This window comes from Microbulbifer mixtoriginis (SeqCode) (assembly GCF_052467235.1).
In genome coordinates this window covers 3,258,529-3,316,199 of the sequence record NZ_CP174305.1, presented here as the reverse complement: position 1 = coordinate 3,316,199, position 57,671 = coordinate 3,258,529, and the positions used below count along the sequence as shown (strand labels likewise).

General features: G+C 46.0%; 39 protein-coding genes (1 of these 39 running past the window's edge). 20 read left to right on the top strand and 19 right to left on the bottom strand.

What is annotated here, in order from left to right; translation table 11 throughout:
- Positions 1-523, top strand: the end of a protein-coding gene (locus ACJJIO_RS14435; RefSeq protein WP_444908874.1) for an acyl-CoA desaturase. It extends 638 nt beyond the left edge of the window; 523 of the gene's 1,161 nt are visible here — the last part of the coding sequence; the start codon falls outside the window, past its left edge; the stop codon is at positions 521-523.
- A gap of 52 nt (positions 524-575) precedes the next feature.
- Here the strand turns inward: ACJJIO_RS14435 and ACJJIO_RS14430 are convergent, their stop codons facing one another.
- The 6 genes from ACJJIO_RS14430 to ACJJIO_RS14405 all read right to left on the bottom strand — a co-directional run bounded on the left by ACJJIO_RS14430 (position 576) and on the right by ACJJIO_RS14405 (position 8,006).
- Positions 576-1,580, bottom strand: a complete 1,005-nt coding sequence (locus ACJJIO_RS14430) for an alpha-L-glutamate ligase-like protein (protein ID WP_252084800.1) — start codon at positions 1,578-1,580, stop codon at positions 576-578.
- Positions 1,581-1,589: 9 nt separating this feature from the next.
- Entirely contained in the window at positions 1,590-3,122 is a 1,533-nt protein-coding gene (locus tag ACJJIO_RS14425) for an inactive transglutaminase family protein (RefSeq protein WP_444908873.1), read from the bottom strand.
- A gap of 55 nt (positions 3,123-3,177) precedes the next feature.
- Positions 3,178-3,870, bottom strand: coding sequence for an ATP-dependent zinc protease family protein (locus tag ACJJIO_RS14420; RefSeq protein WP_252084798.1), 693 nt, complete (start codon positions 3,868-3,870; stop codon positions 3,178-3,180).
- 283 nt (positions 3,871-4,153) lie between these two features.
- Complete coding sequence (locus ACJJIO_RS14415) at positions 4,154-4,477, bottom strand: YqcC family protein (protein ID WP_444885880.1); 324 nt, start codon at positions 4,475-4,477, stop codon at positions 4,154-4,156.
- Between the two features lie 105 nt (positions 4,478-4,582).
- Positions 4,583-6,721, bottom strand: coding sequence for an ATP-dependent DNA helicase DinG (gene dinG, locus ACJJIO_RS14410; protein WP_444908872.1), 2,139 nt, complete (start codon positions 6,719-6,721; stop codon positions 4,583-4,585).
- Positions 6,722-6,836: 115 nt separating this feature from the next.
- Positions 6,837-8,006, bottom strand: a complete 1,170-nt coding sequence (locus ACJJIO_RS14405) for a 1-acyl-sn-glycerol-3-phosphate acyltransferase (protein ID WP_444888193.1) — start codon at positions 8,004-8,006, stop codon at positions 6,837-6,839.
- A 327-nt stretch (positions 8,007-8,333) separates the two neighbouring features.
- Between ACJJIO_RS14405 and nhaC the strand changes: the two genes are divergently transcribed.
- From nhaC to pgi, 4 genes are all read left to right on the top strand, one after another.
- Complete coding sequence (nhaC, locus tag ACJJIO_RS14400; RefSeq protein WP_444908871.1) at positions 8,334-9,839, top strand: Na+/H+ antiporter NhaC; 1,506 nt, start codon at positions 8,334-8,336, stop codon at positions 9,837-9,839.
- Positions 9,832-10,908, top strand: coding sequence for a DUF3549 family protein (locus tag ACJJIO_RS14395; protein WP_444908870.1), 1,077 nt, complete (start codon positions 9,832-9,834; stop codon positions 10,906-10,908). The genes nhaC and ACJJIO_RS14395 overlap by 8 nt, the downstream gene beginning before the upstream one ends.
- A 488-nt stretch (positions 10,909-11,396) precedes the next feature.
- On the top strand, positions 11,397-11,591 hold the full coding sequence (locus tag ACJJIO_RS14390) for a hypothetical protein (protein ID WP_252084792.1): 195 nt from the start codon (positions 11,397-11,399) through the stop codon (positions 11,589-11,591).
- A 311-nt stretch (positions 11,592-11,902) separates the two neighbouring features.
- Positions 11,903-13,525 (top strand): glucose-6-phosphate isomerase, encoded by a 1,623-nt coding sequence (gene pgi / locus ACJJIO_RS14385; protein ID WP_444908869.1) that lies wholly within the window; start codon positions 11,903-11,905, stop codon positions 13,523-13,525.
- An 82-nt stretch (positions 13,526-13,607) separates the two neighbouring features.
- On the opposite strand, the gene ACJJIO_RS14380 is transcribed toward pgi, so the two are convergent.
- The 4 genes from ACJJIO_RS14380 to sbcB all read right to left on the bottom strand — a co-directional run bounded on the left by ACJJIO_RS14380 (position 13,608) and on the right by sbcB (position 18,588).
- On the bottom strand, positions 13,608-14,372 hold the full coding sequence (locus tag ACJJIO_RS14380; RefSeq protein WP_252084790.1) for a slipin family protein: 765 nt from the start codon (positions 14,370-14,372) through the stop codon (positions 13,608-13,610).
- An 85-nt stretch (positions 14,373-14,457) separates the two neighbouring features.
- Positions 14,458-15,891, bottom strand: coding sequence for an NfeD family protein (locus ACJJIO_RS14375; protein WP_444888189.1), 1,434 nt, complete (start codon positions 15,889-15,891; stop codon positions 14,458-14,460).
- 118 nt (positions 15,892-16,009) lie between these two features.
- The gene (locus ACJJIO_RS14370; RefSeq protein ID WP_252084788.1) at positions 16,010-17,026 is read right to left on the bottom strand and encodes an aspartate carbamoyltransferase; all 1,017 of its coding nucleotides are present in this window, start codon (positions 17,024-17,026) and stop codon (positions 16,010-16,012) included.
- Between the two features lie 110 nt (positions 17,027-17,136).
- Positions 17,137-18,588, bottom strand: coding sequence for an exodeoxyribonuclease I (gene sbcB / locus ACJJIO_RS14365; RefSeq protein ID WP_444910999.1), 1,452 nt, complete (start codon positions 18,586-18,588; stop codon positions 17,137-17,139).
- A gap of 135 nt (positions 18,589-18,723) precedes the next feature.
- On the opposite strand from sbcB, the gene argS reads away from it, so the two are divergent.
- From argS to ACJJIO_RS14350, 3 genes are all read left to right on the top strand, one after another.
- Positions 18,724-20,460 (top strand): arginine--tRNA ligase, encoded by a 1,737-nt coding sequence (argS, locus tag ACJJIO_RS14360; RefSeq protein ID WP_444908868.1) that lies wholly within the window; start codon positions 18,724-18,726, stop codon positions 20,458-20,460.
- Positions 20,461-20,623: 163 nt separating this feature from the next.
- On the top strand, positions 20,624-21,511 hold the full coding sequence (locus ACJJIO_RS14355) for a dTDP-4-dehydrorhamnose reductase family protein (RefSeq protein ID WP_444888187.1): 888 nt from the start codon (positions 20,624-20,626) through the stop codon (positions 21,509-21,511).
- A gap of 205 nt (positions 21,512-21,716) precedes the next feature.
- Positions 21,717-23,186 (top strand): nucleoside hydrolase, encoded by a 1,470-nt coding sequence (locus tag ACJJIO_RS14350; RefSeq protein ID WP_444908867.1) that lies wholly within the window; start codon positions 21,717-21,719, stop codon positions 23,184-23,186.
- Positions 23,187-23,303: 117 nt separating this feature from the next.
- On the opposite strand, the gene ACJJIO_RS14345 is transcribed toward ACJJIO_RS14350, so the two are convergent.
- From ACJJIO_RS14345 to ACJJIO_RS14330, 4 genes are read right to left on the bottom strand one after another with little or no spacing between them, the layout of a single operon-like run.
- Positions 23,304-24,485: a hypothetical protein gene (locus tag ACJJIO_RS14345; RefSeq protein ID WP_444908866.1), complete on the bottom strand. Its 1,182-nt coding sequence runs from the start codon at positions 24,483-24,485 to the stop codon at positions 23,304-23,306.
- A 10-nt stretch (positions 24,486-24,495) separates the two neighbouring features.
- Entirely contained in the window at positions 24,496-25,272 is a 777-nt protein-coding gene (locus ACJJIO_RS14340) for an outer membrane lipoprotein-sorting protein (protein ID WP_444885890.1), read from the bottom strand.
- Positions 25,273-25,292: 20 nt separating this feature from the next.
- Positions 25,293-27,620, bottom strand: a complete 2,328-nt coding sequence (locus tag ACJJIO_RS14335) for an efflux RND transporter permease subunit (protein ID WP_444908865.1) — start codon at positions 27,618-27,620, stop codon at positions 25,293-25,295.
- Positions 27,621-27,671: 51 nt separating this feature from the next.
- Complete coding sequence (locus ACJJIO_RS14330) at positions 27,672-28,682, bottom strand: class I SAM-dependent methyltransferase (protein ID WP_444908864.1); 1,011 nt, start codon at positions 28,680-28,682, stop codon at positions 27,672-27,674.
- 541 nt (positions 28,683-29,223) lie between these two features.
- Here ACJJIO_RS14330 and moeB point away from each other — a divergent pair.
- The 10 genes from moeB to ACJJIO_RS14280 all read left to right on the top strand — a co-directional run bounded on the left by moeB (position 29,224) and on the right by ACJJIO_RS14280 (position 43,495).
- Entirely contained in the window at positions 29,224-30,393 is a 1,170-nt protein-coding gene (moeB, locus tag ACJJIO_RS14325; RefSeq protein ID WP_444904003.1) for a molybdopterin-synthase adenylyltransferase MoeB, read from the top strand.
- Positions 30,394-30,420: 27 nt separating this feature from the next.
- Complete coding sequence (locus ACJJIO_RS14320; protein ID WP_252084779.1) at positions 30,421-30,831, top strand: M67 family metallopeptidase; 411 nt, start codon at positions 30,421-30,423, stop codon at positions 30,829-30,831.
- Positions 30,832-30,852: 21 nt separating this feature from the next.
- The gene (locus ACJJIO_RS14315; RefSeq protein WP_252084778.1) at positions 30,853-31,125 is read left to right on the top strand and encodes a MoaD/ThiS family protein; all 273 of its coding nucleotides are present in this window, start codon (positions 30,853-30,855) and stop codon (positions 31,123-31,125) included.
- A gap of 207 nt (positions 31,126-31,332) precedes the next feature.
- The gene (locus ACJJIO_RS14310) at positions 31,333-33,246 is read left to right on the top strand and encodes a CoA transferase (RefSeq protein WP_444908863.1); all 1,914 of its coding nucleotides are present in this window, start codon (positions 31,333-31,335) and stop codon (positions 33,244-33,246) included.
- Positions 33,243-34,922, top strand: a complete 1,680-nt coding sequence (locus ACJJIO_RS14305) for a class I adenylate-forming enzyme family protein (RefSeq protein WP_444908862.1) — start codon at positions 33,243-33,245, stop codon at positions 34,920-34,922. The genes ACJJIO_RS14310 and ACJJIO_RS14305 overlap by 4 nt, the downstream gene beginning before the upstream one ends.
- 51 nt (positions 34,923-34,973) lie before the next feature.
- A complete protein-coding gene (locus ACJJIO_RS14300; protein ID WP_444908861.1) occupies positions 34,974-36,167 on the top strand; it encodes an MFS transporter in 1,194 nt (397 codons plus the stop codon).
- Position 36,168: 1 nt separating this feature from the next.
- Positions 36,169-37,302, top strand: a complete 1,134-nt coding sequence (locus ACJJIO_RS14295; protein ID WP_444908860.1) for a hypothetical protein — start codon at positions 36,169-36,171, stop codon at positions 37,300-37,302.
- Between the two features lie 29 nt (positions 37,303-37,331).
- Complete coding sequence (locus ACJJIO_RS14290) at positions 37,332-39,749, top strand: hypothetical protein (protein WP_444908859.1); 2,418 nt, start codon at positions 37,332-37,334, stop codon at positions 39,747-39,749.
- 16 nt (positions 39,750-39,765) lie between these two features.
- The gene (pigE, locus tag ACJJIO_RS14285; RefSeq protein ID WP_444908858.1) at positions 39,766-42,270 is read left to right on the top strand and encodes a prodigiosin MAP biosynthesis aminotransferase PigE; all 2,505 of its coding nucleotides are present in this window, start codon (positions 39,766-39,768) and stop codon (positions 42,268-42,270) included.
- Positions 42,271-42,328: 58 nt separating this feature from the next.
- Positions 42,329-43,495: an acyl-CoA dehydrogenase family protein gene (locus ACJJIO_RS14280; RefSeq protein ID WP_444908857.1), complete on the top strand. Its 1,167-nt coding sequence runs from the start codon at positions 42,329-42,331 to the stop codon at positions 43,493-43,495.
- A 56-nt stretch (positions 43,496-43,551) separates the two neighbouring features.
- Here ACJJIO_RS14280 and ACJJIO_RS14275 read toward each other — a convergent pair whose 3' ends face one another.
- The 3 genes from ACJJIO_RS14275 to ACJJIO_RS14265 all read right to left on the bottom strand — a co-directional run bounded on the left by ACJJIO_RS14275 (position 43,552) and on the right by ACJJIO_RS14265 (position 48,073).
- Entirely contained in the window at positions 43,552-44,781 is a 1,230-nt protein-coding gene (locus tag ACJJIO_RS14275; RefSeq protein ID WP_444910998.1) for an MFS transporter, read from the bottom strand.
- Positions 44,768-45,769: a helix-turn-helix domain-containing protein gene (locus ACJJIO_RS14270; protein ID WP_252084770.1), complete on the bottom strand. Its 1,002-nt coding sequence runs from the start codon at positions 45,767-45,769 to the stop codon at positions 44,768-44,770. Before ACJJIO_RS14270 ends, ACJJIO_RS14275 begins: the two co-directional genes overlap by 14 nt.
- Positions 45,770-46,858: 1,089 nt before the next feature.
- Positions 46,859-48,073 (bottom strand): hypothetical protein, encoded by a 1,215-nt coding sequence (locus ACJJIO_RS14265; RefSeq protein WP_444908856.1) that lies wholly within the window; start codon positions 48,071-48,073, stop codon positions 46,859-46,861.
- A 1,398-nt stretch (positions 48,074-49,471) separates the two neighbouring features.
- Between ACJJIO_RS14265 and gcvP the strand changes: the two genes are divergently transcribed.
- Positions 49,472-52,363: an aminomethyl-transferring glycine dehydrogenase gene (gene gcvP, locus ACJJIO_RS14260; RefSeq protein ID WP_444908855.1), complete on the top strand. Its 2,892-nt coding sequence runs from the start codon at positions 49,472-49,474 to the stop codon at positions 52,361-52,363.
- Between the two features lie 269 nt (positions 52,364-52,632).
- A complete protein-coding gene (locus tag ACJJIO_RS14255; RefSeq protein WP_444888171.1) occupies positions 52,633-52,914 on the top strand; it encodes a zinc-ribbon domain-containing protein in 282 nt (93 codons plus the stop codon).
- 136 nt (positions 52,915-53,050) lie between these two features.
- Here ACJJIO_RS14255 and ACJJIO_RS14250 read toward each other — a convergent pair whose 3' ends face one another.
- Both ACJJIO_RS14250 and ACJJIO_RS14245 read right to left on the bottom strand, forming a co-directional pair.
- A complete protein-coding gene (locus ACJJIO_RS14250; protein WP_444888170.1) occupies positions 53,051-54,370 on the bottom strand; it encodes a glycosyl hydrolase family 18 protein in 1,320 nt (439 codons plus the stop codon).
- A gap of 112 nt (positions 54,371-54,482) precedes the next feature.
- The gene (locus tag ACJJIO_RS14245) at positions 54,483-57,221 is read right to left on the bottom strand and encodes a TonB-dependent receptor (protein ID WP_444908854.1); all 2,739 of its coding nucleotides are present in this window, start codon (positions 57,219-57,221) and stop codon (positions 54,483-54,485) included.
- Positions 57,222-57,671: the final 450 nt, after the last annotated feature.

Sequence of the window (57,671 nt, the reverse complement as noted above, 5' to 3'; positions counted from 1 at the left end):
GGGCAAACGCCCCTACAAAAACGATATCAGTGCACGAGATAATATCTTTCTGAACTTGTTGGTTTTCGGTGAGGGATACCACAACTACCACCACGCCTTTCCTGCCGATTATCGCAATGGCGTAGGCTGGTTTGCGTACGACCCAACTAAATGGATGATCAAGCTGTTCAGTTGGATCGGTATCACCAACGACCTAAAAACCCCCTCAGCGGTACAAATACAGAAAGCCAAACTGTCAGTGCAGTTCAGCCAGGCGGAGGAGAAGCTCGGAGGCAGCGCACACCGGGAGGACTGGTTAAAACTATTGGAGAACGAGGCCATACAATTCGCCAGGGCTCTGGAAAACTGGAAAAACCTGCAGTTACAGCGCGCCCAGTGCCGCGGGGATAAGATCGCGGAGAAGTGGCGTTCGCTGGCAATTCAAAACAAGGTTAAGGAGTTAGAGTTCGGCTTGAAAATGCAGAGCCGGCGTCTGAGTAGACTGATAAAGCAGTGCCAGACGGATTCAGCCACATCCTCCTAACAGTGCTGCGAAAATGCTGGAAAGTGGCAATAGGCAACTGCCTTCGAGTGGGTTAAAGGGTTTTTTCCGCAGCGAATTCACGCATGGAATACGCCACCCGCTCGTCCACCCCTTTCTCGAGCATCTCTTCATCCAGCCCCTCGATAAAACGCAGGCGCTGGCGCAGACCCACACCGTTAGCTACCTGAATTGCGAGACCGGGACGAGCATTGGCTTCGAGTAATAGCGGACCGCGCTCGCGATCCAAAACGATATCGCAACCGAGATAGCCGAGACCGGTCATTTCATAACAGCTCGCCGCCAGACGCACCAGATCGTACCAACCCGGAACCTTCAGCTCACCGAAAGACATCTTGGTATCCGGGTGGTGCTGGATGCGTAAGCCGCGCTGTACAGCGTGGCAGCTCTTGCCAGTGGCCAGGTCGATACCCACTCCTACAGCGCCTTGGTGCAGATTAGCTTTACCATCGGAGCTATGGGTAGAACAGCGCAGCATTGCCATCACCGGAAAACCGCGAAACACAATCACGCGAATATCCGGTACTCCCTCGAAAGAGTAATCCTGAAACACCGGGTCGAAATCCACCAGAGCCTCCACCATTACCCGGTCAGGCTTGCCGCCGAGGCTGTAGAGGCCACTGTGAATATTGTTAACGTGACGCAGAATATCCAGGGCTTCAACTTCAGAGCCGGAAATCTTCTTGTACTTATCCCCATCGCGCCCGGCAATGACCAGGATACCTTTGCCCCCCGAACCGCGCGCGGGCTTGATTACAAACTTCCACAAGGGATCGATCACTTCCATCACGCGCTTGCGGCTGGCCGGAGTTTCAAAGGCTGCGATCAATTCCGGTACTGGTATGCCTGCGCGCTTGGCCGCTCGTTTAGTGTTCAGCTTGTCGTCGACAATTGGGAATTTTTCCCGATCGTTGTAGCGCGCAATGTAATTGATATTGCGTGCATTCATCCCGAGTATGCCCATCTCATTCAGGGCCATCGGCGAAACCATACCACCGCGAACCTTGTTGATGATGTGCTTGAATGAAAATTGAAGCATCGCAACCCCCTACTTGATCAGAGGCCGAAAACGCATCAGCTCGCTGAGGCGATAACCGGTGTAGTTACCCACAACCAGGATAAAGGCCAGCAGCACCAGCAGCAGCTCGGGGAAATTAAAGGTCCAGTGTTCCACATAGCGGTTAGTCATCACCCACCAGGCCAAAACAGCCACCAGCAGGCTGCCGCCGGCCTGTACAATTACCTCGTAGGGGCCATCCTCCTCCCAAACGATGGACATGCGCTCAATAGTCCAGGCCAAAATAATCATCGGGAAGAAGGTCACCGTCAGTGCCTGCTCAATTCCGAGCTTATAACTGACCACACTGATCACCCCCATAATGAGCACCACCGTGACTACCACGGCGGCGATCCTCGACACAAGGAGCAAATTGAGCCGACTCAAGTAGAAACGCACCCACAATCCGAGCACCAGGATCAATACAAAAATTGATAGCCCTGTGAGCAGCTGAGTTTCAATAAAGGCTATTGCCAGGAGTACCGGCATAAAGGTACCGGAAGTGCGCAAGCCGACAAAGATACGCAGCAGCACCACCACCAGGGCACCTACCGGCACCAGTAAAATCAATTTAAAGATGCTCTGTTGCTCGATGGGCAAGCTGTAGATGGAGAAATCCACCAGCGCCTCTTTTTCGCCCTTTGTGCTGCGCATGGAGACATCCCGTGCAGGCACGTCATTGGAAATGACCGAGAAAGTCACCTGCGAATTGCGGCCACCCTCCAGGTCCAGTAGACTCTTGCCACCGCGCTGCCAGATAAAGAAGTTTTCTGGAATTCCGGGCAAGCCGCTGCTTGGCTCGAAAACAATCCAGCGCTGACCATCGTAAACTTCGAGCAGATCCTCTGGAGCAAGGCGGCGACGGTCGTCCTCAAGGTAGAGGCCGCGGATGCGATGCGCGGGAATATCGGCGGTGGCCAGCATCAGCAGAGCGACATCCACCAGGGATTTATCGGTGTAGTGACGGAAGACCAAGTTGCGATCCTGATTACCATCGTCGTTCAGCTCAAACAGCAATTGAGTGGTGAAAGATTCCACGTCGGAGGAGCGCTCGCGGGCCTGCTTAACCAACGAATCAATCGCCAGGCGCACGGCTTCTTGCTCCCGTGCACCGAGGAAAGGTTTCTGTACCTGGGTGCTGAGATTCAAAGGCTGCTCGAGCGCCGCACCGGGAGTCTGGTACACATCCAAGCGATAGAACAGGGACTGGGGTCCCTCGGCGGTGCGGCGCGTCCAAACTGCCCGATACTCATCATTTTCCCGGGCGATAAAAAAGCCAAAACCGGAGGAACTGAAAGTCTCGCCGAGGATTTCCATATTGCGTTGCTCACGGGGCAAAGTCAGCGCAGCTTTTACCGGGCCGCCCTCCGCATCGAAACCCACTTTGGCCTCAATGGTCCAGACAGTACGGTATTCACCCGGCAGCAGTGGAAAACCTAATTCGAAATGTTTGTAAGCGGTGAGACCCGCCCCGATCAATGCGAGCAATGCCGCAATAACATAAACTTGAACGCGCGGCGACATTCGCCCTTCCCCGTAACTCTAGGGTTCCAAAAGGAACCTAATCTTAATAAGCGGCCTATTTATTCCCGAACACCCGAGGCTGCCCTTGGATATTGCGCCGGCTCACATCGACAACCGCGGCATCTTTGAGGAAATTGCGTCCCAGCACCATCACAATATCGTTGCGGCCCTCATCCGTCAGACTGACCTCAACCATATGAGTAACCTCACCCACAGTGAGATTCATCTCCACTACCGGGCGACGCTGGCTCGGGAAACCAATACGGTTCGCACGGATATGGCGTTTGATGGGCAGTTCGATAGTAGAAGTTTCCGCCTTACCATCCACTTCCGGCAGTGCCAGCTGAATTCTGATCCAGTCCTCACCATCGCGCTCAAAGCGTGTCAGTGTCTGGGCACGCAGGGTGGTTGTCGGCGCACCGGTATCCACCACAGACTCAACTACCAGACCGGAGGGCTCGATAGAGATTTTCTCCACGGCTCCTAGCACCAGTTTGTCCTTGGCGACGGGCACTTCGACTACTTTTTCTAGGGTTCGTTCGATGACTTTTTCAACGACCCTGACCTCTGGTTCTGCGCAGATCACCTCCACAGGCTCTGGGCACTGGAGTATTTCACCCTGAGATTGGCCCGATTGTGCAGTAGCGGGTTCTGCCCCTTGCTGGCTCTGTGCGGGGTACATCAGCGACTGACAGCCCAGCAATAACTGGACCGCGACCAATAACCACAGAAGGGAAAATTTCTGCATCCTAACGATTACCTCTAGCCCCATTAGCATTCCAATCCGACCGCACTGTCTTCGCAGCGTTCACGGTAGCAAGCGCAGAAATTCCTCCCAACGCAAGCAAAAGGCCGATATTAGCCTATGAAAGAGCTTGGTGAACAGGGATGTTCCTAGAGTCGAGCGATGCAAGCGCCACAATGTGACACGCGCCAGATCTTGAGAATTTGACGGCCAACCGTGAATCGTTATAGCTAACAAAGTAGATGAAAGCGAGGTGGGGCGCCCAGTGGACGCCAGAGAGGAGGACTCAGCCGCGCTGCAGGCGCTCGTCGATGCCCTTGAGAATCTTGATCAGAGGCTCAGCGCCTCCCCTCTCTTTGAAGAACTCTTCCGCGATTGGCGCTATGCCACACTGTTGCGGTAGCGGCATCTGCCCCTCAATTAGCTGGCGCATACGCGGCAAAAAGATGAATTGCAGCCACTGCGGCAGAGTCAGGGTATCTACACAGAAAGGTTCCCTGCTGGCTAAGGCTTCCGCTGTTGGGGCCTCCTCCTGCCACAGGGCCATGCGGCGCAACTCGGCTTCGAGCTGTAACAATTGATCGGCGACTTCAGAGTAAATAGCTTGCATAGATCCAATCCCTAAACCGCCCTGCCGGGCGGCTTGTAATCCCAGTGCCCCTGGCAGGAATTCCAAACCTGTAGACGAAAATGGGGCACACCAAAGAGTAAGAGGTTATTCGATATGGCGGTTAAAGGGCGGCAGTGAATTGAGAATCGCCTGGCCGTAGCGACGGCTCACCACACGTCGATCCAGCAAGGTGACTGTTCCACTATCCCCTTCCGCACGCAACAAACGACCGCAGGCCTGTACCAGTTTCAGGGCTGCATCCGGCACGGTGATCTGCATAAATGGATTGCCACCCTTGGCCTCAATCCATTCTGCCAAGGCCGCCTCTATTGGGTCATCGGGCACCGCGAAAGGCAACTTGGCAATCACCACATGCCTGCAGTAATCCCCAGGCAAATCCAGGCCCTCGGCAAAACTGGCGAGACCAAACAACACACTGCTGCCACCACCATCGACGATTTCACGGTGTGAGTCGAGTAAATGCTGACGGGACTGCTGCCCCTGCATCAGGATGCGGTTGCGCCAGGTACCGGGCAGTGCCTCGTAGACCGTCTCCATCTGACGGCGAGAGGAGAAGAGTACCAGGGAACCACCAGAGTCCTTGAGCAACTCCGGCAGAGCATCAATCACCGCATCGGTGTGCTGGTCCGCGTTACCTGCATCCACGGCACAAGCGGGAACCTGCAGAGTGGCTCTGGAAAAATCAAAGGGACTGGGAACCACTTGGTAGCTGGCATTTTCCGGGGTACCGGCACGCATGCGCAGGCGGTCAAACTTGCCCAGTGCGGTGAGCGTCGCGGAGGTAAGCACCGCACCATAGCAGCGCCGCCAAAGGCTGTAATCCAAAGTCTTGCCGGCCAGGATGGGCGAGCTGCACACCTCGAAATCGGTCGAACCACCCCAATCCACCAGAGTAACCCAGCGCGCCTGAGGCAGGGCGCCATCGGCATCTGCGCGGGCATAGTTGGCCCAGAGCAACAAATTGGCCTCGGCACGCCCATACCAGCTGCCTAGCTGAGGGTACCAACGCTCCAGATCTACAATAGGCACCGGAGAGTGAGCGTCCTCGAGCATACGCTGGGCCGTTTGCAACATTTTGCCGAACAGCCCCTCCAGCTCGTCAAAATCCTCGCGCAACTTTTCCGCCAGCTGCATCATGGAATCCGGCACCACTCCACCCTCGAAGCGGTGTCGAGTGGTATTACCCCGCTCATCCTCAAATTCGCACAATTCTTCAATCAGCGGCCACATTTGCTCCAAGCCCTGTTTGGCAGAGGTGAGCACCGCCGGTAGCTGCTCACCACAGCGATCCAGTTCGGCACCATCGCCGATCTCTCCCAACATCTGGCCAAGGGCCTTGTTGGCTTGGTCGAGCCAACCGGTGGAGGCGCCGACACGGCTGTGATGTGAGAAATGATTGAGGGCCTTGTCCGGCAGGTGATGGGCCTCGTCGAGCACGTAAATCGTCTCTTCTGGGGGAGGCAATATGGCACCGCCGCCCAGGGCCAGGTCCGCCAGTAACAAATCGTGATTGGCAACAATCACTTGGGTCTTGCCCAAGCTCTCGCGCGCGCGAAAGAAACTGCAATTGGTGACATGGGGGCAGCGACGGCCGCTACACTGACGGTGATCTGTAGTGATCCGACCCCAGTCATCGGCCTCGATAGTTTCCGGCCAGTTGTCGCGGTCACCATCCCAACGGCCAGAGGTCAGGCTGTCAGTCATCTTCTGGTAGAGGGCAACACTGTCCTCTCCCACCTGGGGCAGCTCGTCTTCGTAGAGTCCCAGAGAGAGGCCGGTACCGCTGGCGGAAAAACTGGAGAGTAGTTGATCTAATTTTGACAGGCACAGGTAGCGACCGCGCCCCTTAGCCAGGGTAAACTCAAAGTTGAGGCCACTGTGACGCATCACTTCGGGCAGGTCCTTGTGGATAATCTGTTCCTGCAAAGCAACTGTGGCGGTGGAAATCACCAGGGTTTTGTCCTGGGCCTGGGCCAGGGGAATGGCGGCAAGTAAATAGGAGACCGTTTTACCGGTACCGGTACCGGCTTCCACCACACAGATATGCTCGCCGTCTGTCTTGCTGCTGTCGCGCTCGCCAGTGGCACTTTGCACAATCGAGCCCAGCGTGCGGGCAATAGCCGCCACCATCAGTTTTTGCCCATAACGGGCCTTGAGGCCACGGCTGGACAGGAATTGGCTGTAGGCAGCCTGGATGGCAGTTTTGTGTTTATCGTTGAGCACGGGGGAGAGTCTATTCGCTAGTGGGTGGCGCAGGGGGCGTTATTATCCACTAAGCGCCCCCTCCTCACCAGCACCGCAGAGGCTGAGTGCCCCTCTTACACTGATTCCAAAACAGTTATTCAAATGCGAGGCGTGAAACTACCGGGTTGGCATAGGCCTGGATCGCCTTTTCCCGCCAACGCTCATCGACCTTGGCCATGCGCGCTTCAAACTTCTCACGGGTCTCCAGGTGTTCACTGGCATCCCAGGGCTTGTGCGGGTAACCCACCGGCAATCCGGACACTTCGCCATAGATCATTTCGTAGGCGATCAGATTCGTGGGATGCAGGGTGTAATTGCCGACAATCTGGCGATCAATCTCTTCAGCGACGCTGTTAACGTCATTGAAATCCGCCTCGATCGGTGTACCAAACGCGGTGTGCACCCGCCCTTTGAAGCCGATCACACCCTTGCCGATGGAGGCCAGATCCTCGTTCTTGGCCTTCTTGTACTCGTCCTTGTGTTCGGTGATGTAGAGTTCCTTGGCTTTCTGGGCATCGCAGGGGTCCCACTCGTAGGAGATGGACAGGGGCACTATGTGCAACTTGCGCCAGAAATCCGCAAAGGGCATATCCCGATCTTTCGTCATGGCGAACATGGCCGCCAAGGCCGGATTAGTACGATCCATACCATCCTTCGCACGCCCGGAGCGCTGCGCGATCCACACATGCTCATTGTCATTCACGATGGAATGGTAGATGTAGTTAGACAGCATTGTCGCCGACTGCAGCTTTTCCCTGCGGGTGCCAGAACTGCGCTTAACGGTAAAGCACTTGTTGAGCTTCATAATATCGCCGGCAAACTGCTTGCCCAGCAGGTTATCGCCGATGGCGATTCGGGAGGTCTCATGCCCCTCCTTGTACATGGACACGATGGCAAAAGCCGGGTCCATGGCGATATCCCGGTGATTGCTTACAAAGAGACAGGCGCGGTCCCGCGGCAGGGTATCCAGCCCAGAAATTGTCAGCCCGGAGGTGGTGCGGCTCACCACCTTGTCGATGTATTTTTCTACAATCGCCTGTACACCACGTACATCGTGCACTTTGCGGAATTCAAAACGCAGGAACTGGCGTACCAGCCAGGCCAGGGGGCCTTCCAGGCGCGCCAGTTTGGGGATCAGGAAATGCGCTACAGCATGGGACATTTCCGGGTCGGCGATCAGCCTGTCCAGAACAGCACGCACCTCATCGTCGCGATAAGGGCGCATATCCTCAAATTGAGCGGGGTCTAACTCACTTGCTCTCATGACATCACTACCTGCCGGACCGACTATCTACCCGTGGCCCGGGCTCATTTTATTGTACGGCCACAGGGTAGCCGGGATAAGAAATCGGCGCAGAACATACCGGAAGCCTCGCCGAACTGCTAGCACCTCACCCGACCAGATCGATGACCAAGGCGATGAAAGAACCGTTAGACGGGTCAGTCAGTAAAAAGGTCCTCCTGTCCCAATTGCTATTCAAAGTAGACTTCACCGTCCCAAGCCGGGAGAATAGGAGGGACAACCGCCGCCGACGGCAAAAACAACGATAACGAATACGGCACAAGCCACGCAGTCAAGCAGGAGTCCACCTTGTCTCAAGCCACCCCCACTAATGAACCGCGCACGCCCAGCCTGCTGGATGCGTTGATCCCCCTGGGGATCCTGATCGCACTCTTGTCACTGTCAGTGTATTTTTATGGCGCCGATTCCTCTTACGGCCCCAACCAAATTGCACTGTTGTTGTGTGCCTGCGTGGTTGCGCTCATGGGCATGAAAAACGGCCACAGCTGGAGTGATATGGAAGGCGGCATGCTGCACGGCATAGGCCTGGTATTTGGCGCGATTCTGATACTACTGGCGGTGGGCGCTTTGATCGGCAGCTGGATATTAGCTGGCACTGTGCCATCGATGATTTATTACGGGGTACAGATTCTCTCGCCCCAATGGTTCTACGCCGCTAGCTGTATTATCTGTGCCGTAGTGGGTCTTAGCATCGGCTCCAGCTGGACCACCGCCGGCACACTGGGTGTGGCTCTTATGGGGATTGCCGGTGCTCTTGGCTTGTCCCCGGAAATCACTGCGGGTGCGGTAATTTCCGGCGCCTACTTTGGCGATAAGATGTCGCCGCTATCTGACACGACCAACGTGGCTGCGGCGGTAACATCGAACGATCTGTTCCAACACATCCGCCATATGATGTCGACCGCAATTCCAGCCTTCGTTATCGCCTTGGTGGTGTTCGCGTATCTCGGCCTCACTTCTGAGGCCAGCACTGCTTCCGCCTCGGATATCGAGTCTTTACTTACTGCCCTGAAGAGCGAATTCAAAATCTCCCTGATCAGCCTGCTGCCTCTGATCTTGCTACTCGCTATGGCCTGGCGCAAAGTCCCCGCCTTCCCCACGTTGATCGTCGGCTCCCTGGTGGGCTGTGCCATCGCATTGATTTTCGAACCGGAGACTGCCCGCCGTCTGGGGGGAGATGAAGGTGCCCTGGCCGCACTCAAAGGCGCCTGGTACAGCCTGTTCGATGGCTATAAATCCACCTCTACGAATGAGAATGTCGCCGCACTCCTCTCTAAAGGCGGTATGAGCAGCATGCTCAATACTGTGTGGCTGATCACCTCCGCCATGGCCTTCGGTGGCGCCATGGAGCGCGCCGGCTTCCTACAAGTGATTGTCAATTGGACTCTGTCGCGTATTAAAACCGTGGGCGGCTTGGTGACCTCCACCGTATTCACCTGTTTCGGCATGAACGCCGCCGCTGGTGACCAGTACATGGCAATTATTATTCCGGGCCGTATGTTCAGAGAAGCCTTTGAAGAGAAGGGCCTGCATGGGCTAAACCTGTCCCGTACACTGGAGGACTCCGGCACCATCACCTCCGTACTGATCCCCTGGAATACCTGCGGGGCCTATATGACGGCTACCCTTGGCATTTATACCTTCTCTTACCTACCCTATGCCCTGTTTAACATCATCTGCCCGTTGCTGGCGATCGCCTACGGCTGGTTGCACTTTAAGCAGATGCCGATCTCAGTTGCGGCCACAGCACCCTCCGATAAAAAAGAAGGAAATCTACAAAGCTGTCATGAGTGAAAGCGGTACCCTGAGCGCCCTGATAGAAGAGGCGGACTTTAAATTACGCTGGTTCGATCTGGGCCGGCGTCTTCAATCTGTACCAAAGTCTACAGCCGAGGCTTTCGAGGCGGGCCAAAAGGCCTGGCCTCACCCCTATTTGCGCCAGGCCTGGAGTGGTCTCTTGCTGCAACCCGTTGAGGGTGGTGAACCGGCGGTTTGGTTCCTGCGCTTTCCCCTCGATGAGCAGGGCAAGCTACAGCTACAGGCCCGCGATGGCTTGCTGCGCGCCCTGGCCCAAGAGCTGAAGCAGGCGCCCGCTTCCGAATCCGCAGCGCAGCTGGACCAATTACTGCAACAAAGCGGTCTACTTTATACCCCTTCCAACGAGCGCCAAGCTGCATTTCACGCGCACACCCAACGGCTTCTGAAGCGCACACCTAGCGCGCACTATGCAGCAATACTCGACTATTTCCACAACCCCCAGAAGTCCCGCTGGGATAACCTGGCCCTACAGGGAATTGCCGATCTATCAGCCCGCTGGGACTCCCAGAAAGAGCTTCTGTTAAATCAGTTGTCCCATATTGCTGCGCCAGTTTTTGTCAATCTGTGCCACTGTCTGGAAAATGAAGTGGTCGATCACCAGCTGGTAGAAGCCATCGCCACTCGGGCACATGACTCTTTACACAATGACACTCCGGATTTCACCCTGATTGCCGCTGCAGTGCGTGGTATCTCTCATTCGCCGGCGCAGGGGTTACGCGGCACTTTACTGCAAGAAGTTTTAAAGCATCTGACACAAAAATCATCGAGTGGCACTCAGAGCATCAAGGCTAAGTCTATAGAGCTTCTTGCTGCCATCGGCAGCCGCTGCCCCCAAGACCTAGAAAATCCACAATTAGCCAAACTTTGGCTCAATGCACTGGCAGATAGTAATAACCAGGATACCTTTAACTTATTGCTCTCTGACTTGATGTTTCTGCCCAAGGTGCGCACCTCTCTACTAAGTACATTACGCGACCCAGAACGGGAAGAAACCCTGGCTCAGGCCTTCGGTCATTTCCTTCATGGACCCAAATCCATTCACTAGGGTCTTCAATCTGGCAATGATGTAGCAAAATTTTGGCCTACCTCATTGCCATATTTACGCCTTATCTTTACACATTCCACCTGTAAATGATTTTCGTCATCTTCATAAGAAGAGTACTCATCTGCGCAACGAATAAAAGACTGCCATTTTTACATTCGCTAACTTCTATTCCAGCAATAGTTCACCTAAAATCCCGCAAAAGAAAACTGCAACAAAAAACATTAAAAAATAAATTTCAACTCACTCCACCGCCACAAAAAACAACACACTTAGCAGCACCTCAGAAAGAAAACGCTATTTTTACAGCCTAAAACCCTACAAACTGGCGCAAGCTTCTCCCTGACTTTGCACCTGACAGCTTTTTTTTTCCTGCGCCTATTACACTCAATTAGGCGGCTTCTTTGTAAAACACATTTTACAAAGCTGACCAACAGGTGACGTTTTATTGGCTATGCTAATGGCTAACATCAACGGAAAGGAGTTAGGGGATGAATTTCACTCCAGCCAAGTACTTAATCGGTATTATCAGTGCACTGGTTCTAGCAGGTTGCTGTAGCCCTCCGGCACCGCCAGCTTACTGCCCACCAGGTGCTGAACAAATTCCAGTTTCCATGGCCTGCCCTGCAGATGCTGACTGCTGGATGGCTTCTGACAGAGTACGCTGCATGAAAGTGGTGAAGTAAAATCGTTTCAAGCAGAACAGCGTGGTGATTCATACTAAATGAGGTTTTGACTAAATTTACACTGACAGACACACAAGTAACAAAGCATTATTTAGTATGGATCACCACCAAATGCCGCTTTAACGAGCGGCATTTGTTTTTTCTCTCCCCCATTCTTAGCGAAGACTCTTTTCTTGTAATAGACTGTACCGTCTCAGATACTGGCCCCGCGAAAGTAATAAGTTAGGATTGCCAACCCTTTGACACCAAGCACCGTTCAGCTTGGAAAGACCGAAAAAAATTACTCAAAAGAGAGTTAATTAACGATCAACATGACAAGTGAAGCTCTGGCCCTGAGCCGTACCTCTGCAATTGGACAACTCCAATTTCATTTCAAACAACAAAAGTGGTCTTTACGCGAACTTTTCGCCACCGATCCCCAGCGCACAACCAGTTTTAGCTGCGAAGCCTCTGGTATCTATCTGGACTTCAGTAAAAATCACCTGCGGCAGGACACTCTGCAACTGTTACTCGACTATGCCGAAGATCAGGATTTGAGCAGCCAGATTGCTGCCCTGCTTGACGGTGCCAATGTCAATAATACCGAACATCGACCAGCCCTACACACCGCCCTTCGCTTTCAGGGAGTGGCAAAAACTGAACACGAACGCGCCGTGGCTGACTGCCGCGTTCAGATGCAGCGGTTTGCCGATAGCATCCATCAGCAAAAGTGGCTCGGATTCAGCGGCAAAGCTATTCGCCATATCGTCAATATCGGCATCGGTGGCTCCGACCTCGGTCCGCGTATGGTGGTTGAGGCTCTCGGCTCATGGCACAAGGAAAGTATTCGAGTACATTTCGTAGCAAATATTGATGGTGCCGACCTCAGTGATACCCTCAAAGGTCTCAACCCGGAAGAGACTCTCTTTATCATTGCCTCTAAATCTTTTTCCACTCTGGAAACCCGAGAGAATGCTCTGAGTGCACGTCAATGGGTACTAGCGGCGGGTGCCACTGAAAAACACTTATCCCAACACTTTGTTGCCGTAAGCAGCAATATTGTGGCCGCACAAGACTTTGGTATTGCCCCAGAAAATATTTTCCCTATGTGGGACTGGGTAGGTGGCCGCTACTCACTGTGGTCGGCCATTGGTCTGCCGATCATCCTGGCCTACGGCTACAACGTTTATGAGCAACTATTGGCCGGTGCCCATAGCATGGACACCCATTTTGCCAGTGCCCCTCTGAAGGAAAACCTGCCGGTATTGCTGGCTCTTATTCAGTTCTGGTATCGCCAGTGCTGGGGTGCCAGCAGCCAAGTGATTCTGCCCTATGCTCAGCGTCTATCCAAATTTCCCGCCTGGATGCAGCAATTGGATATGGAGAGCCTGGGTAAAAGCGTGGATAAAGAGGGCAAGCCTCTGGAGTATCCCAGCGGCAGTGTGATCTGGGGCTCCGAGGGGACCAATGGACAGCACTCCTTCCATCAACTATTGCACCAGGGCACTGACCTGATTCCAGCGGATTTTATCGCCATCAAGCAACCGACCTCTGAGCTAAGCGAGCAACACCGCTGGTTACTGGCTTGCTGTATCAGCCAGAGCCAGGCTCTACTACGGGGCAAATCCCTGCACGAAGCCCGCCAGGAACTGGAGGATGCCGGCTATACCCACCGCGAAGCCCATGCGCTGGCACCACATAAAGCCATTCCCGGTAATCGCCCAAGTAATACTTTGATACTGGAAAAGTTAGACCCGCATCACTTGGGAGCTCTGTTAGCGCTTTACGAGCACAAGGTATTCACCAGCGGTTGCCTTATGGGAATTAACCCATTTGACCAATGGGGGGTAGAGCTAGGCAAACAGTTAAGTGCGCAGATTTATAATGCCGCAGATGGAAATGTTCCCGAGGATTGGGATAGTTCAACTCGCTCTCTGATGGAAAAGCTCTTGTAAGACCATTTACAGAGAGCTCCACTAAAAAGGCCACATCAAAATGTGGCCTTTTTAGTTATGTTTCACAGAGAAAGAGAATTCTTTATTTCTGCGCCTCAGCACCACGCTTCAATAGAGGCTCAATCAAATCCAGTGGAAGTGGAAACACAATGGTTGAGCTATTATTTGCTCCGGCAATATCAATCATGGTCTGCATGTAGCGCAAAGTAATGGCGTTAGCATTTTGAGATAGCTGATTGGCAGCTTCTGTTAATTTTAAGGCTGCCTGGGCTTCGCCTTCTGCATGAATTACCTTGGCTCGTCGTGCCCGCTCTGCTTCAGCCTGCTGGGCAATAGCACGCACCATGCTCTCATCCAGGTCGATATGTTTAATTTCGACATTAGTGACTTTAACACCCCAGGCATCAGTTTGCTCATCAAGGATTTTTTGAATATCCACATTGAGTTTGTCCCGCTCGGAAAGCATCTCATCTAACTCATGCTTACCCAGTACAGATCGAAGCGTCGTCTGGGCCAGTTGGCTGACAGCTTCGTGATAAAATTCAACATTGATAATCGCTGACTGTGAATTAACAACCCGGTAATAAACGACCGCATTCACTTTTACTGAAACATTATCGCGACTGATCACATCCTGTGTAGGGACATCCATCACTACGGTGCGCAAGTCCACGCGCTCCATGGTCTGGATAATTGGGATGATGATAATCAGGCCAGGTCCTTTCACCGTCTGAAAGCGCCCCAGAAAAAAGACCACCGCACGCTCATATTCCCGCAAGATTCGGATGGCATACATCAATAGCAGTAATACCGCGAGCACCAACAGCCCAACAAAATAACTGACCATGCTTATCTCTCCCTATAACTGCTTGTAAATTTTGCTGGGGTAAATTCGCACCAGCAAAAGCCAATTTAAATGCCAACCGCAATGACTAGCCCGGCTCAACATAGAGCAGCAAACCACGCTGGGCGATAACACGCACTCGCTGCCCAGGCTCCAGTGGCGTCTCACAGTGCGCCCGCCATATTTCACCACCGAGGTGCACCAGCACCTCTTCTTCGCTCACATTGCTCACCACCGCCACACGTCCCACCAGGGCCTGATCGGAAGCAAGTCGCGGTTTGCGCAAACTCCTGCCCACCGCCATTAAAAGACCCAAAAGAAAAACACCACTCACTCCAGCAATTGCCGCGATGAGTTTTCGCGACACCTGCATGCCCGGCACATCGGTATCGATCAGCATTACTGAACCAATCACCAAGGCAATAATCCCACCAATTCCCAAGGCGCCAAAACTGGGCATAAAGACTTCCGCCACAATCAAAAGCGCCCCAACAATAATCAACGCCAATCCGGCATAATTAATCGGCAAAACCTGCAAAGCATAAAATGCCAAAAGCAGGCAGATAATCCCCACAATGCCGGGCACAAAAGCGCCGGGGCTATACCCCTCGAAAATCAGCCCATAAATACCGATCAATAAAAGAATATAAGCCACCTGGGGATTGGTAATCAGAGCCAGTAACTCATTACGCCAATCTGGCTCGTAATTTTCTATGGGGAGTTGGGCAATCTCTGCCGAAATGGTAATTTCACCGGAATCAAGAGATACTTTACGTCCGGCCACTTGCTTCAGTAAATCCTCGTCATTCTTGGCAACAATATCGACAACATTCATCTCTAGCGCTTCCGAAGCTGTCAGAGTTGCCGCTTCACGAACGGCCTTCTCCGCCCACTCGGCATTGCGTCCATTGCGTTGTGCCAAGCCTCGAATAAAAGCAACGGAGTCATTAACCATCTTGCGCTCCATGGCGGTGCCGGATAATGGCTTTTCCTTTTTGTCCTCGTCTTTACCTTCTTCGTCGTCTTCATTCGCTTTTTCTTTTTCCTCTTTTTGGTCGCTCTCTTTCGGGTTGCCACCTGGAGATGGCGTTCCCGGTGGTCCGCCTATTTGTACCGGCGTGGCGGCCCCCAGAGTTGTAGCCGGGGCCATGGCTGCTATCTGGCTGGCATAGAGGATATAGGTGCCGGCACTGGCTGCACGGGCGCCCGAGGGGTACACATACATGGCAATAGGGATAGGAGAGGAAAGGATATGCTGAATAATATCTCGGGAAGCCGCATCCAGACCGCCTGGAGTATCGATATGTACAATGATTAACTCAGCGCCGCGCTCACCAGCACTCTCAGTGGCACGCTTAAAGTAATCCGTCGTAGAGGGGCCTATGGCGCCATCAATAGTCAACAGCGCCACATGGGGGGAAGTACTTTCCTGTGCGGCACTTTTTGAAATCAAAACGACGAGGAGCAGCGTCAGGATGAGCGCGCCGCGCAAGAATACCGCTGACGATATCTGATTCGACATGCATCTTTCCCTGATGCGATTGCGGAGAAACCCGGGCCAGCCATCGTATTTCTGGCCGGGGTAACTCAATCAGATTAACAGAAAAAAACGGCGTTATCCGAAAACAAGGAAAGTGACGTTAAACCGGGTTGCGACGGCTATGCCAGTTTACTTCGCGGGCGTATTTATCCACTTGACGTTCCACCCCTAATAGCAGGGCGAACAGAGCCATACGCACCAGCAGGCCGTTATCGGTCTGGCGGAAAATCGCCAGGCTAGGATGTTCGTTCAGGTCGGTATCCAGTTCATTGGCCTCTGCGCGTGAATCCCTCGGCAGGGGGTGCATAATCACCGTATTGGGCTCTGCATAGCGAGTAAAAATCGCCCGGTTAAGGCGGAAACGCCCGCGATAGCGGTTGGCCTCATCCTGAGAGGCAAAGCGCTCTTCCTGGATACGGGTGGAATAGACGATATCCACATGGGCGATCGAGGATTCCAGCTGGTCGGTCACCGTTACCTCGTGCCCCACCTCACGCAGCTTCTCCACAATCGCATCGGGCATTGCCAGCTCCGGTGGGGAAACCAGAGTGATATGCACACTGCCAAATAAGCACAGCAGCTTGCACAGGGAGTGCACGGTACGGCCGTGTTTGAGATCGCCAATCATGGCAATGCGGAAATCATCCAGGGTGCGGCCATGGGCGGCCAGCTCTTTGCGAATAGTGTAGAGATCCAACAGCGCCTGGGTGGGATGCTCATTAGCGCCATCACCGCCGTTGACCACCGGCACGCGACTCGCTGCGGCAAATTCTGCCACAGAGCCCTCCTGCGGGTGACGCATACAAATCACATCGCTGTAGCCCGACAGTACCCGTGCCGTATCGTAGAGGGATTCTCCCTTAGCCATAGCACTGGCAGTAATCCCCACAGTTTCCCGAACCGTGCCACCCAATAAGTTAAAAGCAGCCCCAAAACTCAGGCGGGTACGGGTGCTCGGCTCCATAAACATATTGCCGAGAATCGCCCCCTCCAATACGCGCGTTACTTTTTCGCGCTTTGCATAAGGGGTCATGGCGTCAGCCACATCGAATACGCGCTCTATATCGGCACGTTCGAACTGGCTGACGGACAGAATATTGGCTCCGATAAAGTCCATGGTTACTCCAGTGATTGCGCCTTGTGGGCGCGGGTGTTCGCGAGCGGCATTCTACTCGGGCACCGCAATAGAGCCCAGTGAAAGAATGGCCGCTGGCACGATTCAACACATTAGGCGAGTAGGCTATCGCCCCAGTTTTCCAGCTCGGTAATCAGCGATATCCGCTCTGGATGCTGTACTCGCAGTTCGGACAGCTGGCGGAAGTAATCTTCGAGGGTGATAGAGGCCCCTGCGGTGGGATCGGTTAACCGCTGGAAACACCAGATCTGCCAGCGCTGATGTTCCTCGTCCGATAGAGTCTCTGGGAAGTTGCGCGCACGCATGCGGAACAATAACTCGGGTAGGCGCTTGTCACTGAATGGCACTTCGCCAGCCAGGGCTTCGGGCCCGCGTGCTGCCAAGCCGCGGTGCAGCTCACGGCAGATATCGCGGTCGGCATCGCTGAGGAAACCGCCGTAGAGATCCGCCTCTACATCTTTCTGGGGAAACTCCCGATCCAGAAATACGTTGTGCAGTTTCTCGGTCAGATCAACGCTTTTCAACTTCTGCCAGTTGGCCTCGCAAACCGCCCTATCGATGCCCAGCTCATTAGCACGTTTATCGTCAAGCATATTGGCCGGGGCCAATATCGGGCACTTGTTCAAGTGCACCAGTTTCAACCCAACGGGCAGTTCGCTTTCACCCAGTTGATCGCGAGCGGTATAGAGGCGCTCACGCAGCGTATCCGCATCCAGGTTGAGTAAAGGCTCGGGGTCCATCGCCAAATTGGCAACAATTACGGCGTTGCGATTCACCGGATGGCTGGCCAACGGCATAACGTAGGTCAAATGCCCATGATTGGCAGAAATCTTGCCGGAGATATGCAACAGCGGGCGGCGCTCACGCATATCAATCATCTTGGCGGCTTCCTGCTTGCGGCGCAGGCGGAAAACATAATCGTAAAGCTTCGGTTGTTGCTTGCGGATCAGCCGCGCCATATCTATCGTAGCGTGGACATCAGAGAGTGCATCGTGAGCGCCCTCGTGGGAAATTCCATTGGCTGCAGTCAGTTCTTCCAGGCGGAAAGACGGCGCACCGTCTTCGCGTGTCGGCCACTGGATACCCTCCGGGCGCAGGGCGTAAGTGAGACGCACCATGTCGATAATGTCCCAGCGGCTATTGCCGGAGCGCCACTCTCGCCCATAGGGGTCGAGCAGGTTGCGGTACAGGGTGTAGCGGGTTACTTCGTCATCAAAGCGCAAACTGTTGTAGCCCACTCCGCAGGTACCCGGCGCACCCAGTTCAGCGAGGATACGCTGGATAAATTCAATTTCCGGCACGCCGTTAGCCAGGGCCTTTTGCGGGCTGATGCCCGTCACCAGACTCGCCATAGGCTGCGGCAGGCAGTCCGCCGAGGGGCGGCAGTAAATCATCAATGGCTCGCCGACGATATTCAGCGCTTCGTCGGTCCTGATACCGGCAAACTGCGCCGGTTTGTCGGCACCCGGGTCTGTGCCCCAGGTTTCATAATCGTGCCAATAAAGTGTGGTAGAACTCACGGTACCTCCATAATTTGGCGGCATCATACCACTGAGCACCTCACCATCTGGACACCTGTACCCAGATTTGAGTCGCTCTCCAGCCCTCGCTGGTTGCAAAGCCGCCACCGCCCATTAAAATTCGGCGTTTCCACGAATTTAAGACAGCTATAACCCTCTATGAATATTCGCCAACTCCTCTCCGACAAATTCCAGGCCGCCATGCTTGCCGCCGGTATCCCCGAAGAATGCGGCCCGATTGTGGCACCTGCGAAGAAAGCCGGATTTGGCGACTACCAGGCCAATGGCGCTATGGGCGCCGCCAAGCGACTGGGCACCAACCCGCGTGAGCTGGCCAGCAAGATCCTTGAGCAGCTGGACAAGGGCGATATGATCGAAAAGGTCGAGATCGCGGGTCCTGGCTTCTTAAACATCCACCTGAGTAAGCAATGGCTGAGCCAACAACTGTTAGCAGCCAAGGCTGATACACGTCTGAATATCTCCCCTGTTGAAGAGCCGAAGAACGTAGTCATCGACTACTCTTCCCCCAACTTGGCCAAGGAAATGCACGTGGGCCATCTGCGCACCACCATTATCGGTGATGCATTGGCGCGCTTATTGGAATTCCAGGGTCACAAGGTGGTTCGCCAAAACCATATGGGCGACTGGGGCACCCAATTCGGTATGTTACTGGCGCACCTCTCCGACAAGCTGGCAGACAATGATGCCGAAGTGGCGTTGGCCGACCTGGAAGTTTTCTATCGCGAAGCCAAGGTACGCTTCGACGAGGAAGAGGGTTTTGCCGATCGCGCCCGTGAATACGTTGTAAAACTACAGGGTGGCGATGAGCAGTGCCTGAAACTGTGGAAACAGTTTATCGATATCTCCATCAGCCACTGTGAAGAGATCTACTCCAAGCTCAATGTCACTCTTCAGCCTGGAGATATTTATGCCGAAAGCCGCTACAACAACGATCTGCCGGTGCTGGTTAAAGAGCTGCTAGACCGCGGCATCGCCGTCGAAGATCAGGGTGCTATCGTGGTGTTCCTGGAAGAGATGGCCGATAAAGAGGGCAATCCAAGCCCGATGATTATTCAGAAAAAAGACGGCGGTTATTTGTACGCCACCACCGACCTGGCCGCCATCCGCTACCGTGCCAGCCAGCTCAAAGCTGACCGTATCCTCTACGTAGTGGACGCCCGTCAATCCCTGCACCTGCAGCAGGCCTTTGTCGCCTCACGCAAAGCCGGTTTTGTGGAGGATTCTGTGGGCCTGGAACACTGCACCTTCGGTACCATGATGGGCGACGACGGCAAACCATTTAAAACCCGCAGCGGCGGTACGGTAAAACTGGCCGCCCTGCTGGATGAAGCGGTGGAGCGCGCAGAGAAACTGGTAGCCGAGAAAAACCCTGAACTGGATGCACAAACCTGTGCGGAAATCGCGCGCAAGGTGGGCATCGGCGCGGTGAAATATGCGGACCTGAGCAAGACCCGCACTAACGATTACATCTTCAGCTGGGAATCCATGCTCAGCTTTGAAGGCAATACTGCGCCTTACCTACAGTATGCCTATACCCGCGTACGCAGTATTTTCCGCAAGGCCGGTATTGAGGCGAGTGAACTCAAGGGCGATATTAATCTGGAAAGCCCCCAAGAGCGCGCACTGGCAGTAAAACTGAACCAATTTGGTGAAGTACTGGATCAGGTAGCCAAAGACACCTTCCCACACGTGCTCTGTACTTATTTGTACGAGCTGGCCAGTGCCTATATGAGCTTCTACGAAGCCTGCCCGGTGTTGAAAGAAGGGGTAAGTGAAGAGCAGAAGCACAGCCGTCTGCAGCTGTGTAACCTGGTGGCCAGCACTATCGCGACTGGCCTCGGCTTGCTCGGTATTGAAGTTATGGAGCAGATGTAAATTGTTCCTGCCCGGCCATACCTCCAGCAAATATGCAGGCTGGCTGGCCGGGCGGCTCTCTGGCGGGCAGGCTTCCCTAGCCTCCAGCCAAACTATCCTGCACCATTCATTACCCCACATAGGCCACCGTTTCCCCACTGGTCTAATTAAAGGAAAGTAACCCGTGAAAATCCTGATTACCGGCGCCTCCGGCCTGCTGGGCCGTAGTGTATTTAAACAACTTTCCAACAAACCTACTTTTTCCGTAATCGGCACCGCTTTTTCTCGCGCAGGCGAAAACTTAATTCGCCTGGACTTATCGGATAGCAGCGCAGTGAAAGCTTCCCTGAACGATATCAGGCCGGAAGTGGTGATCCATTGTGCCGCTGAGCGCTGGCCAGACCGCTGTGCTGACAATCCAGATACCGCCTGGCAACTCAATGTCAGCAGCACAGAGTTGTTGTCAAAGCACTGTAGCGAAATCAATGCACAGTTGGTGTATATCAGCACAGACTATGTCTTTGATGGTACTGCCCCACCCTATGCCCCTGATGACACACCCAATCCCGTGAATTTCTACGGCCGCAGCAAGTTGGCGGGAGAGGAAGCAGTATTGAAAAACGGTAACCATTGGGTTTTAAGATTGCCCTGGCTGTTTGGACCCGTCTCCTACCTGGAGGAATCGGGTATTACCGCCCTATTAGAGACACTGCGAGAGCAAAAGCCGGTCACACTGGATCACTGGGCAATTCGTTTTCCCACCAGTGTGGAGGAAGTGGCAGAAGTATTGGAGCAATGCCTGTTGAAAACCCAGCGTGGCATCCAATTTGAAGGTATCTATCAGTGGAGCGGCGACACCGCCTGCACTCGCTTTGAACTTGCGCATATTATTGCCAAAGTATGCGAATTGAGTGCTGACCATATCAGCGCAGATAGCAAACCCGATTTTTCAGTACCGCGCCCCTACAATTGTCAGCTGGATAAATCGCGCTTAACAAACCTCGGCATCAAAGGGACCGAACCATTGCCTCAGCAACTGGCACGCAACCTGAAATCTTTTATCCAGAATTAAAAGCTAATGGAAAACGAATAAAAGAAATTAAATGGTATAGGGATATACCTGTGCCGGCCTATAAGCCGGCGTTAACTTTTGTAATTGGGCACTATTTATAGCTAACAAGCGTTAATGGTAGTTATTACAGGAGTGGCCATGTATCGACACAGGGAAGGGTCGTGAAATCGCCAATTAAAGACTCTCGAACCATAGGGAAATATAGATGAAATTAAAACGTTGGCTATCTGCCGGAGCCCTGATTCTTGGTAGCTTTGCAACCCTGGCCTCCTGCCATGCGGATAATGGTCGTCATGGAAAGCGCCTGCACCAAGCAACCAAAAATGAAGATGCCCAACCGATTATCTGGATCGGCGACTTCAATAACTTTGACGATGCCGTAGCATTGATGCTGATTGCCAAAGACCCACGCTACACCCTGGAGCTGGCAGTGGTTGAAGACTCCTTCAATACTGTAGCGCACGGAGCCAATACGGTTTACAACATCCTCGAGTGGTTGGGTAACAACGATACCAAAGTGATACGCGGTGCCTACTTTGCCACTGAGGAGGTCGCTTACGGGGCTAACGGTAAGGCTTCCAGCGCTCCTGTCAATGACGACAACGCTGTAACTGGCCGCGATGATTACCAGCTGCCCAACTCCTCCGATTTCAGCACCGGCACATGGAATCTGGAGCGCCGCAATGCCATGGGTATTAACCTTTATGGCCAGTATGTGCCCGGTCCCTGGCGTGACAACGGCTCCACCTTATACGGAACTGACCACCTAATCCCCCGCGCAAAACAGGAACACTACCGCTACCAAGGTAACAATGGTGTCTCCTTCAATTTTGAACTGGCCGAAGACATTATCCTGGAAACTCTGGATAAACTGGAGCAACGCCCAGTGGTTTTCAATACCGGCAAACTCACCACACTGGCCCGGGTACTCGGCAAGGCCAACGAAGAGCAGCTGGCAAAAATTGATCGTGTGATTATGATGGGTGGAGGCTTTGAGAATTATGAGCCGTTTACCGAGAATCACCAGGCAGCCTGCTTTGGCGATAAATCTAGAAATCTGGGCGGCAATATTTTCTCCCACCCGAGTTTTGGCTGTGACAGCGACTTCAGCACCCACCAGGAATTCAATATTCTACTCGACCCGCTGAGTGCGCAGTGGGCCTTTAACGCCCTGAGTGAAAATGATATTGAAACCTATTTGGTACCCACCAACTCTACCGACATGGCCAAGGTACAGGGCAGCACCATCAAAGCCCTGGCTAAACGTCGTGCAACCCCTGAGGCCTGCTATACCTCCAAACTCCTCAGCTCTATCCGTGAATTTGAAGGTGGGGATTTCCAGGGTAATGGTGACTTCGCTATGGATGCAGTAATTCGCCTGTGGGATATTATCGCCGCACTGGTACTGTTAGAGCCTGAAACTCTAGAAATGGATCTGGTGACCGGATTTATTGAAGTCGACCAGTTAAATACTGGTCTGGCTGACAGTATGACTCCTTACGACCCCATTTCCTTCGACCCCACCGTGGGTAAAACCACTTTTGCCGAAAACGGCGAGGGCCTAGAAGTGAATGTCGTAATGGGTATCAACCACGATGCCGCCCGCACTGCAATGATTGAGCGCCTGCGCGATCGTTTTAATTCTGCTCGTAAGGGATCTAGATGTAGACTGTAATTTACTAAATTGAAATTAGCCCCCCGTACTCCATTGACAGAGTGTTATGAGGGATATTGGGGGGCTTTCGAAGATCCTTAATAAGGTAATTTTAAGAAATTAGTCAACCCTAAAGTACTAGTAATAATATTCTAAACCTACCTCTAAATAATCATCTTTTTGGAAACTACTCAATGGATCCTCCTTACCATAACTATTAAAAATCCATCCATTCACCCTCCACAGCCAAGAATTTGTAATCCTACTCGATGCTTCAAGCTTTATAGCTCTGGAGTTAAAATAATCAAGATCCTGGGTTACCCCCAACAATATCTCAGTCCCTGCGATATCATTAACTGCAAGTCTAGTTCCTATAAAAATATCTTGCTGCCATGCTGTCGTAGCACTCTGTCCACGGGAATCATACAAAACTTCCGTTAGAATACCTAAATCCATATTTGTATCAGTGATCCCTACAAGGCTGTATTCAAAACCTGCGGTTATTGCAAAGTACTCTTTTTCACCAGTATCACGCCACAGAGCTTCGGAAACCCAAGAAAAATCTCCTTTTAGCCACTGGGCATCAATTCCAACTTGTCTAATCTGCCGGTAAAAAGGTAACAATTGCTGCTGGTTATAGATAAAATCAGGATCTCTACCAGTGCCCTGGAAATAGCTTACCCCCAGATCAACCGAATTCATACTAGTAGAGTATCTAGCTGCAAAATCCAAATGCCTATTCCCTTTCGAGGACTTATACTGAGCAGACGAATTTTCAACGCCTAAACTAAGTCTCCCATCCTCACCTGGAAATGTACGTTCTCGAAAATAAGGGAGTAGAAAACCCTCAACACTTCCCCATTCCTTAATCCATGATACATGAAGCATTGGCTGACCGAGTTTATCCTCATTATCTAATGATTCGATACTGTCAGTTTGATTAATTATATCCACTAGATGCTGAGACTCAGTTACACCCCAAAATACCTTACCTATTCCAAGATCAACCTCAAGATCTAGCTCTTTAAAGTGATATCGCACCATAAATTCACGGATATCCCAGTGAGACCGTTCATCATCTAAAGCATCTAACCGTAAAAAAGGTACTACAGTGATGCTAGCACTGTCTTTCAAAAAAGATTGATAGAGTTCTGGTTCAACAAAAACAGAAGGCTGAAAGGTCTTCTGACCAACCTCGCCTCTAGCAAGGAATTGGCGATACTCAACTGCAGCAATCCCTCGTAATTCGACACAACTAGCACTAGAGGCGGAAGCAAGTAGAAATATAAAAAAAAGACAATTAAAGATGTGTAGCTTCATTATAAAAAAATCAACGTATTCTTTTAAGCGTCGCTACATTAAAATCATCTTCACCCAACCCTACTTTAAATTTAAGATCATGAATGGTGAGCACAGTACTTTTGCCCGTCTGATGGTTTATCATTGTCAAAACATGTGCCCGCCAATATTGTTCCAAATATTGGCGATAGTCCTCCAAATGTAATGTTTTTAATAACTCTCCCTTTCGATCGTAAAATTCCGTTCTAATTGGTTGATAGTGATCTTTATCAATCCAGACTACCTGCCTTGTATAGCCAGAATACTCATCAGTGGGTATTTGTTCCACAACAAGGGTTTCCCTCCCCTTTATTAGCTCCTCTCTTAGATAGCTGAACTTATATTTCTGCAATTCAAAGGAAGTCATGTCTTCATAGGCAAATTCACTACTCATAAAAGGCCCTGATTTATTTCGTGAGGCTATTCGCTTAACTCTCTTTAACCGAGGTAGATAAAGCCACTGATCATCAGGACTATTAATGTGAGAATAGGATAAAAAAGCAGTTCCTTTTACATCACGAGGCTCATCAAATACAGTTAATCCTCTATCTCCATCACCTTCAATTTCCAGAGTTCTAACCCTAAGTTCTCTTGAGCTAGTTTCACCCAATGCATTTTTCAACAACATACTGACAGTTGCAATTGAGTCTCTCCAGCCTTCATCTCTTACCTTTCTCTCTTTGGCAATTTCCAGCCCCATTTCGGTATTCGCCATCGCGAGGGAAGCCAAAAGAAGTAACAGGCAAGTTAAAATTCCATTCTTTATCATGATTTTTCCTATTGATATTTTTAATTGGCAGCAGACAAAAACTCATTATTGGCCTTGTCTTGCACAATATCCGTTCTTCTATCAAAAATTAAAAGCACAGCTGGCAGAAGTAAGAAATCGACAACTAGGGCAATTGTAATCACTAAAGCACTTAAAAGACCTAAATCTGAATTCAACCGAAAACTAGATAATGCAAGAACAAGAAATCCAGCAACCAGCACGAGAGAAGTTACCCAGAGAGCACGCCCCACGGTATTAAAAGAGTAGGATATTGCTTCTTCCACAGAGTTTCCCTGCCGACGAGAATATTGATATTTACTCAAAAAATGAACAGCATCATCCACCACAATACCCAATGTAAGTGACACGACTACAGACAAACCTAGATTCACCTCTCCTGAAATAAACGCCCATAAACCAAACCCCAATAAAACTGGAACCAATGTAGGTAACAAGCTGATTATTCCAATCCTCAAAGACTTTAATGCAATAACTAAGAGTGTAGAAATTAACACTAAAATAATTGGTAATGATTTAAGCATGCTATGCATGTTTGTCTCTCCAATATGTGCAAACATAAGAGAGGGACTAGATGCAACTATTTCATATTGTGGAGCATTACTACTGAACCAGTTATATATTTTGTTTTCAAAATCAACAAGCTCACCGCTACCTAAATTTTTAGTTGTCAACTGCAATTTAACCGCTGATTTATCAATATCGACTTCATTATTAATATCTAATCCATAGGGCAAGGAAAGTTCATACAATAGAAGATATTGTGCAGCCAACTCTCTATCATTGGGTAACTTGTAGTATTCTTCCTTGTCACCATGTAGGTTTTTATTTAACCTTTTATAGGTATCCACTAGACTAGCAACATGATCTATTTGTGGCTGCATACGAAGCCAATTTGTAAAATCATCTAGCATAGAAATAAAATCAGGATCAACTACACCCTGCGATTTACCAGACTTGACAGCAATACTAATATTAGTCATGCCGCTAATATGGTTCTCCATGTAATCGGCAGCAATTCTAAATTTATGACTGGAATCAAAGTACTCTATCGGCTCATCATTTATTCGATTCTGCATCACCATATAGCCAGCAATCAAAACCACAATAGTGGAGACACAAAAGATACTTCGATGGTAACGAATTATCAGATTTGGTAGTAATTGAAATAATTTAGAATAAACGCCTCCTCTCTCCTTATATACTTTTACTGGCATCAATAATAACAGTACTGGCAAAAGGAAAATCGAAAAAACAAAAGCCAACATAACTCCCAAAGCAGATAAACTACCCATATGCCGTAAGACAGGCGAATCAGAAACATTCATTATTAGGAATCCGATAGCCGTCGTCACAGAAGTAATTAAAATAGCCATAAAGTTCAGTTTAAAACTATGAACAACAGCTTCTCGATTTCCCAACCCCTGCCTTTTGCCTTCATTGACAGAGGTAATCAAGTGTACACAATCTGCCACTGCCAAAGTCATTATCATTGTGGGAACATTAACTGTGGCAATGCTCAAATACATTCCAGCCCAACCATAAATCCCCATAGTTGCCACTACACTTGCAACAACAATAACCAAGGTTAAAATTACATAGGTGATCGACCTTAGCGTCATAATTAATAATAAACTAATTACCGCAAACATTACTGGCACTAAAGTGAGAATGTCTTTTTGAGCAGCCTTGGTAAAGGAAGAGTTCATAGCAACGATGCCAGCCTGATGAAATGAAACATCAGGGTATGACTCTTGATAGGAAGCAAGCATCCTATCTGAATGGTCCGTGATTTCAGCTACTCGAGCGGTCTTATCGCCTGACGGCAATTGAAAAGTGATATTAATAACTGCGGAATCACCTGTTTTTGAAACCAAGGCCCCCTTAAGCCTTGGGGCATTCTCAGCAACAAACTTAACTTTATTAATATATTCTGTATTTAACGGATAATTCTTGAATACGAGATTTTCAACTAAAAGATCATCTTCTTGAGCCTCAGTATGCTGATAGTTGGCAATTGAATCCACTCTACTGGAATAAGGAATATTCCAAGCATCTTCTGTGAGGAGCATTATCAATTCGAGATATCTTTCAGTATAAATATCGCCAGTTTCTGGCGCTATAATTATCGCCAAACTATCAGTCTTGTTAAAGGTACCTTCAATCTCATTGAACGCCTGAAGCTCTTTATTCGAATCGTCAAAAAAAATTGCATAATCACCACGAAAAAAAAGGTTTTTAGCACCAACTGTACAGGCAACAAAAAAAAGCAAAAAAACAGACAATACCAATTTTGGACGCGATAGAATCCCTCTAAATAGTTGCTCCATTACATAGGTCTCCCAAGAGAATATTTTTCTAACAAAAATTAGTAACCATTACTAAGCAATTCCACTCACCAGCTCGATATCACCAAACGGAGTCTTCAAGACTTGAGTAAAGATATCTTTAAAGCAAGCTTCAGCAAGAGCTTTTTCTACTGAACCAGCAGATAAAGAGAGTGGACCCAACTTTAGTTCTGCGTGAATACGACCAACAATGTGAAACTCAGGAGATGTTCTTTCGCTGTTCAGCTTTTCATGAAAGCTAAGGAACATTCCACCAGGATTAAGAGATTGACGTATTTTCTCTAAGGTATGAGTAAGATCATCGGCGTAATATAAGACCATCGAAGCAAAAACTAAATCATATCCGCTCCCTAGAGAAGCTGTGTTCATATCACCTTCTAAAACATTTATCTGTGCTTTTTGAAAAACTTGTTTTTTAATTAGAGAGGCAATACCAGGCAAATCAAAAATTGTTACTTTAAGATCTGGCTTAACCGAAAGTAGATCTATAGCCAACTGCTCTGAACCTGCTCCGAGATCCAATATATGATTAACATCAGACCAGTTAGGCTGTGACATTAGAACATCTAAAACTATTGGATTTCTAACTGATAAATGAAATAACCTAAGGCCTTCTATCATATCGTTCCAAAATTCTGGATCTTTCATAGTAGGGCCATTTTTCTTCTGATGCTTACTGCTCAGGAGGTCAATAATCTCAGATTCACTTACATGCTTTATCTGACTGAGATGTTGCAATAACCCACACAAAGAAGAATCGGAACCAGAAGTCAATAAAGAACGATAGGAGCTACTTATTTGATACTTTCCTTTAAACTTATTAATCAACCCTATTGAAACCATTGAGTTAAGGAAAAGTTCAGCCCGACTCTCTAGAAAATCAAAGTGAAGAGCAACGTCCTTAACTGTACGTGCATCCTGCAGATAATCAAATATTTTAAGTTTTATCCCTGCTGATAGAATCTCCCACCGTAAAGGAGCCACTAGAGTATCAAATAAAAAAAATTGAGCATCATCCCCAAAGGAGGATTTATTAAACAACATTGATAATTCCAATATTTTCTGACAATAGATATCTAATCACAAACTTTATAATCAAAGATTACCCAATAAGACAGATGACCTGAAAACCCAGCGGTTAACAATTGAGATTTCTAAACATAGTCAGATTAAATTATTTATAAAATTTAAAAGCTAATAACTAAAGCTTTAAGCCATTTATTGACAAATTGGTAACAAGGTTAAGTAGAAAACACAATAAATATCTATAGATACCAAACAGATCTAAATCTCATTCCAGAGTTCCTATTTGCTTCAAAGTAACCTGTAAACAAAATTAGCTTCAGGATTCACATCGCTACTTGATACTTGATACTTGATACTTGCTTTATGAGAACACAATAGGCTGCTCTGCAATCGTTTCCTATCATTACAGGAGCGAAGGAATATCAATTGCTGAACGCCGTTAACCCTTTCGACTGTTCGTGATATGACAAAATCTTGAGCCTAATTTTATATCGAACCTCAATAAAAAACGGTTTGATAATCAAATTCGATAGATAAAAGATATAACAAGGACTACGTAATGACACTGCCCCCGCTTGTCAGCCCCGTTCACGAACTCAGTAAACAAGAAATGGAGAGGTATAGCCGTCACCTACTGTTGCCAGATATTGGAATCGATGGGCAGAAACGGTTAAAAAACAGTAAAGTTTTGATTATTGGTGCAGGCGGACTCGGATCACCGGCATTACTGTATCTGGCTGCAGCGGGAGTAGGGACACTCGGTATCGTAGATTTTGATACAGTAGATGCCTCTAATCTTCAGCGTCAAGTTATCCACGGCCAATCCAATATAGGTGAAAATAAACTAGATAGCGCAAAAGCAACAGTTCAAGAGGTCAACCCTTTCGTTCATGTTGAACTGCATGAAACACGTCTAGATAGGACAAATGCTCTAGAAATAATTTCAGATTATGATCTTATTTTAGATGGAACAGATAATTTTGCTACTCGTTACCTAGTCAATGATGCTTGCGTAATGGCCAAAAAACCTTATGTATGGGGTTCAATATTCAGATTTGAAGGCCAGGCCTCTGTTTTTTGGGAAAATGCTCCTGGCGATATAGGAATCAACTACCGTGATCTATATCCAGAGCCGCCCCCCCCTGAGCATGCACCTTCCTGTTCGGAGGGAGGGGTGTTAGGAGTCCTATGCGCAGCAATAGGCTCAATTATGGCGACTGAAGCCATAAAACTACTCACCGGTATTGGGAGTCCTCTTATTGGGAAATTGATGGTCTATGATGCACTGGATATGACCTTCCGTAAATTACCCATTTATCGTAATCCCGATAGACAACCAATTACAGAACTCTGTGACTATGAATTTTTTTGTGGACTAACTAAGCCTTCGCAAGCACAAGAAGAAATTCCCACTTTAACACCCACTGAATTGCATAAAATTCGGCAGACAGGAAAATCGCATCTGCTGATTGATGTAAGGGAGTCCGGAGAGCGAGACATCTGCTGTATTGAAGGTGCTATTCATATTCCTAAAGCTGACATTCTAGCCGGGCGTGGATTAGAGTCGGTAGATAAAAACACCTTCATAGTTTTACACTGCAAAGTTGGTGGAAGATCCAGACAAGCTCTGGCTGCTTTAGAAAATCAGGGGTTCACTAATCTTTACAATCTCCATGGAGGCATTCTTGCCTGGATTAAAGATATTGAACCTGAACTTCCAGCTTATTAACACTAAAGCACAGACTGGAAATTTACTATGCTAAAGATTTTAGATGTACATATAGAATCTATTATGAATCAAGCACTTGCTGAGCACCCTATAGAGGCTTGCGGCATTATTCTTGGTAAAAAAGATAATCAAGTACCCCATAGAATAGTGCCAATGCAAAATGCAGCACGCTCTGAAAATTTTTTTGCATTTGACCCTAAAGAACAGTTTAAGGTCTGGCAAGAAATGGAAGAAAAAAATGAAGTGCCAATGGTGTTCTATCACTCACATACAAACTCCCGCGCCTTTCCAAGTAAAGAAGATATTCAACATGCTTGGTATCCTGATGCCAGTTATGTTTTGGTTTCAACAACTGGGGGTAAACCTGGTGAAGTGCGTAGCTATCGCATAGTAGACAAAAAGGCCATCGAAGAAACAATTAACGTAGTATCGCAATAAAACAAATAGGCAGATAAAAGCATGTCAGTGAAAGTAAAGATTCCCACTATTTTACGAACTCTAACTAACAATCAAAAAGAAGTAACGTCTGAAGGACAAACAGTCAAAGAGTTAATAGAATCTCTAGAATCGCAATATCCAGGGATCAGAGACCGCTTATTAAAAGAAGGGGAAGTTCACAAATTTATGAACATTTATGTAAATGAAGATGATATCCGCTTCAAAAACCAATTAGCTACAGACATAAAATCAAGCGATGTCATTACTATACTTCCAGCTGTCGCAGGTGGCTAATTAAAAACAAATAAAAAACTGTAAAAAACCTTAACATCTAAAAAAGGTGATCGGCATTATCGACTCACCTTTTTACATTATATAGTGATACCTAATCTAACCGGTAGAGAAATAACCAGAGTTACCTTGTTGCTCTTAAATAACGACCTCAATTAATTTAATTGATTGATTGTGTTACTGGCAACAGATTTTGGTGGTATATAAATTATGGAAATGGATAAATTTCTTAGCGATTGTACAATTATTGGTAACTTTAAAGAAGTTCCGGTTCACCTACAGTCAACAATAAATACTTTTCAGTATCAGTGCCATGCGTTAGGAATTCAAGTAGAAAATGATTTAAGTTTAAATAGTGATGTAAATTTTCCATTCAAATTTATATCTTCAGATAGACGAACTCAGGAAAACCTTTTCTCTTTTTGGTCAGATGATCCCCTACGGCAAGGCTCAGAGTCTGTGATTCAAGCCGCAACTGGCTTGATGTCGGTTCATGGACGTTCCATTGGTGGAATAGATGCCTTGAATGCTCCCTATCTATCTAGCGCATCAGCTGTTTTAACTCTTTTAGGCTGTATAGCCACCGCTATAGGCCATAGACGCGGATTAAATTCGAGAGGATTTCAAACCTCCATGGTATCTGCAGGGTTATTGTGTGTTGGGCAATACCTTGCTGGTGCAACTGTAAATGAATATGCGGAGAATATTCCTCCCGGAGTACACGATCATTCTCAACGACCACCTTTCTGTTCAGCAGATGGTGTGCTTTTTGAATTAGAAACTCTTTCTCCAGAACCTTGGCGTCGATTCTGGAGTGCTCTTGGGATCAGCCAGGAGGATATGAGCAAAGGTTGGCAGTCATTTCTGCAGCGGTATGCGAAAGCAACATCAGATCTGCCAAGAACCCTCATATCAAAAATTTCTTCTTGTAAATTTAAAGATATTGAATTGTTAGCAAGTGAATCGGGGGTCGCAGTATGTCGTCAGAGAACACTTTTAGAAAGGTCCACTGATAGAGATATATCTATTTTATTGGAACGAGGCCCATGGCAACTTAGACCTGAAGTTATTAATAATGATATATACAAAGATTCTTCAAAAAATATTTTAAATCAAGATACTTCAAATAACTTTATTACTGACCAAAGTAAACCTTTGAGTGGACTTACTGTTATCGAATCCTGCCGACGGATTCAAGGGCCTATAGCTGGCCATTTACTAGCCTTATTGGGAGCTAGGGTAGTACGAATTGAGCCACCTGGTGGTGACCCATTACGAGGTATGCCTCCTCTTGCTGGAGATTGTTCAGCGCGATTTGACGCACTAAACCATCTTAAAGAGGTTCGGGAAATCGATATTAAAACACCTGCGGGTCGCGCTGAAGTTCTTTCATTAGTATCTACTGCGGATGTCTTTATTCATAACTGGGCTCCAGGAAAAGCCAAGCAACTACAACTCGACCACGAACATTTGAAAAAGGTAAATCCTGATATTGTTTATAACTATGCCGGTGGATGGGGAATTCTAGATAACGATGTGCACTATCCTGGTACTGATTTCACCGTACAGGCTTATTCTGGACTAGCTAGTGAGCTTTCACATAATAATAAGAATAATGGAGGTACCCTATATACAGCCCTCGATGTTCTTGGTGGGATAATTTCAGCTCAAGGAACCACCTTAGGTCTATTCCGTAAATTTTTTAATAACCAGGGATGTCGTGTAGATACCTCATTACTAGGAAGCGCGACACTTTTAACCCAACCAATTATTAAATCTATTAGGGAAAAACATCAAAAGCCTGAATTTCAGAAAGGAAGGCTATTCAAGACCTTAGATGGATATATCATCCTAGAGTTCTCCTCATCTAATGAACTAATTCCTTTGCTAGATGAAATAAATTTGACGGTCAGAGATTTAGAGCAATCGAACATAGATGAAAAATTAGAGAAAATTCTTGAAGACAAAAATGCTCAAGAGTGGTTATTTATTTTCGAGAAACATAACATCCCATGTAGTCAAGTAATAGAGTCACTCGAAGAGCTACCCAAGCAGCCTCGCTTTAAAGAAAACTTTCAAACCTCAAATTATTCTCGTGTAACCACGCCATGGAGATTCAAATGAACAATACAGGTGTGATTGATATAGTGCCCATTTCGGTGCGACAGGATTGGACTTCTAAAGGATATTATCCCGAGCAAACTGTTTATGAAAAATTTTGCGAAAATGCTATAAAACAACCAAATAAACCCGCAGTACTTGAGAAAGATACAATAACAACTTACAGCCAATTATCTGAATCCGCAGCCCGGCTTGCTAATAGTTTTTTAAAATTGGGGATTGTCAGTGGGGACGTTGTTGTTTATCAGCTGGTCAACTCCTGGCGATCATGTGCTATTGATCTTGCATGTGCTGCAATCGGTGCTGTTGTCTGTCCGATTCCACTTGGGCGAGGCAGCCTTGATATTAAATCTGTTATCAAGCGTACTAATGCCAGAGCATTGATTACTGAAAGATCTTATGCAGATATTGATTACTGTGAAATAATTCAATCGATTCGTCCAAATGCATTATCATTGAGAACATTTATCGTCCAAGGTGATAAACCAGCATCCAGTGAAACTAACTGGAATGATCTTGATGAATTATTTAAAAATGATCCGCTTAAAACACCGATCAAAGTATGCCCTAATAGCCCTGTAAGGTTTCTTATTTCTTCAGGTACTGAATCAGAACCCAAATTAGTTGCTTATTCACACAATGCTATATTGGGTGGAAGAGGACGGTTTTTAGAAAGAATTACTAAGCCCAATAGAGACTTTCGTGCATTATACCTTATGCCTTTGGGTACTGCATTTGGCTCTAGTGCGACATTTGGCGTGCTTTCCTGGATGGGAGGTTCATTAGTACTTCTTCCAAAGTTTGATATAACTACTGCTATAGAGGCTATACAGCAACATAAACCAAGTCATATTTTTGGTGTTCCCACCATGTTTCAACGTATGGCGGCGGCTGCAGAACTACAAAAAACTGACTTATCGTGTCTTACGGCCATTGTCAGTGGTGGCGCCATTATTGATCAAGCGACAATTTATCGCTGTGTTAGTGCTTTTGACTGTAGAATTATTAGCCTTTATGGATCAGCCGATGGTATTAATTGTCATAATACATTGGAAGATTCTTTAGATTCTATTTGTAGATCCGTTGGACGTCCAAATCCTAGTATTTGTGAAATTCGAATTGTAGATGATCAAAAGCAACCTTTGGCTCAAGGGGAGATCGGAGAAATAGCTGGGCGAGGGCCAATGACGCCGATGCAATATGTAAATGCCCCAGATCTAGACCAACGTTACAGGGATCATGAAGGCTGGGTTTATACTGGTGATCTGGGTTGTATTGATGATAATGGATATCTTATTCTTCTCGGGAGAAAAAAAGATATCATCATTCGGGGCGGAATGAATATTAGCCCTGTTCAAATTGAAAAAATTGCAACCTCTCATCCTGAGATTATAAGTGCAGCTTGTATTCCTGTACCAGACGAAGATCTTGGCCAAAGAGTTTGTATCTGTATCACTCTGCGCGAAGGTTCAGATCTTCTCTCACTTAATGAAATTAATGATTACCTTAGGGATCAAGGCCTGGAAGTAAATAAACTACCAGAGTATCTGCAATTTTACCGGCAACTACCGATGACCCCTGCCGGAAAAATTAATAAAAAAATGCTTGTGGAAAATATCTCTTCATTGGGAAAGAGCAGAGAACAATCAAGGAATAGTGAATACGATACTGTAACATAATTTTGCTAACATTTTGGATACCCCATCTCCCTAAAAAGGATTAAATCGATCATGAGTGCCCCTCCAATTCATATAGATCCGTTCGATAAAATAAAAATTGGACTGGTTCTTTTACTTGCAATGGCATTACCAATGTTCATTCTTTATGCAACTGGTGTTCTGAGCCCATATTTAATTAAAGCACTACAAGTACAAGAGAGTGACCTGAGCTATATTGTGATGGTTTCTTTTGGGTTAGCATCAATTTTATCCCTATTTGCGGGAAATGCTGTCGACTATTTTGGTCTTAGGGCATCATATGTTCTTCACTTCATAACAATTGCAATATCTTTTTTTATAATTAGTATCTCGGATAGCTTATGGACAATCATTGGCGCTATTTCTATAGTTGGTCTTTCTCAAGCCTTAGCCAATCCCTTAACTAATAAGTTAATTGCACTAAGAATCCCAGACTCTAGTAAGGCCATGATGGTCGGTATGAAGCAATCTGGAGTGCAGTTATCAGCATTACTTGCCGGTTTCACTCTGCCTTTTATAGCAAATAATTGGGGTTGGAGAGTATCCTTCTTGGCTGTAGTACCTATAGCAATAGTGATGGCAATACTAAGTTGGAAAGTATCTCCAAATAAGCCTCTAGTAAGGAAATCCTCTCAACAATACATTCCAAATAGAAAGCTTGCGCTATTAATGTTAACCCAAGGAGGAATTGGAGCAGTTCTTTCTGCATACATCACTTATATACCAAGCTTTGCAATCAGTTTATCCCTAAGCCCAGAGCAAGCAGGGCTTCTCATTACATTGTTTGGTATTACAGGAATGTCCTCTCGAATTATAATGACACCTATAGCCTCATCATTTGATAATCAAGCAATGTTTATCGTAGGGATGATTGGATTCGCTATTCTAGCCATATTTATCACAATGAAATCAAATATTGAGGCCTCTTGGCCAATTTATATTGGAGTCATTGGAATTGGATTAAGTATTGTGGCAACTAATGCAATAGCTATGGGGATGGTTGTAAAGGATTCAAGATTTGGCCCTATTGCCTATGCATCTGGAATGATATCTGCTGCTTTTTTTGCTGGTATAGCCGTCGGATCATCTATTTTTGGAATGATCATTTCATTCTTTGAATCTTTTTCAAGTGGATGGATATTTACTATTTTAATCCTGTTGATAAGTGGGAGTTCTTGCCTGATTCTTGCAAACCAACATTCTCTCACTCAACAAGAAGCTGTTTAAAATGAATAATTCATTGTTGGTAGAGAATAAAGAGTCATCTTTTTCAGACTCTTCTACAAGTGTAAATTACACTGCCATATATGCCATATATGCCATATATGCCATAACCAATACTTTAGAGAGAATTTCTTATTCTTGTGATGATAATTTCCCAATATTTACATCCCCCCAGGATAATCAGTGGAAATTTTCTTCAGGAGGTTCTTGGATGGGCGGATTTTGGTGTGGCAGCTGGTGGTTAAAGGCAAAAGTCAGTGGAAAGGATATTGATAGAAATTATGCGTCTTCTATTTTAGAACGTCTCACACCAAAACTATATTCAGACACAATATTCCGCAGCATGATTTATTGGTATGCATTAGCGCCTGGCATTCGTTTATTTAACGATACTAAGTCTATTTTATTTGCGGAAAAAGCAGCAAAAACCATCTTTCAAAGTTTCAATTCGAAGTGGGATTGCTATCCTATGGGAACCGCTTTGGGGGCAGGAGAAAAAGGAAAAAACACACTAAATATTGATGGCCTTGCTGCTCTTATCCAACTGTTACAGTATGGTGACTCTGAAACCCGTTCTACTGCAAAATCACACACCGATTCAATTATTAAGTTTATGCTCGACCCAAGTGGTAATTTTTCTGCAAATGCTACACTTGGAAGCAATAAAATAAAAATAAGCAATTCTTCCAAGGGTTGGGCTCGAGGCCATAGTTGGGGACTTTTGGGCTTGGCTACTGCTTCCCGTCTTTGGGGCGGAGATTATCATACATTGGCTGAATCATTGTGCGTTGAATGGCTTAATGAATATTCTGATAAATTCCCTAAGAACCTTAAAAATGGAAATCGAAATCACCTGGATCCCTCTGCATCACTGATCGCGGCATTATCAATGTATAAACTTTCCGCATGTCCAAAAAATATGATTGATTGGCGAGCAGAAGCCAACTCTATTATTAAAAATATAATTGAGTCTGACTACTTCAATATAAACGACCAGTCCCATGAGGCATATTTTAACGGTTGCTTTTTTCGTATTAACTCTAGCGAAGAAAGTTTAGGTGAAACAATATGGGGATATTTTTTTCTTCTGCAGGCTCTGCTTATATCAGAAAAAATTATTGACCCAAACGATATTTAACAAAATGAATTAGAGGCTCAACTTTAGAGATGAATCACAACATAGGGATATGCATTATTTCTGAGAATCCTGCTCTTATTGAAGAGCTGGATTATATATTTTCTCTTATCCATGTCATTCAAAATCCTGAGGATGATTGCTCATTTACGATAGAGCCATTTTCTCTACCGCCGAAAAATAATAGAGACATATTGAATGCCACTATAAAACAAGCTCAACACTATCTAACGAATGCTGGCAAACGTCATGAATTCTCATTTACTCCATATATATTTAGAGATTTAAATGAAGCAATTAAGGTGTTGCCTGGAGAAAATACTGTTTTTGACATATTTATTGTTGACACTGAATATTTACCTGAATACTCAAAAGAGGCCAACATTAGCTTACCCGAAAGCCCTTTTGATTTATTAATATCATCTTGTAAAGTACGTACACTTACTCCATTTTCTAAAGTTATGTACGTGCCAGAAGAGAGTCTAAATAGTATTTTATCATATGTTGATGGCAGTACTCAGATTCAAGTTCTACAAGACGATCCGGATTTAGTTAGGGCGAAATTACTAAAACTATTGATTGATCACATGGAGCACGGTTATCTCAATAAGTTATTATCAAGAACTGCAGCAACCACTAAATCACCAATTGGAATCGCCCAGGCAATCTTTAGTCACATGCAAGAATTCTGGCCGAAGCAATGGGATTTCCACTATTATACGGGCTCTATGGTAGCCAACTTAATTCGCTCAATACAGGCATTATGTACGGATGTCCAGGATGATTCATCGCCCAGATGTTTAACTGGTAATAATGAGCATTGTTTAGCTGCTGGCGCATTAGCAGGATGGCAACTATTCGAGCGTTCATACGTTATTACAGTCACTTCTGGTATGATTGATGAATTTCGTGGTACTTTATCGAACCTTCAAAGAGCAAAAGCCCCAGGTTTAATTATATGTGCTGATAGTCCAGCTGATTCTTGGTTTGCTTTTCAGGGAACAATTGACGTTGATACTGATGGGCGTGAGGTCATAGCTGCCAGAAGGATACCCCACGTATACCTACATGATCGGGAAACCTTATCAGAACAGCTGAATAAGGCTTTTCAAGTCATGCATGAAAATCCTGGTCCCGTTTTCATTTTTGCCACTCCAAATATACTCGAGTCTAGGGAGAATACATTTAGCCCATCTGAATTCATATCAAAAGTATCCGAACCTGATGATATACATCAGAATGATCTCGATACTGTTATGAACTTAATTAACAATTCTGATATCAGATTACTCTGGAACTGTGGTCCGCTTTCTAAGTATGAGCTTGAGTTGGTAACCCAGATTGCGCAAGATGCAGGTATAGCTCTAACCGATTCATTAACTCATCCAGGTACGGTTCAAGCTTATAGAAATGGAAAACTAAATAAAAACTATCTTGGAACCTTCGGCGTCTATGCTTTCAGTCGACGGGTTTATCACTACCTACATGACAATGGAAAACTACGAGGGCCGGATACTCTTAGTCAATTTTTTTTAAAACATAAAATTGATCAGGCTGCGACCCCATTTTCAGAAGGTAAACTGAAGCGTAATATCCATATCGTCCAAGTTAATAAAAATAAACGTCATCTCTCTCCTTACAGCAATATTGCCCTTAATATGCCTCTTGTAAAACTCTTGGAGTATATAAAGGCGCACTTAGACGTACAGGATCACATCAAAGCAAATCGCTTAGCATACTTGACAGAGGCTACAAATCTTGACGAATGTGTACCCGGGGATTATATGGCCAGCCTTCCAATGTCAGCCAATTATTTCATGTTGAAATTAGGTCAACAGGTTAGGAGATTAATTGAGAACAATGCATTTGAATTCATTGGTGTTTATGATGTAGGGCGCTGTGGGTTATCTGCAATACGTAATATACCAAGGACCTGTCGTAGTTTTTCTGGCTGGTACGGAAGAGCACTAATGGGAGATGCGCTTTCTGCCCTACCCTACATTGCTAGAACTTCTGATAAAAATGTATTGGCATTTATTGGCGATGGTGCACGAGCACTGGTCCCCAATATTGAGAGTCAACTTGTCCATGCTTTATCTCAAAACCCAAATGGGACAAAAATTAATATTACACTTTTGTATCTATGCAATGGTGTTTTATCAATGATTCAAACATATTTGGACAAAAGAACACCATCCGGCTGTGGTCGACAGGTAGTGGTGCCTTTACCACTTCAGGAGAACCATCCCGAGCATAGGAGAGAGCCTGTTACTTCCCGCAATATCATTGTTAATCGAACAAGGGTTAGTAGCTATCAGGAGCAGCAAATAGGAGATCTTTTGAATCAAAAGGGAAGAATAAATATTGCTGAGGTGCTTCTATCTCACAATTCTGATGGAGATGGTCTAAGCCTAATCTCTGAAGCCTCCTGGAATCGAATTACAGCTTGAATTTGGACTTAAAAGAATGAAATTTGGATTTATCGCTCACCCAACATCAGTTGCCCTGAAGCGTCATGTTAAACTTATTGATTTGGTCAACCGAAATATTGATGAGCAAAGTAATGGTTATCATGAGGACTACTGGAAAAAGCAAAACCTTGTGCCATTTACTACTTTTGATTCCGTTATCAGTAAGGCAGGGTCACAATGTAGTGGAATTATCCACTATATGCCTCTAACCGCAGAGGAAATGCTTTCGGAACATCGAAATGTAACAAAACGTGTTATTGAGGGAATCAATGACTTACAAAGCCGAGGAGCAGAACTAGTTGGGTTAGGTGGATTCACTGGCATCGTTGGAAATCGGGGCCTGCAGACAACAGAGAAATGCTCAATTCCAATCACCACAGGTAACTCTCTAACAGCTTATGCTGCTCAAAGAAACATTCTACAAGCTATGGAGCGGCTCGAACTATCACCTCAAGGTATAGAAGTTGCCATTATAGGCTATCCAGGCTCTATTTCTCTCGCTATTGCTCAACTACTTATCGATAAAGGTTGTCACCTAACATTAGTGCATCGAGGTAAGAGCGATCCTGATAAATATCTGAACTACCTGCCTAGCCAGATGCATTCATCTGTAACGCTCACTAATAATATTGAAGATTGTTACGGTAGAATTAAATTCTATATTGCCGCAACTTCTACAGGCAGTGTAATAGATCCAGCCAGACTTCTTTCTGGCTCAATAGTGGTCGACGCAGCCTTACCTAAGGATGTAATGCCCACACTACAGCCGAGAGAAGATATTCTGATTATAGATGGTGGCCTGATTTCTGCAGGCCCTGAAGTCAGCTTCGGGGAAGCCACTAAAAATTTTGCTCCAAAGAAGTTCATGAATGGTTGCTTAGCAGAAACTATAGTTTTAACTTTAGAGCAATGCAGAGAAGACTATTCACTAGGTAGAATACTGCCGCCAGAGCGTGTATTAAACATTGGCCAACTAGCGGAAAAACATGGTTTTACCACTGTACCAATGGCCACCGACGGAGAGTGGATTACCGATTCCCATTTTTATGGGCTTCTTCGCCATCATCGTGATATTCAGGTCTCTCTTGATACTTCAAAACACCTACAGCGCACTCAAACCATTAGTAGATTTCGACATCACATTAATCCTGTGATGGCAGATTTTTACCAATTTAATCATATTGAACGTGTTTTTCATCACGGAAGTGGATGTCAACTCACTGATATGGATGGAACAATTTACTTAGATTTTGTTGCCGGTTATGGGTGCCTTAATACTGGCCATAATCACCCTAAAGTAACAAAAGCTATCACAGATTATTTATCATCGGAGAATCCTACTTTTGTTCAGTATGTCTCCATGCCATATCATGCTTCTCTACTTGCAGAGAGGCTGGCTGAGCTTGCTCCTGGAGATTTATCAAGAGTCTTCCTCAGTAACTCAGGTACAGAGGCTGTGGAAGCTGCTATTAAAATGGCTCTTGCCGCAACTTCAACGGGTCGTTTGATATATTGTGATAATGGCTATCACGGAAAAACCCTTGGGGCATTATCTATCACTGGCCGCACTAAACACAGATCAGAATTCGAACCTCTATTACCTGAATGCCATGAAATACCTTTCGGTTCCTTGACCGCATTAGAGGAGGAATTACAGAAAGGTGACGTGAGGGCATTTATCCTTGAGCCTATACAGGGTGAAGGCGGTGTTCTATTACCACCTAAAGGATATTTAAAAGAAGTCAGGCGCTTATGTACTAAATATAATGTCATAATGATTCTCGATGAAGTGCAAACGGGACTAGGTCGAACCGGTAAACTCTTTTGTTGTGAGTGGGAGAATGTGGTACCTGACATTTTAATATTATCCAAGTCACTTTCCGGTGGCACTATTCCAATTGGTGCTACGATATCAAATCCTCGTTTATGGGATAGCGCTTACGGTAGTATGGATCGCTGTATTTTGCATACATCAACTTTTGGAGGCGGAAACCTGGCTGCTGCTACGGCTCTTGCGACTTTAAATGTTATTGTAGAAGAAAATTTAGCGGCTAATGCTATAGCTATGGGAGAAAAACTTAAAAGCTCATTAGAAGAAATTGCCAGTCAATACCCCTTCATTAAGTCTGTAAGGGGAATGGGACTTATGCTTGCAATTGAATTTTCTCAGTCTTTCAAAGGCAGTATTAATGCTACTGCTCAGGAACTTGCTCATCGCTTACCCTGGAATTCTCGTGAAACTTACAAAATGCTGTCAGATAATGCCAAGCATCATATGCTTGCTGCCATTGATGCAATTGAGTCCAATTTGGAAGATATGTTTTCCCTAAGATTCGTTACAAAGCTTTCTCAAGAACATAATATTTTAACTTTTCTTACTGCCAACAATAGTCGCGTGATGCGCATTCAACCTCCATTGGTTTTGAATTCCCAAGAAGCATTAAGATTTATTTCTGCTTTCGATTCAGTATGCCGAGACATGTCTACTTTTATGGACTAACCATCATACATGTTAAGCAATTAATTTTTTATTGGAAGCCAGCAGCTAAAGGATAAACATGTCATTATTAACAAAACAACAAGAAAAGCTTGTTCAGAGAGCACGTGATTTTGTACAAACAGAACTCCTTCCTCTTGAAAAGGAGGTTGAAAAATCTGGTGGAATAAGTTCAGAATCTTCTAATGAAATCATAAGAAAATCTCGACAAGAAGGTCTTTTTGCGGCCAATATTGATCGCCGATTTGGAGGAGGGGGACTCACCACATTAGATAACGTTCTCTTGCAAGAACAGTTCGGAGCCACCAAGGAAATTCTTGCACGTCGAGCGGCAGGAAATATCTATGAGTGTATTAAGGAAGGTACAGCCGAACAAATTGAGCGTTTTTTAATTCCTAGTATCAGAGGCGATCGGCACTCAGCATTAGCTGTCTCTGAGCCTGAGGCAGGTTCTGATGCGGCATCTATTACTACTAGGGCCGTACGCTGTGATGCCGGCTGGATACTTAATGGAAGAAAATATTTCATTAGTGATGCGGATTTCTGTGACTACTTTATAGTTGCAGCTGTAACTCAGCCAGATCTTGGTCCACGTGGAATCTCTTTATTTTTGGTTGACAGGAGTCAACAGGGATTTTCCTATGGCAAAAGTTTTAATATGCTCGGATTTAAGGGTACAACGCATCGTGAGCTAATTTTCAACAATCTTATTCTGGGAAAATATGCGCTGCTAGGAGAGGAGAATGACGGCTTTAGAATCCTGGGCGATACATTAGGAAAAGCGAGATTAAGTAAAGTCGGAGCCAGGGCAATTGGAAAGTGCCATCGTCTGTTGTATTTGATGAAGAAACACGCCCAAGATCGTCAACAATTTAGTAAAGCTCTCATTGATTTTGGCCAAATAAAACAAATGATTGTTGATAGTAATATTGAAATTGCAGCTGCAAGAGCACTTCTTCTACAAACTGCTAAGGAAATTGATACTGGCTTAGATTCTCGGGCTGCCATTTCCCAAGTAAAGATACTCGCAACCGAAACTTTGGGGCGTGTTGCAGATAGGGCTGTCCAAGTCTTTGGCGCCTCGGGCTGTCACGATGAAGAGGTGATTGAGAGTTTCTATCGCGATGCTAGACTGTATCGTATTATAGATGGAACATCAGAAATCCATATGAATATCATAGCGAAGGATCTAAAAAGATCAGTTGGGCCTTGTTTCGTAGCCAGCTAAATTCCCTTGAAAGCCAGAACTACTACTTCAGTCAGTTTCTGGCTACACCAGAGAAATTAGATTGATTGATTTCCTTTTAGAAGGATTAACTTATGATTTTTAACTCTCCAAAAACTAACAGCGACCATTAGCCCACCTAATAATATAGTAAACATAAAAGGTGAGAGAGGGGAAAACTGGTGAAGAAATGCTCCCATCAATGGGCCCAGGGCCAATCCTAAGCCTTTACTGACGCCATTGATTCCAGCTATTTTCCCCTGTGTATTCTCATCACCACTGAGACTTAATAACGCGAGATTTCCGGGAAAAAGTAAACCCATTCCACCTCCCAGAATTGCCATACCTAAAAATAACCACAGGTAAGAATCTGCAGAAGCAGATATAACTAAGGCTACAACTTGAATTATACAACCACCTATTAGTAACTTCTCAGGGGACCATGAAAGTAATTTCATTAACACACCCTGAGTTATAACCATAACTGTCATACTGGTCATCATTACTGCACCAGTTCTTTTAAGTGCCTCTCCCGAGGAATAACCAAATTCATCTTGTAACCTCAAACCAATAACTTGCTGTAATGTTCCATAAATTAGCAGACCACAAAATGTTATGAACAACATTGGTAGCAGATTCTTATAAGATAATTTAAATTTTGTATTTAATGACGAACTTCCAATTTCCTTTGATTCTTGTAGATTATTGCAGCCTAACCACCACAATATTAATAGACTTAATCCAACGATCGAGAAGCCTATTGCAATGGAATGCTTACCAATAAGCATTGCTATGAAACCACCAACAATAGTACCAACTCCGAATGCAGCACCCATTTTACCCATTCCTCTTGCGCGGTAGTCACGAGAGGTGAGATCAGCAATAAATGCCTGAGCTGCCGGCATAATGCCTCCAACCCCGATTGCCTGGCATAACCTTAAGCAAAGTATAATTAAAAAGACAGACGCCACAGTTATATGAAAAGTTAGCTTTATATATATAGTACTTGCGGTCAATATCAAAAATAAACCCGTGACCAATATACCAATAGATATAATTTTTTTTCTTCCATAAATTTCACTTTTAACCCCCCAAAATGGAGCCGAAATCATCATAGCGAGAGAGGAGACTGTTAATATAAAACCGGTTTGAATATCTGTAAGCCCCAAATTTCTACCAAGTAAAGGAAATGTTATAACAAATAGACTGTGTGCTACTCCATTGGCAACCAGGATAAGAAGTAATAAATTAATGTTTTGTGCTTTCTTAAAAGACTTAACTGATTCCATACTCACAGTACACTTCCTGTAGTTTTTCATTATTCCTAAATTCAATAGGAGTGCAGCTATATCTCTGTTTAAAGGTCTGTGCAAAATGGCTTGCACTGCTAAATCCACATAAGAAAGCAATATCTGTAATGCTTCTTTGCTTATCTTTTAACAGTGATCGTGCTCTCGCCAACCGATAATCTCTTAGCCAACCAAATACTGTCTTGCCAAAAGTCTTTTTGAAGGTTCTATTTAATCGACTATGGCTCATCCCTACTATTCTTGACATTTCCTCCAGCGAAGGGACATTAGCTAAATCAGCCGTCATCAAGTTTATTATCTTGTCCATTTCGGATGATTTTTTTGCGACGGGAGTATCATCAGGTGCAAGTTCAGCGAGAGGTCTCAACCATCGAGCCAATACATCGAGCGTTTTTGCCTCAGCACTCAAACAATCTAAAGCCGTATTAAAAGGGTTTCCCATTAAGTCTGAAATCCAGGATTCATTTGCTTCTTGATAACCCAGCCTCATAAGCCAAGGTGTTCCATTATCGGAAAAAATTCTAGATTTATTAGGAAAGGCAAAACCGACACGTTTTGTTGCATATTTGATTACAACCATCTCATTCTTTTGCTTAGAAGGTGTATATCGAAAAAGCTTACTGCCTCCGGTATTCACCAACCAAACATCACCAGGTCTAATCAAATAATTTATATCATTTTTGGAAAACCCAATGGAACTAACTCCTTCAAATCCAAATATCAGTAGTGTTGTATTTTTTTGATAGCGAATACACGAAAGATAGTGGTCATTAAACGTACAGCTACTTCCAGTCAAAGTAATATCGTCGCATATTCTACACGTCGTGAACTCCGTATCGCCAATTTCAGGTGGCAGAGAAGTTTGGCTCCACTTGCCCTGGGCCCTACCTGTCTCTTGTAAGTAATTATCAGAGACAATAAATGGTACGCAACCATCAATTACAGACTTTTTCCCGCACAACTCCATTTGATCTAATCCATCTATCCATCAAATTTTCACATGAGAATACATTAGATCACCTTCATTTCAAGGAAATTAAACTAACTACCTTTCATTTTCTACAGGTAAGAAACTAAATAGGATGTTATTTATCTAAACTGTTATTTTGTGACTTATCTATCTTGATTATTTGTTGAGTAAAGTTATACAAGATCTGAAGAGAGGTTAAATAATCACCTACTTAACAGCCTGGGGCAGAAAATATCTAAAGTTTCAAAATTTCACTCTACTTTATGCCATTGATACTTTTGAAATATTCTTCCACCCATACTGGAAACTATTCTTCTACTTGAACTTTCTTGTCAGATTCTATCTAAATTATGGCCCACCAAGCCATCTTTAGGAGATTCAAGAACTCTCTATTTTCCACACGAAAAGTAAGTGTTTTGTATGCAATGTCGCATCAGGCATGAGGAGGAGAGGAACACTATTTCTATACTGAGGTTACTGTTATGGTACTTCTTACTTGAATATCGTCAGCAGTCAGCAGTCAGCAGTCAGCAGTCAGCAGTCAGCAGTCAGCAGTCAGCAGTCAGCAGTCAGCAGTCAGCATCTTTCCATTCTTATTTTCCCATATCTAGATTACAGTTTTCCTATGCTAAACCGCTAGAAAGCCCTTTCATCTATTCAGGGTAATTATTTGTCAGACTTCTTGAGAGGTGCTTCGTTCATGCAATTAATCATACTACCTGCTCTTCTCAATACTGAAGCCTACTTAAGAAAGAACTCACAGCTTATCCTTTAAATCTGTCGGATAATCGAAATTTCTTAGACATCACTTCTACTTTTCAGCAGAATCAGTGGATATTTTATGGTTGCATAATGTTCGCCATTTAATCCTATTTGGCAACTGTAAATACCGGTTGTTCTACCTATTTTGGATGAGAAAAAATAATTTACTTTATGCTATACAAAACTTTTAACAACAGGCTAATGTAGGCTAGGTGGTTAGCTTGCCCTTTCATATAAGTCCTATTCCTGACAAGCTAAATACCACAATCCAAAATATTTTAAAATCTAAGATACATTGTCAATATCTATACATCACCCCTGAATTTAAAAATTCATAGTAATCATCAACCAAAATTTATTTGTATCAGATAAATAATCTTTTGCATTATAGGTTGCATATTTCACCATACCGGACAAATGCTTACTGAATTTGCGATTATATCTGACACTCCACTCACTACCATAAAACGCGCTTCCCTGATTGGCTTCAAAATTATGATAACTAATGCCCAAATTCCCACCGATCAGTTTTAAGTTGGCAGTAACATACAAATCTTCAACGCCTTTTGCTGGTGTTTTTCTGAATTTATCTGTAAATCCTTGAAATTTATGGGTAGTTGCAAGTGGTGTACTGAAACCAATACCGTTGTTTGCTCCCAGTATCTCGTAACCTATTTTCCCCTTCATTTTTCCTAAGGTGCCTGTAATCTCAGCTAGATAATAATTTGCTGAGTAATCATTAAGGTTTTTATTAATATTTTTCTGGTGTGCGAAACTCAAACGGGTTTCAAAGGCACCAAAATTTCCCAGATAATCCATACCGTAAGTACGACTAGAATCATTTATGGCATTATCGAAGTCTAGATTATATAAAAATACAGATAGTTGATGTTTTATTAAAACAGGGTAGCTAGCTCGAAATAGGTGGATATCCCCTTTGAAATCTGAAAAGTTGCTATCTTCTCCATAAACACGATTGATGTTGTAGATATAGCTGTGATCTAACTGTAATTGACCCGGATTACCATATTGATAGCGTATACCATCGTATGTTCTTTCGTTCTGACGCCAGCTTGCTTTACCCTCCATGCCACCAACAAAGCGTGGGTTATTTAAGTTAATACGCTGATTACCTACCGTAACTTTCAATTGTTCTAAATTATATCTCAAGTACACCTGATTAATCTCTGTACCTTTGGGGTCAGCCACAACCGGATATTCAGTCTTACCATTAACCGTAGAGTTATACTTATCTACACCAATCTCACTCACATTGTCTAACTCAAGGAAGAGGTTCACCCCCTGAAAGCCACCACTTCTCCAGTTAATACGTGTTCTTAAAGTAGAGGCTACTGCATCTTCATACATATTATCTTGTTCGACATACTCTGTACGGTATCGAAGGTTCACTCCAACCTCACCCGACTTTAGAACTTCTGTTATTTTGTTGGTATTACCACCGTTAGCCTCTACTCTTTGAGTATTGCAAACACTTAGGATGAGTATTGTTACCACCATGTATAAATTATTATTTTTCACTCGCTAATCCTTTGCACATTTTAATAAGCTCCGCTACCGGATAGTATCAAAACTCAAACATCCTACTTATCAAACTACGGTAGCTTGCTAATAGTTAGATACCAACCTTATCGGATCCCGAATCATGAACCAATAAGATAAATAACCGGTCAAGATTAACCTTAAATTCGTCTCATGTCATTTTTCCAGATTCAGCATCATAAAAATGCGGCTTCATAAATTACTAGCACCGATAATTACTAACCTCCCAGCTATTCTCTTGCACTATTTTCAGGTTAAAAAAACCACCTAAATGATCACCTCCACCAACTTTATGAAGGGTTAAAGCCTGAAGTGGGGTTGTAAAAAAGTCGATCCCGTAATAAACCTGCTTCACAAAAGGAAACCCATAATATAACTAGATGTACCACCCCTTAGAATTTATAGTAATTATGAAACAGCGATTGCAGTAAGGATTACTTTGAAAGAGATAGAGATTACACAAAAAGACAACCTTCATTTAACGCTACATCTTTCATGTAAAGATGAATTAAATACCTCCTCTTACCGTATAAAGCCATTAAATAGTAAAGCTATGCTATCAAATGAAAACTCAAAGAATTTGGCGTTGATGAACGTCAGATATCTAACGCGTATATATTCAAAAATTTCTTTTTGTGCTTAGAAATTATTCTTGAAGTTAAAAGTTTAGCCATCCAGTAACGTCGGTCTTAGAAAAGGATTATTTTGAGTGCAGTACAAAATTTGATTGGAACAGCTCAGAATATTTCTTCTATTTAATAATATTGCTAGATTTAAGTAACAGCTGTAATTGTACACTTTTACAGATTATTAACTTTTGTATCATTCATTTAAAATTTAGCCAGGCACCTTAGATGAAAGCTAAATGAATGAGCTTGGAGACAAAATTAAGTTATACCCATCTAAGGAGATCTCTAGTTTCCAGCCGTTACTGAATATACATATACTCGATGCCCTAGTAGAAGGCTACTCGCTACCGTAGGGTCTGGGACTATATGTTCACTCATATCCTTTGTTCGCACTTAAAGCCATAACTTCTTCGGCTCACCCAGAACAAAATACCTCAATATCCCACATTACAGGATTTAACCCACTTTTTGCGCCAAAATTTAGCAGTTTCCCCGCCCAAAACCCGCAGATTGCCCCTACTCGCGCCGATTGCTAAGATGCGCGCCTGCCGCTATGGCCCGGCTTCCCCTCTGGTTCCGTATTGCAACACTGGGGCTGCCAGCAAACCGATTCTCCCAAGCGTTACCCTCGCCTATCCGCTACGCGGAGGCCCGAGGCTTTCCACAGGAAAAGCGGTACCGAGGCCAGGTGCTATTTTTAACCGCGAGCGCACCGCGACGACTCCCTGCGACTACAGGAACGAAGTTTATGACCCAACCATCGCTGCAGCAGTTGGAACAACACGACGCCTTTATCCATCGCCATATTGGCCCCGATGCCAAACAGGTAGAGGCCATGCTGGAAACCCTCGGAGTTGCCAGCCTCGAAGAGCTGATCGAGAAAACCGTGCCCGAAGCCATTCGCAAGACTGATGAGCTGGATCTGGCCGATGCAATCAATGAAGTTGAGGCCCTCGCAGAGCTGAAAGATATCGCGGCGCGCAACAAGATCTACCGCACCTTTATAGGTATGGGTTACCACGACACCATTACCCCCAATGTGATCCTGCGCAACGTGCTGGAGAATCCGGGTTGGTACACCGCCTATACCCCTTACCAGCCGGAAATTGCCCAGGGCCGCCTGGAAGGCCTGCTGAACTTCCAGCAGATGATTATGGACCTCACCGGTATGGAACTGGCCAACGCCTCCATGCTGGATGAAGGTACCGCAGCAGCTGAAGCCATGGCCATGTGTAAGCGCCAGGTCAAACGCAACAAATCCAACACCTACTTTGTGGACCGGGACTGCCACCCGCAGACCATCGCCGTAGTTAAAACCCGCGCCGAGCACTTCGGCTTCGAGGTCGTTGTAGGCGATGTGGAAAAAGATATTCCCGCCGAACTGTTCGGTGCCCTGCTGCAGTACCCCGGCAGCACCGGTCGCGTACGCGACCTGACCGACATCATCACCAAGGTGCACGAAGCCAACGCACTGGTAACCGTGGCCGCAGATCTGATGAGCCTGGTAGCCCTGCGGGCACCGGGTGATATGGGTGCAGACGTAGTTGTTGGCTGTAACCAGCGCTTCGGCATCCCCATGGGCTACGGTGGTCCCCACGCCGGTTTCTTCGCCTTCCGCGAAGCTTACAAGCGCTCCGCACCAGGTCGTATTATCGGCGTTTCCGTCGACAGCAAAGGCAAGCGTGCCCTGCGCATGGCCATGCAAACCCGCGAACAGCATATTCGCCGCGAGAAAGCCAACTCCAACATCTGTACTTCCCAGGTGCTGCTGGCGGTAATGAGTGCTTTCTATGCGATTTACCACGGCCCTGAAGGCCTGAAAACCATCGCTGCCCGCATCCAGCGCCTGGCAGATATTCTCGCTTCCGCCCTACAGCAGGAAGGCTTCAATCTGGCCCACGACAGCTGGTTCGATACCCTGAATGTCACCGTTGGTGCCAAGCAGGAAGAGGTTTACCAGCGCGCCCTGGCCGCTGAGATCAACCTGCGTAAAATTGGTGAAGACGCCCTGGGTGTGAGCCTGAGTGAGACCGCCACCCTGCAGGATGTGTCCGACCTGATCAATGCCTTTATCGGCACCGAACACAGCATCGATCTGCATACTCTGGACAGCGAAATTGCCAGCAAGGGCTCTCTGGGTGTACCCGCCTCCCTGGTGCGCGATACTGAATTCCTAACTCACCCGGTGTTCAACACCTACCACTCCGAAACCGAGATGCTGCGCTATCTCAAGTCTCTGGAAGCCAAGGATATCGCCCTGAATCACTCTATGATTCCCCTGGGCTCCTGCACCATGAAGCTGAACGCCACCGCCGAGATGATCCCAGTCACCTGGCCCGAGTTCGGCAAGCTGCACCCCTTCGCACCAGTTGATCAAGCGGAAGGCTACGCGGAAATGTTCCGCCAGCTACAGCAAATGCTGTCCGCCTGCACCGGTTACGATGCGGTGAGCCTGCAGCCGAACGCCGGTTCACAGGGTGAATACGCAGGCCTGGTTGCTATCAAGAAGTACTTCGAAGCGAAGGGCGAAACCCAACGCGATATCTGCCTGATTCCCGCCTCTGCCCACGGCACTAATCCGGCTTCCGCCATGATGGTGAGCATGAAAGTGGTTGTGGTTGCCTGTGATGATAAAGGCAATGTGGATATTGAAGACCTGAAAGCCAAAATCGAAGAGCACGGCGACCGCGTTGCCGCACTGATGGTCACTTATCCGTCCACCCACGGGGTGTTCGAAGAAGGTATCCGCGAAGTTTGCGACCTGGTACACCAGGCTGGCGGCCAGGTTTATATCGATGGTGCCAACATGAACGCCCTGATCGGCGTCGCGGCTCCGGGCCAGTTCGGTGGTGACGTATCCCACCTGAACCTGCACAAAACTTTCTGTATCCCTCACGGTGGTGGCGGCCCCGGTATGGGCCCGATCGCTGTTGGCGAACACCTGAAGCCCTACCTGGCGGCCCACCCGGTGACTGAAGTACCGGAAACCAATCTGGATAACGGCACCATCTCCGCCGCTCCCTGGGGCTCCGCCAGTATCCTGCCGATCAGCTGGATGTATATCCGCATGATGGGTAAGCAGGGTATGAAGCAGGCTACCGAGATGGCAATCCTGAACGCCAACTACGTAGCCAAGAAGCTGGGTGAGCACTACTCACTTCTCTACACCGGCACCAATGGCTTTGTTGCCCACGAGTGCTTGGTTGACCTGCGCCCGCTCAAGGAAGCTAGCGGTATCACTGAAGAGGATATCGCCAAGCGCCTGATGGACTTTGGCTTCCACTCCCCTACCATGTCCTTCCCGGTAGCCGGCACCCTGATGATCGAGCCTACCGAAAGTGAATCCAAAGGTGAGCTGGATCGCTTTATCGAGGCTATGGCAACAATTCGCCAGGAAGTGGAAGATGTAACCAGCGGTAAATACACTCCTGAGGATAACCCTCTACACAATGCCCCTCACACCCTTGAGGACGTCATGAGCGATGAGTGGACCCACAGCTACTCCCGCGATATCGCCGCACGCCCAGCGGCGTGGTTAAAAGAGCACAAGGTGTGGCCTGCTGCTAACCGTATCGACAACGTATACGGCGACCGCAACCTGATCTGCTCCTGCCCTCCTATCGAGAGCTACGCCGAGTAGAACCCAACACTCTCACAGGTGGATTTAAAAGCGGGCTTTATGCCCGCTTTTTTCATTTTTATTGGGTCGAATTAAACTTCGCCCACCCATAAAGTACTTTCTTCCTCTCAGCTAATGGTAAGGAACACCCAATGAAAAGCGGCAAACAAAGAAGAATCGAAATTAAGCAAGCTCGAAGAAAAAAAAGGGAAGCTAAATAGAGGCAAGATCCTTGATCAGTTCAGTGGCCCATTCCCGACTGGGCTATTGCGGTAGATAGGGCAGCAATTGTGCACCACTCTTACTACATTGCCATTCCTCTCTACTACCTGGATCAAGAATTTCAATGTAAAGATTGTGGCTCAGAAGAAGTATGGACAGCAAAGCAACAAAAATGGTGGTATGAAATCGCCAAGAGAGACTTTGAGACCTCTGCGATTCGCTGTCGTCCCTGTAGGAAAAAGAGAAACCAAGCGAAGGCAGAACAGAAAGCTCATATGGAAGCGATGGCAAAGAAAAAGCCACACCCCAATGAGGCCTTCTTTAAAAAGAGCTTTATTAAAAAAGAGTAGAAGTGTATCCGCCAAGAGTCAGAAACAACTCCTTAGGAGCTGAGTATAAGGGTTGTATTTCGGAGTGTTTACTACCCACTCCGAAATAGATTTACTAAAGAGAATTAACTAAATCACAACTATCAATATTTTTGAACTACTTAAGGCAACTAGGAACCGCTGAAGTACCTGGCCAAACTGTAGAAAGATAGCTGCTAGAATCTTTAGTCACATTAAATATCATTGTGCCGCCACCAAGGTTATTATTTTCGTTACAGGAGGCCAAAGCACTTGCGGTAGATGCACCATTCATCACAGTGGAAGCTCCAACACCCAGCTTAGACTTATCAACACCCAGATTGATATACTTCTGGATTCTTGATGTACAACTTGAGCCCAACCAATAGCTCATCTCCCAGCCATAAGTTAGTTGATCGCCCAGTTTCTTGCCATTCCATTCAGCCTGAAAAGCATCGGTATCACTCCAGAGTGCTTTGGAAATGATTTTATTCGGCATTTTCTCTCGCAATGCACTAGTCACTTTTACCAGGGAGTCAGAATAGGTTTGGCTGCACTGTGAGTACTCATCATCAATATCAATACCATCCAGACCATATTGATCCACTGCATCTTTCAACTGCTGAGCAAAGTCATCAGCGGATTGCTCATCGGCAAAACAAGACCAACCTGCATTTTGGTGATTTCCGAGAACACTGAGTACCACTTTCGTACCCTTGTCTTGCAAGTCTTGTACTGTACTCAAATTGTTATTGAGCAGGTCTGACACTTGGTCATTAAAATGCAAGACCGCTTTCTGACCATCATAATTAATATTTGCCGCAAAGATCACAGCTATATCGAACAACTGACTGCCATCGCTCTCTGTAAAACAGCCCGCATTTCCCAAGTTATTACTGTTAACCTCTACGTAGGCAACTTTGGGAGCAGATCCACTTTCCTGAGGAGTATCTGATTTACACAGTGTTGAGCCCAGCTCACGGATTTCATTCTTGCGTGAACCACATCCATAGCCGCTGCCATCCATGGAGGCATTACCGGCAAGGTTTGCAATTTCCCAGTCTCCCAGAACAGAGCACAGCTCATCTTTATAAATTTGTGCCTCAAGATAGGTAACCGGGTCTGCATCGGACGAACAACTGCTGCCACTAACAACATGTGGTACTGAAGGTTCAGACTTACATAGTGTCTTGGAGATTTGGCGACTTTCATTATCCGTCAATTGGCAATTGTCACCCAGGTGCTCTATTGAAGCCCCTCCTGATAGACCGACAAGATCACCACTATTGAGAAGACCACAAAATTCATCAGGATAATTAAGCGCTTCAGAATAGCTTACTTTGGTAGCATCAGAGGGACATACGCCTGAACTGACCACTTCAATATCTGCGTAGGCACCAGCCTGAAATAAAAAGGTGGCACAAGCAGCTTGCATTGCTCTAAGTGTTGGTTGTTTCATATCTATGCTCATTTTTTATTATGTAGTTATGTGAATTTTACAATCTAACATCTAAAGTCAAAAAATGGTGTAGTGCATTTGCTCTACACCCAATACTACGATCAACGAGGTGTTAGAATTTATAGTTTGCACCAATATAAAATCGGCGCCCAGAGTAGTTGTTGTATGTCATCCGATTTTCCTGTTTCCAATATCCCTCCGCCACTTCTTCAGTTAAATTGATAATAGAGGCAGAGATATTAAAGTTATCAGTGAAGGTATAGGTTGCATTCAGATCCAACTGTCCGTAGTCCTTATCGTATACCGCATACCCACGATGTAAACTTGTAACCCTGTCATCCACCCAATTATAGGAGGCACGAACACCGAAATTTTCATTCTCATAAAATGCAGATAAATTATATTGGTGTCTCGCGGTACCAGGTATCTCAGCTTCGATTGACTCATTAGCAAGAATGATGGTGGAAGTGCCGGTATCCGTAAATGTATAGTTGGCCATAAGACCGAAGCCGCTTTCGAAAGCATGCTGGGCAAACAACTCCACCCCTCTAGAAGTTGCGTTTCCTCCCCCTATCTGCCCCTTCATTTCCACTTCAATAGGGCCATTACAACAATCGTGCTCACGCTCAACAATTTCAGTTACTTGGATTGGCAGATTGTCAATATCTTTGTCAAATAAAGTTACACCCAATGCAGAACCATCGGCGTAATACCACTCTAGGCCCAGATCGAACTGCTTGGAGATCATGGCCTCCAGATCCGTATTCGCAAAGAAGCCACTTCCTCGCCCCGTCCACTCATCCGGAGAAACAATATGAACTGGTGGACCATAAGTTTCAGCCTGCCCCAAATAAGCGTAACTCACCCTTGACATGGCTTTAGAGGCTGTAAATCGTATTACCAGATCATCAGTTAGATCCCAGGCAACATTCAAACTTGGCAAAAATTCTTTTGTGGTATTACTGCGGGAGTTAGCAATAACTTCATCCGATTCCATTCCAGTAATATCATCATACGTTTCTGTAGATAATTTTGTGCTGACATAGCGAACCCCCAAGTTTCCGCGGAAGTCTCGCCATATAAAATCAGCTTGGGCATAGGTTGAGAATATTTCTTCATCAATTGTATAAGTGCCAGATAGTACTGGCATAACAGTGAGGTTGAAGTTTCCACGCACATAGTCCATCAAGGCATCGGTATCAAATGCCAGATAATCAATTGCACCTGTATTACCAGCACTATTATCAACTACCTTATCGCTAATTAAAGTTGAAGTATCTGGGTGGTAATCAGGATTGTGGAACCATTGATCGCCAGATAACCAACCTCGGTAACCGCCATTATCATCAGTCTCGTCATCCCAGCGATAGATATCTCTATAGGATCTAGCCTCATGATCCCTATACTTTGTGCCCACATAAAACTTATTAACAATTCCCCAGTTAGTATCAAATGCCAAATCTAGCTGATAGTAACTCTCTTCATCGCTATTTTCCGTAGCATCTGAGCCAAACCAGTCATAGTAGGGATAAGCTTCAGTATCTTTTGTGAGATCTGTGGAAACTTCATAGCTCGGCTTACCATCTGCAATTGACCAAAGCCAGCTATCCACGGAACCATAACGAGCATCCATATTAGCGTATGTGAGTTCAGAAGTTCCCCCCTCTGCTTCTGTATGCCCAACATTTATAGCCGCGGTATAAAAGCCCCCTTCATAGATAACTTCAAAATCATAAGTATTAGATTCCGATTCACCCTTGCGGGTATAGCCTGTCAGCTGGGGAGACATCAAACCACGGTATACGTCTACACCGCCATTTACATCTCCATCGCCCCAGTTATTTTCATTAAGGTCACCATTGTCGTTAAAACCATAGGTGACGACTGTATCTCCATCCACTTCAATGCCATAGTATGCATCGTCATGATCATTCCATTCCGCAAATGTCAGGCTTTGAGTATTAGTGTCATAGCCAAGCTTGGAACCGAAATAAGCAAAACCAAACTCCAGGCGTTCAGTGGGTCGCCACTGTGCGGCAAGCTGGTATCCATCACGGGTTCGGTCTTCCTTAGAGTTGTGAATACTGACCTGCGTGGGCGCCCACACATTGTTGAAAACTTCTTCTGTGGTCTGGTCAACAAGAGCTGACAAATCTGCATTTTCATCAGTATCTGAGTGCAAACGCCAGCCACTTGCATAATTGGTAACTCCGGTTACGCCACGGTCCTGGCTGGTGTACCCCACTAAAATACCAAAAGTTTCGCTCTCATTTTTCCAGGAGTAGAAAGCATTATATTGTGGGTCCCACTCTTCGGTAGTATCTGAATAAGTCGCCTCTGTGGTGATTACACCTTGTCCAGCATCAAGATCAAGAGGTTTGTGGCTATGTAGGATAACGGTACCACCGACACCACCTTCATCAATTCTTGCCTCGGGGCTTTTATAAACCTCTGCCCTACTGATCATACTGGAGGGAAGTAATAAGTAGTTAAAATTTCTGGAGGGAGCTCCACTACCGGAAGTAGCAATGTAATTTCCATTTAACTGGGTGAGAGTCCACTCTGAGCTAGTTCCCCGAATACTAACCGTGCTACCTTCACCACCACTGCGATCGATAGTGACACCTGGCACACGCTGGAGAGAATCAGCTACATTTTTATCGGGGAACTTACCAATATCTTCTGCAGTAATAGCATCTACTACTGCAAGGGAATCCCTTTTGATTTCAAGGTTTTTGGTAGCACTCTCAAGAATTCCAATGACTTGAACCTCTTCAATTCTCTCATCAGAGTCCGAAGTATCTTCCGCGATTGCCATGCTGCTAACGACCAGCGAGATAGCAGTAACCATAGACTTCTGCCTGAAACCTCTGCTCCAGGTATTAACCCTTTTTCGGCTATTCTTCTTCATTATTTTCATAGCATCCCAACTTTCTATTTTTTCTCTCACCGGTTCAAAAAATGCCAGCCCCTTCAAAGGGCTGGCGTAAAACTGTCAGGGGACCCTAAACCCCAAAAAGACAGTTCATTTGTTGAGCACTAAAACCCTAAAAAAAAACCTTGATGGAGAGGTAATCAATACTGGGATACTAATGAAACAAAATCGGCGTTTTAGATTTTTAAGAAAAAACAAGCAGTCGCAGAAAGCCAAAAATGAATCGACTAACTACCTGTTTTAAGGAATAAAATCCCAAGTCAAACTCGGGTCTAGAATTTCCGGAAATGAATGAAATGGGCGGCTGTCAACTCATCGGGGGAAGTTAACACACAACTCTCTCTAAAGTAGCTGAGGACACTCAGC

Excerpts from the sequence above, each read along its gene's own strand:
- ACJJIO_RS14430 (WP_252084800.1), bottom strand. The coding sequence starts at position 1,580 with ATGCTTCAATTTTCATTCAAGCACATCATCAACAAGGTTCGCGGTGGT.
- ACJJIO_RS14425 (WP_444908873.1), bottom strand. The coding sequence starts at position 3,122 with ATGTCGCCGCGCGTTCAAGTTTATGTTATTGCGGCATTGCTCGCATTG.
- ACJJIO_RS14420 (WP_252084798.1), bottom strand. The coding sequence starts at position 3,870 with ATGCAGAAATTTTCCCTTCTGTGGTTATTGGTCGCGGTCCAGTTATTG.
- ACJJIO_RS14415 (WP_444885880.1), bottom strand. The coding sequence starts at position 4,477 with ATGCAAGCTATTTACTCTGAAGTCGCCGATCAATTGTTACAGCTCGAA.
- ACJJIO_RS14405 (WP_444888193.1), bottom strand. The coding sequence starts at position 8,006 with ATGAGAGCAAGTGAGTTAGACCCCGCTCAATTTGAGGATATGCGCCCT.
- ACJJIO_RS14395 (WP_444908870.1), top strand. The coding sequence starts at position 9,832 with ATGAGTGAAAGCGGTACCCTGAGCGCCCTGATAGAAGAGGCGGACTTT.
- ACJJIO_RS14390 (WP_252084792.1), top strand. The coding sequence starts at position 11,397 with ATGAATTTCACTCCAGCCAAGTACTTAATCGGTATTATCAGTGCACTG.
- pgi (WP_444908869.1), top strand. The coding sequence starts at position 11,903 with ATGACAAGTGAAGCTCTGGCCCTGAGCCGTACCTCTGCAATTGGACAA.
- ACJJIO_RS14380 (WP_252084790.1), bottom strand. The coding sequence starts at position 14,372 with ATGGTCAGTTATTTTGTTGGGCTGTTGGTGCTCGCGGTATTACTGCTA.
- ACJJIO_RS14375 (WP_444888189.1), bottom strand. The coding sequence starts at position 15,891 with ATGTCGAATCAGATATCGTCAGCGGTATTCTTGCGCGGCGCGCTCATC.
- ACJJIO_RS14370 (WP_252084788.1), bottom strand. The coding sequence starts at position 17,026 with ATGGACTTTATCGGAGCCAATATTCTGTCCGTCAGCCAGTTCGAACGT.
- sbcB (WP_444910999.1), bottom strand. The coding sequence starts at position 18,588 with ATGCCGCCAAATTATGGAGGTACCGTGAGTTCTACCACACTTTATTGG.
- argS (WP_444908868.1), top strand. The coding sequence starts at position 18,724 with ATGAATATTCGCCAACTCCTCTCCGACAAATTCCAGGCCGCCATGCTT.
- ACJJIO_RS14350 (WP_444908867.1), top strand. The coding sequence starts at position 21,717 with ATGAAATTAAAACGTTGGCTATCTGCCGGAGCCCTGATTCTTGGTAGC.
- ACJJIO_RS14345 (WP_444908866.1), bottom strand. The coding sequence starts at position 24,485 with ATGAAGCTACACATCTTTAATTGTCTTTTTTTTATATTTCTACTTGCT.
- ACJJIO_RS14340 (WP_444885890.1), bottom strand. The coding sequence starts at position 25,272 with ATGATAAAGAATGGAATTTTAACTTGCCTGTTACTTCTTTTGGCTTCC.
- ACJJIO_RS14335 (WP_444908865.1), bottom strand. The coding sequence starts at position 27,620 with ATGGAGCAACTATTTAGAGGGATTCTATCGCGTCCAAAATTGGTATTG.
- ACJJIO_RS14330 (WP_444908864.1), bottom strand. The coding sequence starts at position 28,682 with ATGTTGTTTAATAAATCCTCCTTTGGGGATGATGCTCAATTTTTTTTA.
- moeB (WP_444904003.1), top strand. The coding sequence starts at position 29,224 with ATGACACTGCCCCCGCTTGTCAGCCCCGTTCACGAACTCAGTAAACAA.
- ACJJIO_RS14320 (WP_252084779.1), top strand. The coding sequence starts at position 30,421 with ATGCTAAAGATTTTAGATGTACATATAGAATCTATTATGAATCAAGCA.
- ACJJIO_RS14315 (WP_252084778.1), top strand. The coding sequence starts at position 30,853 with ATGTCAGTGAAAGTAAAGATTCCCACTATTTTACGAACTCTAACTAAC.
- ACJJIO_RS14310 (WP_444908863.1), top strand. The coding sequence starts at position 31,333 with ATGGAAATGGATAAATTTCTTAGCGATTGTACAATTATTGGTAACTTT.
- ACJJIO_RS14305 (WP_444908862.1), top strand. The coding sequence starts at position 33,243 with ATGAACAATACAGGTGTGATTGATATAGTGCCCATTTCGGTGCGACAG.
- ACJJIO_RS14300 (WP_444908861.1), top strand. The coding sequence starts at position 34,974 with ATGAGTGCCCCTCCAATTCATATAGATCCGTTCGATAAAATAAAAATT.
- ACJJIO_RS14295 (WP_444908860.1), top strand. The coding sequence starts at position 36,169 with ATGAATAATTCATTGTTGGTAGAGAATAAAGAGTCATCTTTTTCAGAC.
- ACJJIO_RS14290 (WP_444908859.1), top strand. The coding sequence starts at position 37,332 with ATGAATCACAACATAGGGATATGCATTATTTCTGAGAATCCTGCTCTT.
- pigE (WP_444908858.1), top strand. The coding sequence starts at position 39,766 with ATGAAATTTGGATTTATCGCTCACCCAACATCAGTTGCCCTGAAGCGT.
- ACJJIO_RS14280 (WP_444908857.1), top strand. The coding sequence starts at position 42,329 with ATGTCATTATTAACAAAACAACAAGAAAAGCTTGTTCAGAGAGCACGT.
- ACJJIO_RS14275 (WP_444910998.1), bottom strand. The coding sequence starts at position 44,781 with ATGGAATCAGTTAAGTCTTTTAAGAAAGCACAAAACATTAATTTATTA.
- ACJJIO_RS14270 (WP_252084770.1), bottom strand. The coding sequence starts at position 45,769 with ATGGAGTTGTGCGGGAAAAAGTCTGTAATTGATGGTTGCGTACCATTT.
- gcvP (WP_444908855.1), top strand. The coding sequence starts at position 49,472 with ATGACCCAACCATCGCTGCAGCAGTTGGAACAACACGACGCCTTTATC.
- ACJJIO_RS14250 (WP_444888170.1), bottom strand. The coding sequence starts at position 54,370 with ATGAAACAACCAACACTTAGAGCAATGCAAGCTGCTTGTGCCACCTTT.
- ACJJIO_RS14245 (WP_444908854.1), bottom strand. The coding sequence starts at position 57,221 with ATGGTTACTGCTATCTCGCTGGTCGTTAGCAGCATGGCAATCGCGGAA.